Origin of the sequence: Bacillus sp. NMTD17 (genome assembly GCF_002998735.1) — a bacterium.
Taxonomy (GTDB): domain Bacteria; phylum Bacillota; class Bacilli; order Bacillales; family Bacillaceae; genus Bacillus.
Window position 1 is genome coordinate 803,680 of the sequence record NZ_PVRH01000001.1, and the last position, 57,671, is coordinate 861,350.

At 42.3% G+C, this 57,671-nt stretch carries 56 protein-coding genes and 2 pseudogenes (2 of these 58 only partly in view); 45 read left to right on the plus strand and 13 right to left on the minus strand.

What is annotated here, in order from left to right; genetic code table 11:
• From sufD to C6347_RS19190, 8 genes are all read left to right on the plus strand, one after another.
• Positions 1–593: the 3' portion of a Fe-S cluster assembly protein SufD gene (gene sufD / locus C6347_RS04095; protein ID WP_066030431.1), read on the plus strand. The gene continues 721 nt to the left of window position 1, outside the view; the window shows 593 of its 1,314 coding nt (coding positions 722–1,314); the start codon falls outside the window, past its left edge; the stop codon is at positions 591–593.
• On the plus strand, positions 593–1,813 hold the full coding sequence (locus C6347_RS04100) for a cysteine desulfurase (protein WP_060597263.1): 1,221 nt from the start codon (positions 593–595) through the stop codon (positions 1,811–1,813). Before sufD ends, C6347_RS04100 begins: the two co-directional genes overlap by 1 nt.
• Positions 1,803–2,249 carry a Fe-S cluster assembly sulfur transfer protein SufU gene (sufU, locus tag C6347_RS04105; RefSeq protein ID WP_008347017.1) on the plus strand — a complete coding sequence of 149 codons (447 nt, stop codon included), beginning with the start codon at positions 1,803–1,805 and terminating at the stop codon, positions 2,247–2,249. The genes C6347_RS04100 and sufU overlap by 11 nt, the downstream gene beginning before the upstream one ends.
• A gap of 17 nt (positions 2,250–2,266) precedes the next feature.
• Entirely contained in the window at positions 2,267–3,664 is a 1,398-nt protein-coding gene (gene sufB, locus C6347_RS04110) for a Fe-S cluster assembly protein SufB (protein ID WP_034659904.1), read from the plus strand.
• A 232-nt stretch (positions 3,665–3,896) separates the two neighbouring features.
• Positions 3,897–6,644, plus strand: a complete 2,748-nt coding sequence (locus C6347_RS04120; protein ID WP_106061593.1) for a type I restriction-modification system subunit M — start codon at positions 3,897–3,899, stop codon at positions 6,642–6,644.
• Between the two features lies 1 nt (position 6,645).
• Positions 6,646–7,851: a restriction endonuclease subunit S gene (locus C6347_RS19390; protein ID WP_223251079.1), complete on the plus strand. Its 1,206-nt coding sequence runs from the start codon at positions 6,646–6,648 to the stop codon at positions 7,849–7,851.
• A gap of 14 nt (positions 7,852–7,865) precedes the next feature.
• A complete protein-coding gene (locus C6347_RS04135) occupies positions 7,866–11,009 on the plus strand; it encodes a type I restriction endonuclease subunit R (protein ID WP_106071442.1) in 3,144 nt (1,047 codons plus the stop codon).
• A gap of 659 nt (positions 11,010–11,668) precedes the next feature.
• Positions 11,669–11,827: a hypothetical protein gene (locus tag C6347_RS19190; RefSeq protein WP_164847179.1), complete on the plus strand. Its 159-nt coding sequence runs from the start codon at positions 11,669–11,671 to the stop codon at positions 11,825–11,827.
• 153 nt (positions 11,828–11,980) lie between these two features.
• Here the strand turns inward: C6347_RS19190 and C6347_RS04145 are convergent, their stop codons facing one another.
• The gene (locus C6347_RS04145; protein ID WP_106061596.1) at positions 11,981–12,625 is read right to left on the minus strand and encodes an FMN-dependent NADH-azoreductase; all 645 of its coding nucleotides are present in this window, start codon (positions 12,623–12,625) and stop codon (positions 11,981–11,983) included.
• Positions 12,626–12,709: 84 nt separating this feature from the next.
• Here C6347_RS04145 and C6347_RS04150 point away from each other — a divergent pair, with 84 nt between their 5' ends.
• Positions 12,710–13,642: a helix-turn-helix transcriptional regulator gene (locus C6347_RS04150; RefSeq protein WP_066030433.1), complete on the plus strand. Its 933-nt coding sequence runs from the start codon at positions 12,710–12,712 to the stop codon at positions 13,640–13,642.
• Positions 13,643–13,713: 71 nt separating this feature from the next.
• Here C6347_RS04150 and C6347_RS04155 read toward each other — a convergent pair whose 3' ends face one another.
• Complete coding sequence (locus C6347_RS04155; RefSeq protein ID WP_106071443.1) at positions 13,714–14,913, minus strand: DUF418 domain-containing protein; 1,200 nt, start codon at positions 14,911–14,913, stop codon at positions 13,714–13,716.
• A 252-nt stretch (positions 14,914–15,165) separates the two neighbouring features.
• Between C6347_RS04155 and C6347_RS04160 the strand changes: the two genes are divergently transcribed.
• The 7 genes from C6347_RS04160 to C6347_RS04190 all read left to right on the plus strand — a co-directional run bounded on the left by C6347_RS04160 (position 15,166) and on the right by C6347_RS04190 (position 21,752).
• Positions 15,166–15,861, plus strand: coding sequence for a response regulator transcription factor (locus C6347_RS04160; protein WP_106061598.1), 696 nt, complete (start codon positions 15,166–15,168; stop codon positions 15,859–15,861).
• On the plus strand, positions 15,848–17,155 hold the full coding sequence (locus tag C6347_RS04165) for a HAMP domain-containing sensor histidine kinase (RefSeq protein WP_106036538.1): 1,308 nt from the start codon (positions 15,848–15,850) through the stop codon (positions 17,153–17,155). Before C6347_RS04160 ends, C6347_RS04165 begins: the two co-directional genes overlap by 14 nt.
• Before the next feature lie 37 nt (positions 17,156–17,192).
• Positions 17,193–17,621 carry a phosphate-starvation-inducible protein PsiE gene (gene psiE / locus C6347_RS04170; protein WP_034659895.1) on the plus strand — a complete coding sequence of 143 codons (429 nt, stop codon included), beginning with the start codon at positions 17,193–17,195 and terminating at the stop codon, positions 17,619–17,621.
• A 295-nt stretch (positions 17,622–17,916) separates the two neighbouring features.
• Positions 17,917–18,870 carry an ABC transporter substrate-binding protein gene (locus C6347_RS04175; protein WP_106071444.1) on the plus strand — a complete coding sequence of 318 codons (954 nt, stop codon included), beginning with the start codon at positions 17,917–17,919 and terminating at the stop codon, positions 18,868–18,870.
• A gap of 70 nt (positions 18,871–18,940) precedes the next feature.
• Positions 18,941–19,957 carry a FecCD family ABC transporter permease gene (locus C6347_RS04180; RefSeq protein ID WP_106071445.1) on the plus strand — a complete coding sequence of 339 codons (1,017 nt, stop codon included), beginning with the start codon at positions 18,941–18,943 and terminating at the stop codon, positions 19,955–19,957.
• Positions 19,950–20,987: a FecCD family ABC transporter permease gene (locus C6347_RS04185; protein WP_106071446.1), complete on the plus strand. Its 1,038-nt coding sequence runs from the start codon at positions 19,950–19,952 to the stop codon at positions 20,985–20,987. Before C6347_RS04180 ends, C6347_RS04185 begins: the two co-directional genes overlap by 8 nt.
• Before the next feature lie 21 nt (positions 20,988–21,008).
• Complete coding sequence (locus tag C6347_RS04190) at positions 21,009–21,752, plus strand: IucA/IucC family C-terminal-domain containing protein (protein WP_106071447.1); 744 nt, start codon at positions 21,009–21,011, stop codon at positions 21,750–21,752.
• 15 nt (positions 21,753–21,767) lie between these two features.
• On the opposite strand, the gene C6347_RS04195 is transcribed toward C6347_RS04190, so the two are convergent.
• Positions 21,768–22,646: an endonuclease I family protein gene (locus C6347_RS04195; RefSeq protein WP_106071448.1), complete on the minus strand. Its 879-nt coding sequence runs from the start codon at positions 22,644–22,646 to the stop codon at positions 21,768–21,770.
• A 169-nt stretch (positions 22,647–22,815) separates the two neighbouring features.
• Between C6347_RS04195 and C6347_RS04200 the strand changes: the two genes are divergently transcribed.
• Both C6347_RS04200 and C6347_RS04205 read left to right on the plus strand, forming a co-directional pair.
• Positions 22,816–24,051, plus strand: a complete 1,236-nt coding sequence (locus tag C6347_RS04200) for a pyridoxal-phosphate-dependent aminotransferase family protein (RefSeq protein ID WP_066031736.1) — start codon at positions 22,816–22,818, stop codon at positions 24,049–24,051.
• 157 nt (positions 24,052–24,208) lie between these two features.
• Positions 24,209–25,399, plus strand: a complete 1,191-nt coding sequence (locus C6347_RS04205) for an MFS transporter (protein WP_060597247.1) — start codon at positions 24,209–24,211, stop codon at positions 25,397–25,399.
• Between the two features lie 67 nt (positions 25,400–25,466).
• On the opposite strand, the pseudogene C6347_RS04210 reads toward C6347_RS04205, so the two are convergent.
• A pseudogene (locus C6347_RS04210) lies at positions 25,467–25,598 on the minus strand (oxalate decarboxylase); the annotation flags it as partial.
• A gap of 60 nt (positions 25,599–25,658) precedes the next feature.
• Positions 25,659–26,819, minus strand: coding sequence for a PucR family transcriptional regulator (locus C6347_RS04215; RefSeq protein ID WP_060597245.1), 1,161 nt, complete (start codon positions 26,817–26,819; stop codon positions 25,659–25,661).
• Positions 26,820–27,140: 321 nt separating this feature from the next.
• Here C6347_RS04215 and C6347_RS04220 point away from each other — a divergent pair, with 321 nt between their 5' ends.
• From C6347_RS04220 to yunB, 4 genes are all read left to right on the plus strand, one after another.
• A complete protein-coding gene (locus C6347_RS04220) occupies positions 27,141–27,992 on the plus strand; it encodes a DUF72 domain-containing protein (protein WP_106071449.1) in 852 nt (283 codons plus the stop codon).
• Between the two features lie 61 nt (positions 27,993–28,053).
• Positions 28,054–29,427, plus strand: a complete 1,374-nt coding sequence (locus tag C6347_RS04225) for a bifunctional metallophosphatase/5'-nucleotidase (protein WP_106036540.1) — start codon at positions 28,054–28,056, stop codon at positions 29,425–29,427.
• 67 nt (positions 29,428–29,494) lie between these two features.
• Complete coding sequence (locus C6347_RS04230) at positions 29,495–29,800, plus strand: YunC family protein (RefSeq protein ID WP_034659881.1); 306 nt, start codon at positions 29,495–29,497, stop codon at positions 29,798–29,800.
• 76 nt (positions 29,801–29,876) lie between these two features.
• On the plus strand, positions 29,877–30,641 hold the full coding sequence (gene yunB / locus C6347_RS04235; RefSeq protein ID WP_034282711.1) for a sporulation protein YunB: 765 nt from the start codon (positions 29,877–29,879) through the stop codon (positions 30,639–30,641).
• 35 nt (positions 30,642–30,676) lie between these two features.
• Here the strand turns inward: yunB and C6347_RS04240 are convergent, their stop codons facing one another.
• Positions 30,677–31,621 carry a M23 family metallopeptidase gene (locus tag C6347_RS04240; RefSeq protein ID WP_223250433.1) on the minus strand — a complete coding sequence of 315 codons (945 nt, stop codon included), beginning with the start codon at positions 31,619–31,621 and terminating at the stop codon, positions 30,677–30,679.
• 327 nt (positions 31,622–31,948) lie between these two features.
• Here C6347_RS04240 and lipA point away from each other — a divergent pair, with 327 nt between their 5' ends.
• Positions 31,949–32,845, plus strand: a complete 897-nt coding sequence (gene lipA / locus C6347_RS04245; RefSeq protein ID WP_034660686.1) for a lipoyl synthase — start codon at positions 31,949–31,951, stop codon at positions 32,843–32,845.
• A gap of 39 nt (positions 32,846–32,884) precedes the next feature.
• Here the strand turns inward: lipA and C6347_RS04250 are convergent, their stop codons facing one another.
• Positions 32,885–33,520: a YhcN/YlaJ family sporulation lipoprotein gene (locus C6347_RS04250; RefSeq protein ID WP_034659879.1), complete on the minus strand. Its 636-nt coding sequence runs from the start codon at positions 33,518–33,520 to the stop codon at positions 32,885–32,887.
• Between the two features lie 120 nt (positions 33,521–33,640).
• On the opposite strand from C6347_RS04250, the gene C6347_RS04255 reads away from it, so the two are divergent.
• From C6347_RS04255 to C6347_RS04265, 3 genes are read left to right on the plus strand one after another with little or no spacing between them, the layout of a single operon-like run.
• The gene (locus tag C6347_RS04255; RefSeq protein WP_008346837.1) at positions 33,641–33,916 is read left to right on the plus strand and encodes a YutD family protein; all 276 of its coding nucleotides are present in this window, start codon (positions 33,641–33,643) and stop codon (positions 33,914–33,916) included.
• A 19-nt stretch (positions 33,917–33,935) separates the two neighbouring features.
• Entirely contained in the window at positions 33,936–34,370 is a 435-nt protein-coding gene (locus C6347_RS04260) for a DUF86 domain-containing protein (RefSeq protein WP_034659878.1), read from the plus strand.
• Between the two features lie 18 nt (positions 34,371–34,388).
• Positions 34,389–35,162 carry a TIGR01457 family HAD-type hydrolase gene (locus tag C6347_RS04265; RefSeq protein ID WP_106036583.1) on the plus strand — a complete coding sequence of 258 codons (774 nt, stop codon included), beginning with the start codon at positions 34,389–34,391 and terminating at the stop codon, positions 35,160–35,162.
• Between the two features lie 42 nt (positions 35,163–35,204).
• Here C6347_RS04265 and C6347_RS04270 read toward each other — a convergent pair whose 3' ends face one another.
• On the minus strand, positions 35,205–35,705 hold the full coding sequence (locus C6347_RS04270) for a phosphatidylglycerophosphatase A family protein (RefSeq protein WP_060597240.1): 501 nt from the start codon (positions 35,703–35,705) through the stop codon (positions 35,205–35,207).
• A 115-nt stretch (positions 35,706–35,820) separates the two neighbouring features.
• Here C6347_RS04270 and yutH point away from each other — a divergent pair, with 115 nt between their 5' ends.
• The 6 genes from yutH (at position 35,821) to C6347_RS04305 (ending at position 43,693) form a co-directional block, all read left to right on the plus strand.
• Positions 35,821–36,849 (plus strand): spore coat putative kinase YutH, encoded by a 1,029-nt coding sequence (gene yutH / locus C6347_RS04275; protein WP_106071450.1) that lies wholly within the window; start codon positions 35,821–35,823, stop codon positions 36,847–36,849.
• 85 nt (positions 36,850–36,934) lie between these two features.
• The gene (locus tag C6347_RS04280) at positions 36,935–37,918 is read left to right on the plus strand and encodes a 2-hydroxyacid dehydrogenase (protein ID WP_106071451.1); all 984 of its coding nucleotides are present in this window, start codon (positions 36,935–36,937) and stop codon (positions 37,916–37,918) included.
• A gap of 208 nt (positions 37,919–38,126) precedes the next feature.
• Positions 38,127–39,428: a homoserine dehydrogenase gene (locus C6347_RS04290; RefSeq protein WP_060597237.1), complete on the plus strand. Its 1,302-nt coding sequence runs from the start codon at positions 38,127–38,129 to the stop codon at positions 39,426–39,428.
• A complete protein-coding gene (gene thrC / locus C6347_RS04295; RefSeq protein ID WP_106071452.1) occupies positions 39,428–40,489 on the plus strand; it encodes a threonine synthase in 1,062 nt (353 codons plus the stop codon). The genes C6347_RS04290 and thrC overlap by 1 nt, the downstream gene beginning before the upstream one ends.
• A complete protein-coding gene (thrB, locus tag C6347_RS04300; protein ID WP_106071453.1) occupies positions 40,486–41,418 on the plus strand; it encodes a homoserine kinase in 933 nt (310 codons plus the stop codon). The genes thrC and thrB overlap by 4 nt, the downstream gene beginning before the upstream one ends.
• Positions 41,419–41,722: 304 nt before the next feature.
• A complete protein-coding gene (locus tag C6347_RS04305) occupies positions 41,723–43,693 on the plus strand; it encodes an alpha/beta hydrolase family protein (RefSeq protein ID WP_066030451.1) in 1,971 nt (656 codons plus the stop codon).
• A 49-nt stretch (positions 43,694–43,742) separates the two neighbouring features.
• On the opposite strand, the pseudogene C6347_RS04310 reads toward C6347_RS04305, so the two are convergent.
• Positions 43,743–44,042 (minus strand): annotated as a pseudogene (locus tag C6347_RS04310) (NifU family protein).
• 121 nt (positions 44,043–44,163) lie between these two features.
• Between C6347_RS04310 and C6347_RS04315 the strand changes: the two are divergent.
• Together C6347_RS04315 and C6347_RS04320 are read left to right on the plus strand one after the other, a co-directional pair.
• Entirely contained in the window at positions 44,164–44,493 is a 330-nt protein-coding gene (locus C6347_RS04315; protein ID WP_003212989.1) for a YuzD family protein, read from the plus strand.
• Positions 44,494–44,591: 98 nt separating this feature from the next.
• Entirely contained in the window at positions 44,592–44,822 is a 231-nt protein-coding gene (locus C6347_RS04320) for a WYL domain-containing protein (RefSeq protein ID WP_106030449.1), read from the plus strand.
• Positions 44,823–44,873: 51 nt separating this feature from the next.
• Here the strand turns inward: C6347_RS04320 and C6347_RS04325 are convergent, their stop codons facing one another.
• On the minus strand, positions 44,874–45,941 hold the full coding sequence (locus C6347_RS04325; protein WP_106038216.1) for an NAD(P)/FAD-dependent oxidoreductase: 1,068 nt from the start codon (positions 45,939–45,941) through the stop codon (positions 44,874–44,876).
• 255 nt (positions 45,942–46,196) lie between these two features.
• Between C6347_RS04325 and C6347_RS04330 the strand changes: the two genes are divergently transcribed.
• From C6347_RS04330 to erpA, 3 genes are all read left to right on the plus strand, one after another.
• Complete coding sequence (locus C6347_RS04330) at positions 46,197–46,433, plus strand: YuzB family protein (protein WP_003213414.1); 237 nt, start codon at positions 46,197–46,199, stop codon at positions 46,431–46,433.
• A gap of 270 nt (positions 46,434–46,703) precedes the next feature.
• Complete coding sequence (gene dapF / locus C6347_RS04335; RefSeq protein WP_060597233.1) at positions 46,704–47,558, plus strand: diaminopimelate epimerase; 855 nt, start codon at positions 46,704–46,706, stop codon at positions 47,556–47,558.
• A 73-nt stretch (positions 47,559–47,631) separates the two neighbouring features.
• Positions 47,632–47,994 carry an iron-sulfur cluster insertion protein ErpA gene (erpA, locus tag C6347_RS04340; RefSeq protein ID WP_012011138.1) on the plus strand — a complete coding sequence of 121 codons (363 nt, stop codon included), beginning with the start codon at positions 47,632–47,634 and terminating at the stop codon, positions 47,992–47,994.
• Positions 47,995–48,116: 122 nt separating this feature from the next.
• Here the strand turns inward: erpA and C6347_RS04345 are convergent, their stop codons facing one another.
• A complete protein-coding gene (locus C6347_RS04345; protein ID WP_106071454.1) occupies positions 48,117–48,533 on the minus strand; it encodes a hypothetical protein in 417 nt (138 codons plus the stop codon).
• Positions 48,534–48,739: 206 nt separating this feature from the next.
• Between C6347_RS04345 and C6347_RS04350 the strand changes: the two genes are divergently transcribed.
• Positions 48,740–48,946 (plus strand): hypothetical protein, encoded by a 207-nt coding sequence (locus tag C6347_RS04350; RefSeq protein WP_012011136.1) that lies wholly within the window; start codon positions 48,740–48,742, stop codon positions 48,944–48,946.
• Positions 48,947–48,992: 46 nt separating this feature from the next.
• Here the strand turns inward: C6347_RS04350 and yumC are convergent, their stop codons facing one another.
• On the minus strand, positions 48,993–49,991 hold the full coding sequence (gene yumC / locus C6347_RS04355; RefSeq protein WP_034659862.1) for a ferredoxin--NADP reductase 2: 999 nt from the start codon (positions 49,989–49,991) through the stop codon (positions 48,993–48,995).
• Between the two features lie 391 nt (positions 49,992–50,382).
• Between yumC and C6347_RS04360 the strand changes: the two genes are divergently transcribed.
• From C6347_RS04360 to C6347_RS04370, 4 genes are all read left to right on the plus strand, one after another.
• Positions 50,383–51,600: an NAD(P)/FAD-dependent oxidoreductase gene (locus tag C6347_RS04360; RefSeq protein WP_161937191.1), complete on the plus strand. Its 1,218-nt coding sequence runs from the start codon at positions 50,383–50,385 to the stop codon at positions 51,598–51,600.
• Between the two features lie 129 nt (positions 51,601–51,729).
• Entirely contained in the window at positions 51,730–51,855 is a 126-nt protein-coding gene (locus C6347_RS19195; RefSeq protein WP_181185437.1) for a YuiA family protein, read from the plus strand.
• Positions 51,856–51,936: 81 nt separating this feature from the next.
• A complete protein-coding gene (locus C6347_RS04365; RefSeq protein WP_034659859.1) occupies positions 51,937–52,257 on the plus strand; it encodes a YuiB family protein in 321 nt (106 codons plus the stop codon).
• 99 nt (positions 52,258–52,356) lie between these two features.
• Entirely contained in the window at positions 52,357–53,001 is a 645-nt protein-coding gene (locus C6347_RS04370) for a 3D domain-containing protein (RefSeq protein ID WP_106036546.1), read from the plus strand.
• Positions 53,002–53,043: 42 nt separating this feature from the next.
• Here C6347_RS04370 and C6347_RS04375 read toward each other — a convergent pair whose 3' ends face one another.
• On the minus strand, positions 53,044–53,520 hold the full coding sequence (locus C6347_RS04375) for a divergent PAP2 family protein (RefSeq protein ID WP_034659857.1): 477 nt from the start codon (positions 53,518–53,520) through the stop codon (positions 53,044–53,046).
• 327 nt (positions 53,521–53,847) lie between these two features.
• Between C6347_RS04375 and C6347_RS04380 the strand changes: the two genes are divergently transcribed.
• From C6347_RS04380 to C6347_RS04390, 3 genes are all read left to right on the plus strand, one after another.
• Positions 53,848–55,338, plus strand: coding sequence for a leucyl aminopeptidase (locus C6347_RS04380; protein ID WP_066030456.1), 1,491 nt, complete (start codon positions 53,848–53,850; stop codon positions 55,336–55,338).
• 141 nt (positions 55,339–55,479) lie between these two features.
• Positions 55,480–56,808: a Na+/H+ antiporter family protein gene (locus tag C6347_RS04385; RefSeq protein ID WP_060597228.1), complete on the plus strand. Its 1,329-nt coding sequence runs from the start codon at positions 55,480–55,482 to the stop codon at positions 56,806–56,808.
• A gap of 177 nt (positions 56,809–56,985) precedes the next feature.
• A protein-coding gene (locus C6347_RS04390) for a sporulation protein (RefSeq protein ID WP_106036547.1) crosses the window boundary here: on the plus strand, positions 56,986–57,671 show its 5' portion. The gene runs 91 nt beyond the window's last position; the window shows 686 of its 777 coding nt (coding positions 1–686); its start codon is at positions 56,986–56,988; the stop codon falls past the right edge of the window.

A 57,671-nucleotide genomic window follows, 5' to 3' on the forward strand; every position in this document is an offset into this window, starting at 1 on the left:
GTGTCACAGTCTATGTGAACAGACGCGGTATGGCAAATGGCCGTGACAGTAAAATCGAATGGGCGCTTGGCCTGATGAATGATGGAGACGTCGTGTCTGAAAACATCACAAAGCTCATGGGCGACGGTACATTCGGTGATACAAAATCAGTTGTTGTCGGCCGGGGCAATCAAACAGAAAACTTTACAACAAGCATCATCCACTTCGGTAAAAACTCTGAAGGGTATATCTTGAAGCATGGTGTGATGAAGGATCAAGCATCCTCTATCTTTAACGGAATTGGTAAAATCGAGCATGGCGCAACGAAGTCAAATGCAGAGCAGGAATCACGAGTTCTCATGCTGAGTGAGAAAGCACGCGGTGACGCAAACCCAATTCTATTAATTGATGAAGATGATGTCACAGCAGGGCATGCTGCTTCTGTTGGACGTGTCGATCCAATTCAATTGTATTACCTCATGAGCCGCGGGATATCCAAAGAAGATGCAGAAAGACTTGTGATTTATGGCTTCTTAAATCCAGTCGTCAAAGAACTGCCGATTGAAGGAGTTAAAAAGCAGCTCGTTTCTGTGATTGAAAGGAAAGTAAAATAATGAATATCAAAGACGTTCGTGAGCAGTTTCCAATCCTTCATCAGCAAGTGAACGGACATGATTTGGTGTATTTGGACAGTGCAGCGACTTCTCAAAAACCAAGAGTGGTCATTGATGCAATGAATGAGTATTACCGGTCTTACAACTCGAACGTCCACAGGGGTGTTCATACCCTTGGCACAAAAGCAACGGACGCATACGAGGGTGCGAGAGAGAAAGTTCGTGCATTCATCCGTGCTTCATCTGTCCAGGAGATTATTTTTACTAGAGGCACAACAACTGCACTAAACACAGTGGCGATCAGCTATGCAAGAGCAAACCTCAAAGAAGGCGATGAGATTGTCATTACGCACATGGAGCATCATGCGAATATCATCCCTTGGCAGCAAGCAGCAAAAGCAACTGGCGCCACATTGAAATACATTCCGTTACAGGAAGACGGCACGCTATCGCTTGAAGATGTGAAGCAAACGGTCACACATCAAACGAAAATCGTCGCTGTCACACATGTCTCAAACGTATTAGGAACCATCAACCCGATTAAAGAGATCGCTAAAATTGCCCATGATCATGGGGCAATCATTGTCGTCGATGGTGCGCAAAGCACGCCGCACATGCAAATTGATGTTCAGGATCTAGATTGTGACTTTTTCGCATTCTCTGGGCATAAAATGTGTGGACCGACTGGCATCGGTGTACTTTACGGGAAGAAGGACCTTTTGAATAATATGGAGCCTGCTGAGTTTGGCGGTGAAATGATCGACTTTGTGGATCTGTATGATTCTACTTGGAAAGAGCTGCCGTGGAAATTTGAAGCGGGAACACCGATTATTGCCGGAGCAGTTGGACTAGGAAAAGCGATTGATTTCTTAAATGACATTGGTATGGAAGAAGTCAGCCGTTACGAGCATCAGCTTGTCACTTATGCGCTTGAGCGCTTTAAGGAGCTTGATGGTGCGACTGTTTATGGACCGCAGCACCGAGCTGGACTTGTGACGTTTAACTTAGACGACGTCCATCCACATGATGCGTCTACTGTTCTGGATACGGAAGGTGTCGCCATTCGTGCTGGACACCACTGTGCACAGCCGCTCATGAAATGGCTTGGTGTATCAGCGACTGCAAGAGCAAGCTTCTATCTGTACAATACAGAAGAAGAGATTGACGAGCTCATCGCAGCGCTCCGTAAGACAAAGGAGTATTTTACGAATGTCTTTTAATGTAAACTTAGACACACTGTACAGACAAGTGATTATGGATCATTATAAAAATCCGAGAAACAAAGGTGTGTTAAACGACAGCATTGTCGTCGATATGAACAACCCAACGTGTGGTGACCGCATTCGTCTCACGATGAAAATCGAAGACGAAAAAGTCATTGATGCGAAATTTGAAGGAGAAGGATGCTCTATTTCGATGGCATCTGCCTCTATGATGACGCAGGCGATTAAAGGGAAAGATATTGAAACAGCTTTGAAAATGTCTCAGATTTTCTCCGATATGATGCTAGGAAAAGAATACGACGATTCCATTGATCTTGGTGACATTGAGGCGCTGCAGGGAGTGGCAAAATTCCCAGCCCGCATCAAATGTGCAACATTATCCTGGAAGGCGCTTGAAAAAGGCGCATCTGCCGAAGATAACGGCAAATCATAAGATTGGAGTGAAAATGGATGGCTAAAAAAATGCCAGATGTTGGTGAATATAAATACGGCTTTTCTGATAAAGACGTTTCCATTTTCCGTTCAGAGCGCGGACTGACAAAAGAGATCGTTGAAGAAATTTCTCGTATGAAAGAAGAGCCTCAGTGGATGCTCGACTTTCGTTTGAAATCTCTTGAGCACTTTTACAACATGCCGATGCCACAATGGGGCGGAGATTTAAATGCATTAAACTTTGATGAAATTACGTACTACGTAAAGCCATCTGAGCGCTCTGAGCGTTCTTGGGATGAAGTACCAGAAGAAATCAAACAAACCTTTGATAAGCTTGGTATCCCAGAAGCAGAGCAAAAGTACTTAGCAGGTGTATCTGCTCAGTATGAATCTGAGGTTGTGTATCACAACATGAAGCAAGACCTTGAAGATCTAGGCATTGTGTTTAAAGATACAGACAGCGCATTAAAAGAGAACGAAGACATCTTCCGTGAGCACTGGGCAAAAGTCATTCCTCCGACTGACAACAAATTTGCTGCGCTTAACTCGGCTGTATGGTCTGGTGGTTCATTTATCTACGTACCAAAGGGCGTAAAAGTAGATACACCACTTCAAGCATACTTCCGTATCAACTCTGAGAACATGGGTCAGTTCGAGCGTACACTGATCATTGTTGATGAAGGCGCACATGTGCATTACGTAGAAGGCTGTACAGCACCAGTTTACACAACAAACTCTCTTCACAGTGCGGTTGTTGAAATCGTCGTTAAAAAGGGCGGCTACTGCCGTTATACAACGATTCAGAACTGGGCAAACAATGTCTTCAACCTTGTGACGAAACGTACAGTATGTGAAGAGAATGCGACAATGGAATGGATTGATGGAAACATCGGTTCTAAGCTGACAATGAAATACCCAGCGGTCATCCTAAAAGGTGAAGGTGCTCGTGGTATGACATTAAGTATTGCCCTAGCAGGTAAAGGTCAGCACCAAGATGCAGGTGCGAAAATGATTCACCTTGCACCAAACACATCTTCAACGATCGTATCGAAATCGATTTCGAAACAAGGCGGTAAAGTCACATACCGCGGAATCGTTCACTTCGGACGCAAAGCAGAGGGTGCACGCTCAAACATCGAGTGTGACACACTCATCATGGATAACAAATCAACATCTGATACGATCCCTTACAATGAAATCTTAAACGACAACATTTCATTAGAGCACGAAGCGAAGGTATCAAAAGTATCAGAAGAACAGCTATTCTACTTGATGAGCCGCGGAATTTCTGAAGAAGAAGCAACAGAAATGATCGTCATGGGCTTCATCGAGCCATTCACAAAAGAACTGCCAATGGAATACGCCGTTGAAATGAACCGTTTGATTAAGTTCGAAATGGAAGGTAGTATCGGATAACCTATATATATCAAAGGTTTGAGGGGTTTCATCTCGTGCCAACTTGGTGTCGTGCCAAGTTGAAATTACCTTTTAGTGTAGAAGGCGAACTTTTTAAGTTCGTCTTCTTCTATTTTTTCGGTTACATCAAGATAGGTATCAGCTGTTGTTTAAATTACATAGTTTGAGGAATCAAAGTAAACAACAGTTTATAATTTATTGAAAAAACATGTAAAGGGGACACATAGAATTTATGAATAAGCAAAAGCTCGCCTCGAGAATATGGGAATCCGCTAATAAAATGCGTTCAAAAATCGAGGCCAACGAATATAAAGATTACATTTTAGGATTCATTTTTTACAAGTACCTCTCGGACAATGAGGTAAAGAAATTGAAAGAACAAGGTTTTACCCAGGAAGACATAGAGGCTCTTGTTGAAGAAGATGCTGAAGTCGTAAAGTATGTCCGTGAAAATGTCGGGTACTTTATTGCTTACAAAGACTTATTCTCAACCTGGCTCAAAATGGGCAAAGATTTTGATGTGTCTAATGTTACGGATGCCTTGTCAGCGTTTAACCGTCTGATTAATCCCTCTCATAAGAAGGTATATGAGGGTATATTTAATACTTTGCAAACCGGTTTAAGTAAACTTGGTGATAGTTCCGCATCTCGAACAAAAGCTATCAGCGATCTGATTCATTTGATTAAAGATATTCCTATGGATGGTAGACAGGACTACGATATTATTGGATTTATATATGAATATCTGATTAGCATGTTTGCTGCTAATGCTGGAAAAAAGGCAGGGGAGTTTTACACTCCACACGAAGTATCTATTCTTATGTCCGAAATTGTCGCAGACCATTTAAAGGACAGAACGGAAATCGAAATTTATGACCCGACGAGTGGTTCAGGCTCCCTTTTGATAAACATTGGTCGATCAGTTGCAAAGCACATTGATGATGAAAGAAACATCAAATACTACGCGCAGGAACTGAAGCAGAATACATACAATCTCACTCGTATGAATTTAGTTATGCGTGGAATCCTCCCGGCTAATATCATAACCCGCAACGGTGACACTTTGGAAGATGATTGGCCATACTTTGATGAAAGCAACCAGGCTGAAACATACAATCCACTTTATGTGGATGCAGTTGTTTCTAATCCTCCATACTCACAGCATTGGGACCCAAGTAATAAGGAAACAGACCCGCGCTATGCACGTTTCGGACTGGCTCCAAAAGCAAAAGCTGATTTTGCTTTTCTGCTTCATGACTTATTCCATATTAAGCCGGAAGGAATTATGACCATAGTTCTTCCGCACGGTGTTTTATTCCGTGGTGGAGAAGAGGGCGAGATTCGAAAAAATCTAATTGAAGAAAATCACATTGATGCTATCATCGGACTTCCTCCAAATATTTTCTTTGGCACGAACATTCCGACAATCATCATGATTTTAAAGCAAAAGCGAGAGAATACTGATGTTTTGATTATTGATGCATCAAAAGGTTTTACTAAAATTGGCAAGAACAATAAGCTCAGAGCTTCTGATATTAAAAAGATCGTTGACATAGTAGCTGTCAGAGCAGATATTGACAAATTCTCAAAGAAAATCAACCGTGAAACAATCCGCCGAAATGAATACAACTTGAATATTCCGAGGTATGTTGATTCTTCTGAAGACGTAGAAAAATGGGACCTTTATGCTTCTATGTTCGGTGGCATCCCCATGAGCGAAATTGATAAACTTATTGAGTACTGGAGTGCTTTTCCAGAATTAAAAGAAGTACTTTTTACAAAAGGTGAGGGTCCATATACTGATTTGGCGGTCAGCAATATTGAACAGACTATCGAAGAGCATCCCGCAGTAAATGCTTTTATTTCTAATTTCAAGATTTCGTTCGAAAGCTTTGGCAGTTTCCTGAAAAGCGAGCTGATAACTAATATGGCGACACTCAATATTTCCAAAGAAAAGGCTGTTTTGAGTGATGACATTTTTGAGCGCCTTGATTCAATTCCACTTATTAACAGATATGAAGCATACCAATTGCTTGATGACGAGTGGGCAAAAACATCTGTTGACTTAGAAATAATACAAACAGAAGGCTTCAACGCAGTTAAAAAAGTTAATCCCAACATGGTTATTAAGAAGAAGGACGGCAAAGAGGAAGAGGTACAGGAAGGTTGGATCGGTCATATTATTCCGTTTGAACTTGTACAGCGAACGCTCCTTTTGGATGAATATGAAGCACTTAAGCAAAAAGAGGGTCGACTTGTTGAGATCTCCTCTGAATATGATGAAATACTTGACTCGCTTTCCGAAGAAGAAAAGGATTCCAGCGTGACAAACGATTCCAGCGATGCATTTGTCGTAAAAGAAGTTGGTGCAAAACTAAAAGAAATTTATGCTGATGTGGACACCCAGGAAATAAAGGTTCTAAAGGATTATGCCACACTCTCTAAAAAAGCCGATAAACTTGCCTTTATCAGTGCACACAACGATGTAGTGTGGTCCAATATGGATGCAAACAAAGATGGTACATATAGTAAAAAAGCAGTAAATGCTTATTTAGCAGAGCTTCAATCCGCCTTTAAATTCCCAGAGGATTCTTTTGAAGCAAAGATTGTAAAAGTAAGCAAGATGATGGCCGAAGAAAAGGAAGTAAAAGCACAGGTGAAAGCTGATGCCGCAGCATTGCATTTGAAAACAAAGGAAACCATTGAGTCGCTTTCCGACGAACAGGCTCTTGAACTCCTTGAGCAAAAATGGATTTTTCCGCTTGTGGAGAGTATTAAACAGCTTCCTAATTCGGTAATTCATGTTCTTGTAGACAAGATCAAAACCCTTTCTGAAAAGTACGCTGTCACATACTCTGCGGTCGAATCGGAGATACAGGAAAGAGAGTCTACTCTCTCGGCGCTCATCGGTGAACTTAATGGCAACGAGTATGAAATGAAGGGTCTCAGCGAACTTATGGCGCTGTTAAAGGGTGAATGATATGACTGGAAAGGGCAAAAAACCAGAAATTCGCTTCACTGGATTTACTGATGATTGGGAACAGCGTAAGTTGGGGGACTATATAGTACCATTCTCCGAAGTGACGACTGAAAACAATCAGTACCCAGTTCTAACATCCTCTCGAAGAGGGATATTTTTGCAAACAGATTATTATGATGGTCACCAAATTGCTTCTGCTGATAACACAGGTTATAACATTGTGCCACGTGGTTTTTTTACTTACAGACATATGTCTGATGATGAGGTTTTCAAATTTAATATCAATAATTTAGTCGATTTCGGCATAGTAAGCACGCTTTATCCCGTATTTACAACTAATTCTGAATTGGATTCAAAATATTTACAGTATCAATTGAATGAGGGTATCGATTTTCGGAAGTTTGCAAAATTACAAAAACAGGGTGGCTCAAGAACATATATGTATTTGAGCAAACTCAAAGAACTTGAATTGACAATGCCAAAAACTGTTGGAGAGCAAAAGAGTATTTCTGGTTTTTTTACAATACTGGACAACCTTATCACTCTTCATCAACGTAAGTATGACAAGCTGGTAATCATTAAAAATTCATTGCTCGAAAAAATGCTCCCGAAGGATGGAGCAAATGTTCCGGAAATTCGCTTTGCCGGATTTACTGATGCTTGGGAACAGCGGGAAGCTGTCGATATTTTCATGTCTATCACCGACAAAAATCACCAAGAGTTGCCCGTTCTATCTGCAACACAAGAGCACGGAATGATATTAAGAGAAGATACGGGCATTAACATTTCCCATGACAAGAAAAATGAGGCGACCTACAAGAGAGTTTTACCGGGGCAGTTTGTAATACACCTGCGTTCGTTTCAAGGTGGCTTTGCCCACTCAAATGTAGAAGGGATTACCTCTCCGGCTTATACGGTGATGGATTTCATCGAAAAAGAAAGACATTATGATTTCTTTTGGAAGTATGTTTTTAGCTCTCGTAAATTTATTAAGAGCCTTGAAAAAGTCACTTATGGCATCCGAGACGGTAGAAGTATCAACTTCGACGACTTTTCTACAATGAGCTTTTTGTTTCCGAGTTGTGCAGAGCAAAAGGCGATTGGTCAATTTTTTCAGAATTTCAACCACCTTATCACACTTCATCAGCGCAAGTTAGAAAAGTTGAAAAATATAAAAAAATCAATGCTCGAAAAAATGTTTGTGTAGGAGGTGAATGTGCTATGGTCTTTGACAAAGAATCTGAATTTGAAGAATCCTTGATTGAGGTACTATCCCATAAAGGCTGGGAATCTAAGGTCCTGAAAAATCCCTCTGAAGAAGATTTGATAAAAAACTGGGCGGATATTCTCTTTGAAAACAATAGGGGTATCGACCGTTTGAATGATTACCCTCTAACTAGCGGTGAGATGCAACAGATTATGGAGCAGATCGCCACGCTGCAGACGCCTTTGAAATTAAACGGCTTTATCAACGGGAGAACAGTAGCAATTATTCGTGATAATCCCGATGACGCTCTGCACTTCGGGAAAGAGGTAAGCCTCAAGATTTATGACCGACGTGAAATTGCTGCCGGACAAAGCCGCTATCAAATTGTGCAGCAACCAAAATTTAAGAGTAAGTCCAAAATTTTAAATGACCGTCGCGGTGATTTGATGCTCCTAATCAACGGTATGCCGGTTATTCACATCGAGCTGAAGCGAAGCGGCGTTTCGGTCAGCCGGGCATATAACCAGATAGAAAAATACTCCGATGAAGGGATCTTTACTGGAATATTTTCGCTGATACAGATATTTGTTGCTATGGAACCAGCAGAAACAGTTTATTTCGCCAATCCGGGAATGGACGGAAAGTTCAATAAGGATTTCTACTTTCATTGGGCAGATTTTAATAACGAGCCTATCAATGACTGGAAAAATATTGCGTCCTCACTTCTTTCCATTCCGATGGCACACCAACTTATCGGCTTTTACACCGTAGCCGATAATTCCGATGGTGTACTAAAAGTCATGCGTAGCTATCAATACTATGCAGCAAACGCCATTTCTGACCGTGTTTCCAAAACCAATTGGGATGGTCGCAACAGGCTTGGCGGATATGTTTGGCATACCACAGGCTCCGGCAAGACCATGACAAGCTTCAAGTCGGCGCAGCTTATTGCAAACTCCAAAGATGCTGATAAGGTTATCTTCCTAATGGACAGAATTGAACTCGGAACGCAATCCCTAAAAGAGTATCGCGGTTTTGCAGATGAAAGTGAGTCCGTGCAGGCAACGGAAGATACCACTACTTTAATTTCAAAACTAAAAAGCGAAGACCCGGCAAATACGCTTATTGTCACCTCTATCCAGAAAATGAGCAATATCAAAGACGAAGAGGGCGGTATGAATGCTCATGATATTGAGATGATGAGTTCCAAGAGAATCGTCTTTATAGTCGATGAAGCTCATCGTTCAACATTCGGAGAAATGCTAACGGATATAAAGAGTACTTTTCCCTCTGCTGTTTTCTTTGGATTTACAGGAACACCGATTCAAGATGAGAACCAAAAGAAAATGAATACCACATCAACCATCTTCGGAGATGAGCTGCACAGATACAGCATTGCAGATGGTATTCGTGATAAGAATGTCCTTGGATTGGACCCTTACAAAGTGTTGACCTACAGAGATAGGGACGTTCGGCAGGCTGTAGCTTTGTTACAGTCAAAAGCTAATACCGTTGAAGAAGCCCTTGCTGATCCCATAAAGAAGGAAGTTTTTTATAAATACTTGGATTCTTCTCAAGTGAATATGGCAGGCTATATCGGTGAAGATGGAAAGTATGTCAAAGGTATTGAGGACTATTTGCCGAAATCTCAATATCAAACTGATGAACATGAGAACATGGTTGTTAAGGACATTGCTGACAATTGGGTAACATTAAGTCATAACAGCAAGTTCCATGCAATCTTTGCTACAAGCAGCATCCCGGAGGCAATTTGCTATTATCGGTTGCTAAAAATAGCAATGCCCGAATTAAAGGTTACATGCTTATTTGATCCAACCATAGACAATAACGGTGGAGTTGCCTTTAAGGTGGACGGTCTAGTTGAAATAATTGAGGACTACAATGCTAGATATGAGCAGAAATTTGGTCTGAAGAACTTCGATAAGCTGAAAAAAGACATCGCTTCACGTCTTGCTCACAAAGAGCCATATAAGTTGATAGAAAGAACTCCGGAAAAGCAGCTCGATCTTTTGATTGTAGTCGACCAAATGCTTACAGGATTCGATTCAAAGTGGATTAATACGCTTTATTTGGATAAAAGGCTTCGGTATGAAAATATAATTCAAGCATTCTCGCGGACAAACCGCCTGTTTGGCCCGGAAAAGCCTTTTGGAACCATACGATACTACAGGTATCCGCATACGATGGAGCAGAACATAGAAAAAGCTGTGAAGCTCTATTCTGGTGATAGGCCTATTGGGTTATTTGTAGAAAAGCTTGAGTGCAATCTAAACAAACTGAATGCTATATTTGATGACATCAGCGAGCTGTTCAACCGTTCCGAGATTCCTAACTTTGAAAAGCTACCGGATGACCGTTCGGAGCGTGGGAAATTTGCATCACTCTTTAAATCATTCAACAACTATCTGGAAGCTGCAAAAATTCAAGGGTTTACATGGAATCAGTCAACTTACGACTTCAGCCATGGTCGTGGCAAACCAAAGACTATAGTCGATATGAAAATTGATGAAAACACCTATTTGGTTTTGGCGATGCGTTATAAAGAGCTGTTTGGAGGCAGCGGCGGGGGTGGTGGTGACGATGTCCCATTCGAGATTGATGGTTACCTAACGGAGATTGATACCGTGAGAATTGACTCGGACTATATGAACTCGCGCTTTGAAAAGTTTCTGAAAATCCTTAGACAAGATAATGTAGATATTGCAGAAATGCGGAAGACGCTTGATGATTTGCATAAGTCATTCGCTATATTGACGCAGGAAGAACAAAAGTATGCAAACATCTTCCTTCATGACGTTGAAAGTGGAAATGCCAGGATGGAAAGCGGTAAAACTTTGAGGGATTATATCACTGAATATCAATTCAGGGCAAAGAATGACCAGATCCAAGGTATTTCACGAATCTTAGGAGTGGATGAAAAAAAACTGCGCAATCTTTTGGCGGCAAATGTAAATGAGGCAAACATCAATGAGTTTGGTCGCTTTGATGATTTGAAGGCTTCAGTAGACAAATTGAAGGCAAAGGAATACTTCGAAAAATTGGAAAACATAAAAATACCACCATTTAAGGTCAATATAAGAGTACACAATTTGCTTCAGGAGTTTATAATCAAGGGTGGATTCGATATTGAAGATTAATTAGGAAAATTACCATGGAGCAACTCTTGTGACTAAATGCAATTGCTGAAAAAGCCAAAGAACAATATAAAGACTGGCTAAGTGCAAATGGTAAAAGTTATTTAGGAGAAAAACCCACAGTGCGAACTGTGAGTTCTCAATTGTTTAACCTTTTCTGCACGGTTTTAGTTAATTTTCATGCCAACTTCATGCAACTTGATATTATAATCCATTTTAAACCATTTAAAGAAATGGCTTTATATCAAAGGACTGGGTTTATTGTTAATCAGTTCATTCCATTTCGAGCAACATTAACCAAGTTCGAGATGGAAGGTAGTATCGGTTAACCGTTGATATACCGGGGATTAAAGGTGCTTAGGCATTACATTTATATTAAGCACCCACAAAATATCCACAGCATTTAATTATGTAACATACCGCAGATACATTTCCATTGGTCCTCAATTATTGGGGGGCATGGAGATACGGTCTGCGGTTGTTTTTTATACTAGAATGTCCCTGTAGGTAGCTTGATCGCTGGGACAGCTTCAAACCTGTTAAAAAGTCATATGGCTTGCCAACAGGTATTTTAAAAGTCACAAAGCCTTCTTACAAAAGGATCAGTAGAAAAAGCCGTACATCAAACCTAGCGTTGGTTTACTACTACCTGGAGTTTGCACATGATTTGGGGGGAGTATGACAAAGGCTATTCTGCTCTATCACATCCTGGTAAGGTTGAGTTTGTACCATATGGCCACCAATTTCCTCTTAGCCATCCGAGTGAAACGGCAGCATTGGTCATAAAAAATAGTATACCAGCAGATGAGAGTGTGGGATAAATAAAGTATGTCGTAATTGAAGTGAAATCGCATTGCTTGCGATCCCGCCTATGCCCATCAACTGAAAGATTTTATAGCGCCCTAAAACGAAAAAGGTGATTTTTATTAAAAAAAGCACGATTTTTCGTTTTGGGTCTTTTGATTAAATACGGGTTAATAAGGTCCATAAAACTGATCTAAGGTTTTCGTCATATCATCAGATGCAGATTGAAAGATAGCATCTTGCTCTAAAATCGCTGTTCCTTGTGCTCGGACAATATGAAATTGTTGAAAGCCCATCAAGTTTTGGAATATTTCTTTTAGGTAGTAATGTGAAAATTCCAGAGGTGTGTATCGATCGTTATTTGTGAAAATTGAGCCGCTTGCTTGAAGCAAAAGTACACGATAATCGTCAGTCATCAGACCAACTGAACCAGCTTCTGTATATTTGAACGTTTCTCTAGCAATCAAGATATTATCTATATAATCTTTCATACGTGAAGTCACATTGAAATTATGAACAGGTGACACAATCACGATTCGATGATGTGCTTTGAATTGAGCCAATAAAGCAGAAGAAGCAGCAGCAATTTTTTCTTCCGTAGCTGTTAATGTTTGTTCAGATGCTTGCTTATCCCAAATACGTAGCAGCTGTTCTTTTTCGATACGAGGAATTTCAGTTCCATATAAATGTAAAATCGTTGGTTCCTCATGAGGAAACCTTTCTTTAAACTGTTCTAAAAATAGTGTTTGCAGTTTGTTTGAATAACTTTCTCGATGAGTGAAATCAGGGTGCGCGTTAATGATTAATGTTTGCATATACATGCTCCTTTTCTTTTGATAAACTGAGTATAAAATATAAAGGTGACAAAACATGTCACCTTTTTCAAAAGGAAAGTCAAAATGAAAAAATCAGAACGATTAAACCAAGAGCTTATTTTTTTAAGTGATAAATACTCATTTCAGCTAAAGGATTTAGAAACTGAATTTGGCATATCTAAACGCACGGCTTTGAGAGATATGGAAGAGCTAGAGTCGATGGGCTTAGCTTTTTATGTTGAAAATGGAAGACATGGGGGATATCGACTGGTGAATCAATCTCCATTGGTTCCTATTTATTTCAATATCGATGAAGTTCAAGCTATTTTTTTCGCGCTTAAAGCTTTAGACTTGGTGTCAGCAACACCATTTAAAAAATCCTACTCACAAATTCGGCAAAAGCTGTTTGCCACAATGTCTGATGAGAGAAAACAAATGATCACGGAGACTTTGGATGTGATTCATTACTATAATGTCGCACCAGTCAGTGAACAAAATCAATTGGAATTGATTTTACAGGCGATGATGGAAGATCAAATCGTGAAGATGACTTATACTCAAAATGAAAATAAAAGGATCAGGCTGCAATTTCTGGAGTTGTTTTATCGAAATGGGATTTGGTTCACCAAAGCATATGATGTTCGAAATAAAAAGTGGGGCATCTATAGATGTGACTTTATGAAGGACGTGATGATTGAAGAAGAAATCAGAGACACCTTTACGAAGGAAGAATTAAAAGAACTGCAGCTCGAGTACGAAAAAACTTATCATGATATCTCATTTAAATGTCGATTAACGGAACAAGGAAAAGAAAAGTTTTTGAAGAATCATTATCCGAATATGAGATTGGAGATCGTTGATGATACTCCTTATATTATGGGTGGGTACAACCAAGAAGAATTATCGTATATGACCCACTATTTGATCTCATTTGGGAAACATGTGAAAATTGAATACCCTGATGAATTAAAAGAAAGTTATCTGAATCAATTGCAAGAAATGGTCGACCAGTATTGAACCATAAAAGACTTCAGAAAAGGCGAACCACTACAGTTCGCCTTTTTCTTATCTGTTTTTATCACGGTGAGTTACTTCGCCGCAGTGAATGTATTGGTTTTCGGTTGATCATGTACCTTTCCATACGTCAGCTGACGCCAAATAAATTCCATCGGTCCGTACTTAAACCGTTTTAACCAAAACGTACTGAAAAGCACAAGGAAGACATACACGCCAATAGCTATGAAAAACGTACCAGCCGGCTGAAGATGATCGACAAGCCCCGCTCCATACTTTAGAAATAGCATGGTTCCAATGATCGAGTGAAGCAAATAACAGGTCAGGGACATCCGTCCGACTTTGGTAAAGACCATTAAAGCACCTCGCAGCTGAGGAACGTGTAGAAATAGCATCGCAAGTGTACTCATATAAAACATACTGCCAGTTAATCCCCCGTTTTGTTCCAGGGCAGTGGCAATGTTCACCCAGAGTGCATTTTCAAAAGGATTGACCGCCGTAATGATCGTACTGCCTTGGGTGATGAGAAAAGCGATTGTACAAATGATCCAAATGCGATTCCAAATTGCTTTTTTCGCCTCCATGTTTTTGAAAAACTCCATTTTCACAAAATACACACCAAGTAAAAACATGAAGAACATGGAATAGACGGTAGAAAAAGAACTGGAAGCCATCGTCACCATATCTGTCCACCGGTCACCAATAGATGCTAAATAAGTCAGACTGTTGTGGCTGGTCAAATCAAAATCTGCAAAGTCCGGCTTGCCCGATGAGCCTGCACTGATGGTATGAAGCAGCAACGTGAAAAAAGGCGTGAGCAATTGAATCACAAAGAGTGTGATCAGCCAGTATAGGATGGTTTTAGCTGTTCGTTTGTAAAAGAAAAGTAACAAAAAGCCAGCGGCAGCATAATAGGTCAAAATATCACCAATCCAAACAAAGGTGACATGCAGAAGGCCAATTCCTAAGAGAATGGTTAACCTGCGTGCAAACAGCTTGTTCGGACTGTCCACCTTTTGGGCAGCGCGATCCATAAAAATCATAAAACCAACCCCGAATAGGAAGGAGAACAACGTAATGAATTTCCCTGAGGCAAACCAATTCACCAAGTTGTGAAAGACATCATTTGATTCCATATCGAACCCCTTCGCCGAATCCACGATTAAAAAGTAATTGACCAGAATAATTCCCATTAAGGCGAATCCTCTTACGATGTCTAAGAAATGAACTCGATCCTTCAAATTCATCGCGTGTGCTACTTTGTTTGCATTCATATCCATGCTCCTTTTCTTGTTATGATAAATGTCATTCGGATCAACACATCGATCCTTACAATGAATCAATATACGACCCAATTCTTAACAATTTATGAAGATCCAATTTTTTGAAAATGAATGTGACAAATTGATGGCAGATGGTCATATTCATAAACTGTTAAGATTTATGCTGTATCTTTTCACATAGCTAGATGATATATAGTAAAGACATAAAAGAAAGTACATCACGTATCATGAGGTGAGAGAGACATGACGCATCGAATATTAGTCGTAGAAGATGATCAGGATATTGGAGACCTTTTGCAGGAATCCCTTACACGCGCAGGATATGAGGTGCTAAGAGCGATGAATGGCGAGCAAGCATTGAAGCTTGTGAACGATTCGCTCGATTTGGTGATTTTGGATGTGATGATGCCAGGCATTTCAGGCATCGAAACGTGCCAGCAGATGAGAGCCTCCTCTAACGTTCCGATTCTATTTCTGACAGCCAAATCAAGTACATTCGATAAAACCGAAGGCTTACTCGCCGGCGGGGATGATTATATGACAAAACCTTTTTCACAAGAGGAGCTTCATGCTAGAGTGATTGCACAATTACGCAGGTACACCGTCTATCAGGAAAAGAAGGAACAAGAAGAAACTTTTCTTGTTGGGGGCAAGCTGAGGGTGAGCGAAGAATTTAATGAAGTGTGGAAAGGAAATCAACAAATCAAGCTGTCTGATTTAGAATATCGTGTGCTCAAGCTGCTGATGAGCAGGCGAAACAAAATCTTTTCAGCCCAAAATATTTATGAGAGCGTGTGGGGACAGCCTTATTTCTATTGTTCTAACAATACGGTGATGGTGCATATTCGAAAGCTGCGTGCCAAAATTGAAGATGATCCAGCTCGCCCTGTATATATTAAAACGGAATGGGGAAGAGGATACCGATTTGGCACATCGTAAATATACGCTAGCTAAAAAGCTGGCATTGCTGATTTTGGCGGCTGCCATTGTGAGCGGTCTTGTTTTTATGACGCTGCAAAAGATCACCAATGAGCTCATTGACGGATACTTGAGTTCGGACGAGTATTACGAGGAGGAGTCAGCTAAATATATTCAAAAATTCAGTCGTTATGTTTCTGAGAATAAGCTGTCTTCAACAGATCGACAAGCGTTTGGTGAGTGGGTGAAAAAAGAGAATTACATTAATTTGACCATCTTCAAGGATGAAGTGCTACAATATGACTCCATCTATTCGGCTGCGGATGAATCGGCGTATGGAAAAGAAAAGGTGACCCAGTACGCCGAGCATCATTCGTTTCCGGTTCAGTTTAGCGACGGTGAAGGCCGCGTCATGGTGGATGGTTTCTATTCATCTCGTTACCACGATCTTGCCTTTACACTTGAGCTGCTCGGAGCGACACTTATTTTTCTCCTTATTGTTCTTCTCGGTATTCGCAAAAGTTTACGCTACCTGCAAACGATTCACCAAGACATTCATATTCTTGAAGGCGGCGAGCTGGACTATGAGATGACGGTGAAAGGTCATGACGAATTAGCGATGATTGCCAAAAGTATTGAGGATCTTCGTAAAGCTTTTCTGGACAAGCTTCAAGCCATCGACGAGCTACAAGAAGAGAGCCGCAGCTTGGTTACTGAAATGTCACACGATATGAGAACACCGCTGACGTCGCTGATGATGAATTTAGAGTTTGCGAAAAAAGAGGAGGCTGGAGCGGATACCCGTAAAGATCAATATATAGCAAGTGCTTATGAAAAAGCACTGCAATTGAAAAATCTGTCTGATAATCTGTTTGCCTATTGTCTACTTGATAAAGAACATGAACCTGAGCTTGAGACCGTTGCAGTCAAAGAGGTCATTTACGATCTCTTATCAGATCAGGTGGCGATCTTGCATCAAGAGAAATTCAAAGTACACCTGTTAGGAGAGCTGCCCGACAGCTATATCAACGTGAATGTCGAGGAGCTTGGCCGAGTGTTTGATAATTTGATGTCCAACTTACTTAAATACGCCGATCCCAAAAAAGACATCAATCTCACGTTTTTATCCGATCAAGAAATCTTTGAGATTCACGTCAGCAATGCGATAAAAGAGACAGATGACACGCAGGAAAGCACTGGACTTGGTGAACGAAGCATAAAACGAATGATGTCCCGTATGCACGGGCAGTTTGAAAGGATGGAAAAGAACGATATTTACTACATCGTGCTGCGATTCTGGCACATCAAAATATAGACCACAAATGAATAATATGGAATGGAGAGACTACCCAATGAAACGATTCAACAACTTCCAAAAGGTACCCGATCTCTTGCAAGGCCTTCTGAATATCTGTCTGTTCTTTCTAGCCATTGCTTTAAGCGTCCTCTTAATTAGTGAAACTTGGTATATTGTCCAATTCGTCTACAAGACTTTGTTTAACAAAGGAGAAAGCTATTATGGGATGCTTGGAGAACTGCTGATCTTCTTTATGTATTTTGAGTTTATAGCCTTAATTATTAAATACTTTAAATCAAACTTTCATTTTCCGCTTCGCTATTTTATTTATATTGGTATCACAGCTGTCATCCGATTGATTATCATCGATCATGAAGAGGCTGTATCGACGTTCTGGTGGGCGCTGGCCATTCTTGCGATGACTTGTGCACTCTTTATCGCCAATAAACGACATACCGCGCAGGAGCATGAAGAAGTGAAGTGAGGGAAGAAGACGAACGATGACCGTTCGTCTTTTTTAGGTTGATAGAGAAAGTCTGATTATGAACAATAAGTCGTCATTAATGGAGTAGAGTACGAAAAAGGAATTCAATGTAAATGATTATCCAGAGGAACGAAGAGAGGCCAATCATTCCAATAATGAGAACAACTAGTCAACACTCTCCCTTTTTCTTAAAAATTTACATTGACACCATCCTTTTCTATGATAAAATCATAGTGTGATAATGAGAATCGTTATCAAACGATATGACTACATATAGAATGGATAGGTGAGGTACATGTTCAAAAAATCTTTTTGGTCGCTAATAGTTGTGCTCTCCATCGTTTTACTTGCAGCTTGCGGGAACAATAACAGTGAAGGCAAGTCAGCTAATAAAGAAAAAACAAGAACCGTTGAAAGCGCTATCGGTTCAACTGAAATAAAAGGATCGCCTAAACGTGTGGTGACGCTGTACCAAGGAGCAACCGATGCAGCAGTCGCTATGGACATTAAACCAGTGGGTGTTGTTGAATCATGGCTTGAAGCACCTACGTATAAATATTTAAGAGATGACTTAAAAGATGTCAAAATTGTTGGGCAGGAAACTCAGCCAAACTTAGAGGAAATTGAAAAGCTTAACCCAGATTTGATCATTGCATCAAAAATCCGCCACGAGGAAATTTTTGATCAGCTGAAAGAAATCGCTCCAACTGTAGCAACAGAAACAGTATTCACTTTTAAAGATACAGTGAAATTAATGGGTGAAGCGTTAAATCAGCAAGACAAATCAAAAGAATTGCTAACGAAGTGGGATGATCGTGTCGCTGATTTCAAAGAAAAAGCGAAAAAAGACATCAAAAACTGGCCAATGAGTGTGTCTGTAGTGAACTTCCGGGCAGATCATGCTAGAATCTATCAAACTGGATTCGCAGGGTCCATTTTAACAGAGCTAGGCTTTGAAGGACCTAAGAATGTCAAAGATAAAAAGCAAGACATCATTACACTGACAGACAAAGAGAGCATTCCGCAAATGGATGCAGATGTGATCTATTACTTCATGGATGATCAGGATAAAGCGGTTGAAAAAGCATATAAAGAGTGGACGAGTCATCCTTTATGGAAGCAGCTTGACGCAGTGAAAGCGAAACAAGTGCATAAAGTGGATGAAATCACTTGGAACATGGGTGGCGGTATGATCGCTGCAAACATGATGCTTGATGATATTTATGATCGTCTCGGAATTGATAAATAAGGATAGCAGAGGAGAAAATGTGAAAAACCATTTTCTCCTTTTTCCATAACAGATTGAAAGCGGGAATCAGATGAGAAGTTTATTAAAAAAGGATTCGAGCAAGGCGCTGCTGTTTGCTGGATTCGTCGTATTGATGTTGGTCTTTTTTATGCTCAGCATTTCTCTTGGGCAAACCTCTATTTCCCTCAAAGCCACCATCCATGCGTTTCTTCATTTTGATGAATCGGATCCAAACAGTGTCATTGTCATGACATCCAGATTATCAAGAGCTTTAATTGCAACAGTTGTTGGATCAAGTCTAGCCATCTCAGGTGCACTGATGCAGGCATTAACGAGAAATCCGCTTGCGGCGCCAGATTTGTTAGGCATTAATGCAGGTGGACTATTTTTTATCGTCATTTCGATTGTTTTCTTTTCAACAGAGTCATTAACAGGCTATATGTGGACAGCCTTTTTAGGTGCTGCGATTGCAGGGATGCTCGTTTTTCTTTTGGGCTCTATTGGAAGAGATGGATTGACACCGGTCAAAATTGTCCTTGCAGGTGCGGCGATATCTGCACTGTTTTCGTCCTTTACACAAGGTCTTTTAATCGTGAATGAACAGTCGATTCAAAGCATCCTGTTCTGGATGGCGGGTTCAGTGTCTGGAAGAAGCATTGATATGCTGCTGCCTGTTTTGCCTTATATTTTAGGTGCAACAGTTGTGGCGCTGCTTCTTGGACGCTCCATCAATGTCCTTTTGTCAGGAGATGATATTGCGAAGGGACTTGGCCAGCGTACGCTGGTGCTGAAAATCACGATGGGAGTTCTCGTCGTCTTTTTAGCGGGTGGTTCCGTCGCTGTCGCAGGATCGATTGGGTTTGTTGGTTTTCTAGTGCCGCATATTGTGAAAAAGCTTGTTGGACCTGACCACCGCTGGGTACTGCCGTATTGTGCCGTTGTGGGGGCATCGCTTTTACTTGTCGCAGACCTTGCGGCTCGTTTTCTGATCATGCCGCAGGAAGTGCCGATTGGTGTCATGACGGCGGTAGCAGGAGCGCCTCTATTTGTTTATCTCGTGCGCAAGGGGTTGAAGACAGGTGGCTAAAACATATACAGTGCGTTCAAAGGGCGGACGCATATCATTTCAATTTTCAAAGCGGACGTTTTTGATTTTACTTTTATTGACGGCCGTTGCTTTTGGATTATTTATTCTCAGTCTCTGTATGGGCAGCCGGTTTATTCAGCCGATGGATGTGCTGCTTCATTTAATCGGTCAGGGAGAGGGAAACACCTTTGTGCTCAATACGCTGAGGATTCCAAGAACACTGCTGGCTGTCTTAGTGGGGGCCGCGCTTGCGGTATCAGGGCTTATTTTGCAAGGATTAATCCGCAATCCGCTTGCATCGCCTGACATCATTGGGATTACGAGTGGTGCTTCGTTCGGTGCGATTATGTTTATTGTTTTTTGGATGGGCACTGTGCCTATTGCGTATCAATCCTTATGGGCGATTGCAGGGGCTTTTGCTGTTTCGTGTCTGATTTATTTGCTTTCATGGAAAAAAGGGGTTAAGCCGATCACACTTGTCCTAATGGGCATCGGGATTTCTGCCATTATGAAGGCGTGTGTGACATTTACTCTTGTTCTTAGTGATACGATGACGACGACAAAGTCATATATTTGGCTGACGGGCAGTTTATATGGTTCTACGATGAAGGACGTCACGTCGATGCTTCCTTGGGTCATGATCATTTTACCGATTGTCATGGTGTTAGCAAGAACGATGAATGTGAAGGAGCTTGGAGATGATCTCGCAACAGGTCTCGGGGTAAAAGTGCAGGCAAAACGGTTATTCTTTTTGCTGATGAGTGTGATATTGGCGGGGATTGCTGTTGCCTTTGCAGGGGGCATTGAATTTGTTGGACTGATGGCGCCGCATGTCGCACGGATGATCATCGGCCGCTCCTTCATTGCGCTGGTGCCGGCATCTGCGCTTGTTGGGAGTATTCTCGTGATGCTGGCAGATTTAGTAGCTAGAACGGCTTTTCTACCGTTAGATGTACCAGCAGGTGTATTCACGGCTGCAATTGGTGCACCGTTCTTTATTTATTTGTTATACCAGCAGCGAAATCGATAAACGAAAGATGGAGGTTTTGATATGAGGCCAGAGTGGGTTGAGAGAGAATTACTTGATTTCGGGGTACACATCACAAATGGACCAATGACATCTGACCGCACACTTGCTGCGCTTTTTTCAGAAGCATCTGTCCTGCGTTTATTAGAGGCTGAAAAGGAAGCCATGCATGCACCGAATGTGGCGGTAGCAGCGTCGATGTTTTCAAAGCGTTATGTATACTTAGCCGTCAGTTCCTCTTTGTACATGATGACGCTGTATGACGGTGTCTATCAGTTTTCACCGGAGGCATGTGCCTTTAGAGAGGATCGGAAAATTGAAATTGATGAGTCTTTGTGTTCGTTTGTTCCACTAGAAGGAGATCGGCATGAATGGAGAGAGCAGGCTGTGCATGCGCTGTTTACGGAGTGTGTTACCCCTCTTTTAGACGTGCTGAAGCGCACTTCAAGACTTCCGTATACCATTTTGTGGGAGAATATAGCGGTTCGTATCAATTCTCTTTATCGCAGCATGATGCGGGAAGCCGAAGAGCCTGCGGTGAAGCAGCGCGTGCGGGAGGATTATCTGTATCTGAAGCAAGCGGCTGGTGATGTATTCGGAGCAAAACAAAATCCATTTCATCACAGCTTAAACTTAGATGACAGTTTACTAGAAACATCCGACCGAAAGACCTGCTGTATGTATTATAAGCTCGAGAAAAAATCGGAGAGTCTCGATTATTGTCTTGTCTGTCCGCTTGAAAAAAAGAAAGGCACTGCTTGCTCATAGCAGTGCCCTTCTTTTTTATTCCCAAATCGCGCCTGCCCATTCTGGGTGATCGATAAAGGGATTGCGGTTGTTCTGATACGTTTCATAAATGATCTCGTTGCGGTTCCGTTCGATTTGATCGACTGGATCTTGTTTGTGCCACTTGAGAAGTACGGACATTTTGCCATGGAGAGGGGCGCTTCCATTATTCACTTTGTCGTTTAATTCTAAATCTGGAAAGCGGTCATCGCCCTCGTACCGCACTGCCATATAAAAGAGCATTCTTGCCACATCCCCTTTCACCCGGCTATGAGGTTCGAATGAGTCGCTGTCGTAGAAATTACCCGGTGCCCCCTTGTATTCATTTCCGCCCAGATCAAAATCTAAATTTCCACGTGTGCTATTCGTTTGCACGTCTGTTGCCCGCAGATGATGGAGATCTGTACCGGGGCCCTGGCTTGTCCCAAAGTTGCCGTGTGACTTAGCCCAGACATGCTCCCGGTTCCACTGGCCAACATTTCCGCCATTCGCTTGCTTTGAGCGAGAGACACCGCTATAGAGCAAGAGCACATTGCTTGGATTCTTTGGATCTTCATCTGTTTTCTTTAAGGCATCCCAAACTTGGCTGTAGGATAGCTGCTTATGATCATCAATAATATCGTGTAAAGCTTTCTTTAGAGCGGGTCCTGATTTGCCATTAGCAGATTGATAATAGGAATCGATTTGACTTGTAGCGGCTGTTTTCGCTTGTTGTGCAGATGTTTCGTTTTGAAGCTGTAACGGGGAAAATGTGATGGTTTGGCTCGGTTTATTCAGAGTAAAGCTTTGAGCTTTCGCAGCTGGAGGCAGCGGGGCGGCTAACGTGCCGAATATCATGATTCCGGCAGCCACAGTTCCAAATAAGGTTCTCTTCATTCGATTTCCTCCTTAATAGGGAATGTATTCTCTTTATTTCTATCATATTGTCAGAAAGAAATAAATGGATTTATCGTAAATGTTATGTAATGAATTCGTAGGAAATGAGATTGCTATTTTAACAGCATTGCTGTATAAGTGGGCATATAGGACGACAGCGAGGGAGAGGATGGATAACGTGAAAGAACTGCAAATACCTTCAAGAACGATTATGACACCAGGACCTGTTGAAGTAGACCCGAGAGTGCTCCGTGTGATGAGTACCCCAATTCTCGGTCAATTTGATCCAGCATTTACACATATCATGAATGAAACGATGACCTTATTGCGGTCGCTTTTCCAAACAGAAAATGAATGGGCTTTTCCGATTGACGGCACGTCTCGTTCAGGGCTTGAAGCTGTGCTTGCCAGTGTCATTGAGCCGGGTGATTCAATGCTTGTGCCTGTCTTTGGCCGCTTCGGTCATCTGCTCATTGAAATAGGACAGCGCTATGGTGCTGAGGTACATACAATGGAATGTGGATGGGGAACGGTTTTTGATCCTAGCGATATCATTCAGGAAATGAAGCAGGTCAAGCCTAGAATCGTTGCGATGGTCCATGGTGAAACATCCACGGGGCGGTTGCAGCCGCTTGAGCAAATTGGTGAAGCGTGCCGAGAACTCGATGCACTGTTCATTGTAGACGCTGTAGCAACCATTGGCGGGGCCCAGGTGAAAGTGGACGAATGGAAGATTGATGCGGCGATTGGCGGTACGCAGAAGTGCTTGTCTGTTCCATCAGGCATGTCACCTATCACGTATAATGACCGGGTGGCAGCTGTCGTTGAATCGAGAAAGAAAGTGGAAAAGGGAATTGCGACACAGGATGAATTGCAGGAGCAAATGGATATTTCTCCAATTAAAAGCAATTACTTTGATCTCAGCCAGCTCCAGGATTATTGGAGCCCTAGACGATTAAATCATCATACAGAAGCGACAACGATGCTCTATGCACTTCGTGAAGGGGTTCGTGTTGTGCTGGAAGAAGGACTGTCTGAGCGTTTTCAAAGGCACGCATATCACGAGAAAGCCTTGATGAAAGGTCTTGAAGCGATGGGACTTGAATTGTTCGGTGATCCACATTGTAAAATGCCAGTTGTGACATGTATTGAGATTCCAAGTGGTATTGATGGAGAAGCGGTACGTGCCGATCTGCTTAAGCATTTTGGCATTGAAATCGCAAGCTCCTTTGGACCGCTAGCCGGACGTATATGGAGAATTGGCACAATGGGCTATAGCTGCAGAAAAGAAAACGTGCTGTTTGTGTTAGCAGGGCTGGAAGCGATTCTAATCAAACACGGTGCATCCATCCATTGCGGAGCAGGGCTTCAGGCGGCTCTTTCTATCTATGAACAAGGTGAATAAAGTCATACGGATACTCGCTATTTGCGGGTATTTTTTAATTGGAAAAGAAAACTAATTTTTGAAAAACTAGACTTATAGACAGTGATATCGCTATACTGAAGAAGTTCTGAGTTTTTGACATCATTTTCATTTATTTTGCAGAAAGAGGTTTTTTGATATGAAGAAAATGGGCAGATTATACATTTTGATGCTCAATATTTTTATTGCCATGCTTGGCTTTGGCCTCATTGTCCCTGTCATGCCAAGTTATATTGAAGCCTTTGGCGCAACAGGAAAAACACTCGGTTTTCTTGTCGCTGCAACAGGTCTTACACAATTTGCTTTATCGCCGGTTGCAGGCGCACTGACCGATCGATTTGGACGTAGAAAATTGATCATTGCCGGGATTGCCGGCTTTACCATTGCCCAGTTTATTTTTGCATTTGCTGATCAGCTGTGGATGCTGTTTGTATCACGTTTTTTAGGCGGTGCGGCCGGAGCTTTACTCATGCCAGCCATGTTTGCATACATTGCTGATATCACAAGTGAGAAGGACCGAGGGAAAGGAATGGGGCTATTTAGTGCAGCAATGACGTTAGGCTTTGTTATTGGACCAGGCGTAGGCGGCTATTTGGTCGAGTATGGGATCGCTTTTCCTTTTCTCATCGCAGGTTCCTTTGCAGCTCTTTCTACCCTGTTATCCATCCTGTTTTTACCTGAAACTTTAACAAAGGAAAAGCAGGAAGAAGCGCGGTTAAACAAAGACATTCATTTCAACCCTTTTGTGCAAATGATGCAAGCTTTAAAGACATCCTACGGTTTTTTGTTTATATTGGCGTTTGTCCTCAATTTTGGCATTATTCACTTTGAATCGATTTTCGGCTTATATGTAGACCAAAAACATGGATTTACACCGAAGGATATTGCGTTTGTGATTACGGTTGCGGGTCTTGCTGGCGTGCTTGTCCAAGGTGCGTTGGTGAATGCCTGTGTGAAACGATTTGGTGAAATGCGCGTCGTGCGTTATGCACTGCTAGGAGCGGCTTTGATGCTCATCGTCTGCCGTTTTGCGCCGTCCTTTTGGCTGATCTTTACAGGCTCTATTTTATTTTTGTCGGCTACTTCATTTGTTCGTCCAGCTCTCAATACATTGCTGTCCAAAATGGCAGGTAATCAGCAAGGAGTAGCGGGCGGTCTCAATACATCCTTTATGAGCCTTGCCAATATCGTCGGGCCGAGCCTTGCGGGCATACTATTTGATGTGAATATTGAGTTTCCTTTTATGCTCGGAACACTAGTGCTTTGCATAAGCTTCATTGCATCCATCGTGTGGGGGAAAAAAGTGCAGCATACTTCTGCAATTTCTTAAAATTTGTTTATAAAAAAACCGATCAGCACAGATTGATCGGTTTTATTATAATGGTCATCACCTTTTACTATGTAACGACAGGTGATTTTTCTTTATGAAGCGCACGAATCATGGCATCATCTACATGTAAATGCTCTTTCACTAATTGAGGAGGGGTTAAGGCCATCCACTGATTCAACGAAATATCTGCAAAGCGATTTTTGCCTCCTCGTGTATCACTTTTCTCCTCCAAACTATATGAAGCTTCGGCAGAAAACATTCAATCAGGATGGTGTGAGAGAAGCATCTGAATACGTAATGCTAAGCGCAGCCTTAATGTAGCTTCAGGGTCTTTTAAGCTGATCCGAAGCAGCTCCTCACACTTCTCCAATCGATAAATGACCGTGTTGCGATGAATAGACAAACGTTTCGCTGTTTCTGAGATGTGGCAATGCGTTTCTAAATAGACAGATAAGGTGTGGAGGAGGTTTTGACCAGCTTCATATAACGGGTGAAGGTGCATCTGGTGAAACGTGACTAAATCCTTTCTTGGAATAAGCTTCAATAAATCTGGCACATCCTTTGCCTGATAGAACTGAATATATTCCGCCTGCGACGAGAGATGTCCGGCTTGAAGAGCCTCTAATGCTTCACTGTAGCCCTCAGACAGATGGGTGATGCGACAACTAGTCAAGCTCACGCCAAAGGAAATGGTGTGATTCGCTTGTATGCTAACGAGCATCTGCAACTGTTTCAAAAAAGAGAGGAGTCTGCCACTCATCTCTGACCAACTTCCTGTCTCTTCCATTAATACAATGCCCATATCACCTTTGACAAACAGAAAGGAAGGAAAAGGAGAGCTTGGAAGTGCGCTGTCAAGTAGATCAACGACTTGATCTAACATCAGTTGCTGGTTCAAAAAATGAGTGGTTTCATGACAATGATCAAGCTGACAGATCATACATAGATAGCTGTTTTCTACGTTTAATCCAAACGTCTTCGCAATGTATGCAGCGTCTTGCTGAGAATACGATGCACCCTCTATCCATCTGCGAAACCCTTCATTTCTGGCACGCTTGGCCGTTTGCTGGGCAGTATATTGTCTCATTCGCGCAATTGAGATTTCGTTTACTGCTTGTGCAATGAAGACTTGCAGTGTTTCATCCAGCGGAGGAATGAAGGAAGGGATGACCACATACTCACATGTTTGTTCGGTTAGATCAATCGGAAAGACGGAAAAGGTTTGCTTCGCATATATCATCGAAAAATAATGGGGTGTCCTTCTTTGGAAAAAGGGGAGAATGCGAATCCAATCTGGGCTCGTGATCATGGTGTGCGAGTTGCAGAGAATACGTCCATGCTGGTTACACAAATAGACAGGCTTGAGAATCCTTTCGGCGATTTTTTGCAATGCTTCAAACTGGTTATCGTCTATGTTCATATCCACTAAGTCTCCTTTATTGAGAACTAAAGCTCTTGGTGAAGATGAATAAATAAATGGACAATCACTGGTAACTTCTCTGATATGCAATTTATGTTATCAGCTCAAATCATTTTAGATAGAAAGTTGTCAACTAATATCACAAACAAACAGAGCGTCAGGACAAAATCACGTACCGTCAGTCATCTTCATTCAGAATTACGGGCAAATATGATATGTTGTAGACAGAAGAATTTCTTTCAGAAATATGGGTATCACAAGAGAAAAAGGCTTTCATGTGAGGAAGCCGTCTATACATGAGAGTGGCAAGAGGTGAGAAACATGATTTATATCGGATTAACTGGCTGGGGAGACCATGACAGTCTTTATCCGCCGAAAATCGGCAGCGCTCAAAAGCTGTTTCACTATTCATCAACGTTTCCCATTGTGGAGCTGGATGCCAGCTTTTATGCGGTTCAGCCTGAGCGTAATCATGAAAAGTGGATCAAGGATACGCCAGATACCTTTCAATTTGTCGTGAAAGCATATCAAGGAATGACCGGGCATCAGAGGGGCGAAATTCCGTTTGCTTCGAAGGAAGAGATGTTTGACGCATTTATTCTTTCATTGACTCCGCTCATTCGTGAAGGGAAACTAGCCATGGTTCTGTTTCAATTTCCACCATGGTTTGATTGCAAAAAAGAGCACGTCCACTATTTAAGATGGTGTAAAGAGAAGATGGGTGACATTCCATGTGCCCTCGAATTCCGTAACCGCACATGGTTCTCAGATGAATTTTATGAGCAGACCTTGTCCTTTATGGAAAAAGAAGGATGGATTCATTCTGTTTGTGATGAGCCGCAAGTTGGAGAAGGTTCCATTCCGTCAGTCATACAAGCTACGCACCGTGATAAAACATTGGTCCGTTTTCACGGAAGAAATAAACAGGGCTGGCTTCACCCAGCAGACCATGAGAATTGGCGTGAAGTGCGATACTTATATTTATATAATGAAGCTGAATTAAAAGAGTGGAAAAAGAATCTCGACATTCTGCATCAGCAATCAAAAGATGTCTATGTCGTGTTTAATAATAACTCCGGCGGAGATGCAGCGGCGAATGGCCAGCAGATGATTGATTTGCTGGATATTACGTATTCAAGCCTTTCTCCGAAGCAGTTAGATTTATTTAGTTAATTGAGAGCTGCGGCTTTCAACCTGAATGACGGTTCAGTGACAACTTGAGGGAGAGATCAACATGCTGCAGAAGCTATGGTTATATCATACAAACGACTTGCACAGCCACTTTGAGAACTGGCCAAAAATCGCAGCTTATATTGAAGAAAAGCGTCAAGTTCACGATCAGATGCTCTTGTTTGATATTGGCGACCATATGGACCGAGTGAACCTTGTGTCAGAAGCTGATTATGGAAAGGTAAACGTCAAGCTCCTCAATCAGCTTGGCTATAACGGGGTCACGATTGGGAATAATGAAGGCATTACGCTGCCTCATGATCAGCTGGATCAATTGTACGAGCATGCACAATTTCCAGTGGTCCTGTCTAATTTATTTGAGAAAGGCAAAAGGCCATCGTGGGCAAAGCCCTATCATATGATCCAAATGGAAAACGGACTGAAAATATGTCTCTTAGGCGTGACCATTGCGTATACACCCGTCTATGAAAAGCTGGGCTGGGACATTACAGATCCGTTTGACAGCATACGGGTCATGCTGCAGGAAGTGAAGGGACAGGCGGATGTCATTGTGCTCTTATCCCATCTTGGTATCATCCATGATCGGGAGGTCGCCCGTGATTTCCCTGACATCGACATCATCCTAGGCTCGCACACGCATCATTTGTTAGAACAGGGTGAAATGAACAATGGGGTGCTGCTTGCATGCGCTGAAAAGTATGGGCATTATATTGGCTGTGTCGAGCTGACAATTGACATAGCGCGCAAAGAGCTGATCGAGAAAAAAGCAACGGTGCAGTCAGTGGATCAGCTGATCAGTGAATCAGATGAAGCCATCACTACCTTACAGCAAGCAGAAAGAAGAGCCAAAGCCCTCATGCAGGAAAAAGTAACAGCGATTGAGTCAAGGTTAGAAACGAAGTGGTTTGATGAATCCCCGCTTCCGCAGCTCTTAACAGATGCCATTAAAGATTGGTGCGGGGCAGATATCGGCATGATGAATGCAGGTATGGTGCTTGATTCATTAGAGGCAGGAATCGTGACAAGAGAAGAAGTCCACCGAATCTGCCCGCATCCCATTAATCCCATTCGGGTGACGCTTACCGGTCAACAGCTCATCGAAACCGTTCGGCGTGCCTGTGAAGAAAAAATGGAACAGCTGCGCATCAAGGGCTTCGGCTTTAGAGGTGAGCTGATGGGGAAAATGCTGTATAGCGGCCTCACCTTTACAGTAGAAGAAGGCGAAACCAAACGGGTAAAGGATGTCTTTGTACATGATCAATTGATCAAAAAGGACGCTTCCTATACGGTTGGCACAGTCGATATGTATACATTAGGCTCTCTATTTCCTCATATCCGTGACCATGAACACATTGAATATTTCATGCCGGAATTTTTACGTGATGTGCTTACTTGGCGCCTGAAGGAAACCACATGAAATCCGCTTTAGCCTAACAACACTCGCCCTCTTGTCACATAGATTGTGATGAGAGGAGTGAAGGGATTTGGTGAATTTAACACCTATTAAAATTGATGGACATTCCTTTACAGCCGTCACCGTCAAACTGCCGAAGACGAATTTTATGGCGGTGACAAATGAACATGGGTATATTATGTGCGGTGCACTGGATGTCGGGCTCTTAAATGAAAAGCTTGCAGATAGAGGAATTATCGCAGGGAGAGCAGTTGGTGTGAGGACCATTGAGCAATTGCTTGATGCCCCTTTAGAATCTGTGACATACGCCGCAGAAGCGCTAGGCATTACAGCTGGAACCAATGGAAGAGACGCATTATTAAAAATGGTGAAATAAAAATGGATAGATGATTCCTATCCCCCCGCCTGTCTGCATACACTTGTAGTGGAGAAGGGGGGATTTTTTATTGAGAATGAACCGCCGTTATCGCCCCTATAAAAAGGGCCCTTTGCCATTTCGATACGTCATGCTGCTTGCAATCTTATTCTTTGTACTCTCAACCGTCATTAGTCTATTTTTTATTAACCGTTCAATTAAACCAACCCTTATTCACATTGCTGAACTAGAAACAGAGCGTATCGCCAATCATCTGATTCAATATTCTGTTCAAGACTTTGCAGACGATCAGGAGAATATGAAGGATATGGTGGTCATGAATACAAGTGAGAACGGAAAAGTAACGACCATCGATTTTAATGCGCAGGCAACATCGAAAGCAATGGCTGATCTGTCACGTCATCTTCAAAAAAATTTAGAGGACATTGAAAAGGGGAACTTTCAAAAAGAGGCAAAAGAAGCGTTAAAGGATCAAACAGATGGACATGACGGCATTATATATAACATTCCGCTTGGGCAAGCGTCTGGAAATGCACTCATCGCCAATCTAGGGCCAAAAGTGCCTGTACGCTTTAGTGTCATTGGTGACCCGCATACGGACGTTGAAAAAAATATTAAGCCCTATGGCATCAACAATGCCTTGATTGATATTAGTGTTCTGATCGAGGTCAAGGTGAGAGTCATCATCCCGTTTGCATCTGAAACAATCGTGGTCAAGAACTCAGTTCCCGTCTCCATACAAGCCGTTCAAGGGGACGTACCAGATTATTATAACGGCAGTGGAACAAACTCAGGCGCTCCATCGATTGTTCTCCCAGAGAAAAAGGAGAAGAAAGAATAATGAAAAACAGCCCAAGGAATGATTGGGCTGTTTTTTTATTTGCGTTTCCGCTCAGCTCTTTCCCACGCCCTTAAATGAGGGTATGGATCAAATGACCATTCAGTTCTGCCGTTGTCTTTATACATGCCATAGTGAAGATGCGGCGGAAATTTTCCTGCTGTGCCTGGGGGGCCATAACCGGAGCTTCCGACAGATCCAATGACCTGTCCGGGTTCAACAATTTGACCTGTTTTGAGTCCTTTTGCAAAGCCATTTAAATGAGCGAAGTAATGATAATGATTATGAATATCTCGAATACCAATCCGCCAGCCGCCAAAGCGGTTCCAGCCTTTCATTTCAATCACGCCATACGATGTCGCACGAACGGGAAGTCCATAATGGGCAAATAAATCCGTGCCCTCGTGAATTCTTCTGCCTCCAAATCCTCTTGCATCTCCCCATGTGCTCCGGTAGCTGTAGTCAGCTCCAACCGGAAGAGGGAAAGCATGCTTTCCGAGGTCAAGATGGCCATAGTGCTGATATAGCTTCATAAAAGATGAAATGATTCCAACGGTTTGATCTCGGCCATAATAGTCCCATAAAGCAATTTTTAATTGATCAATGCTGCTGCCGTAATGAAGCAAGTATTGAGCAAACGTGAATAATACATCCTCATCGTCATCGCTGTTCGCTTTTCCATCCCCGTTTCCATCAAGTCCAATTCCATCAAACACTTTAATGCTTAAAGGAGAGGTATCCTGCTTATTCGGGTTTTCAGGGCCGATCCACATTTCCCGGGGAATGTAGATACCAATGATGCCTTTTTGTTTCGGTAAATCTCTTCTGCTTTTTCGAATATTGTGCTCATACTGATCAACCGCAGCAAGTACATACCATGGAACTTGTGTCGTGATGGCGACTTTTTCGTATAGTGCCATTCGCTGCTTCAGTACATCTGGCTGCTTGCCTTCCCCTTGTGCATGAACAGGTAAAGGAAGCATTGAAAGAGCGATCATGATGGCTAAAACCACTTTCACAAACGTCCATCTCCTTTCATCAAGCATCGTCTTCTACCGTTTAGTGTGGTTAGATCATCCTATTTCATAAGAAGAAAATGTTAGTAATTTTCTTCTGGTTTTTTTAGGAGGCTTTTGGGTATTTTTGCAGCTCATTCCCTTGTTGTTCAATCTGTACTATGTTAAAGTGTCTAAAGAAAAGGCTTTAGGCCGAAGATTCAATTTTTTGCAGCTTCTTAGCTGCATCCATCGTATATAGCAGGAAGATTTTTGTAGATGCACCTTTAACGAATTCATATGGAGATGATGGAATTGGCAAAGAAGGAAGAGCACGTAAGAAAACCGGACTGGCTTAAAATTAAGCTGAATACGAATGAAAACTATACCGGTTTGAAAAAAATGATGCGGGAAAACAACCTGAATACCGTTTGTGAGGAAGCAAAATGTCCGAATATCCATGAATGCTGGGCGGTGAGAAGAACCGCTACATTTATGATCCTTGGATCTGTTTGTACGCGCGCATGCCGTTTCTGTGCGGTGAAAACAGGACTTCCAACTGAGCTTGACCTGCAAGAGCCAGAACGCGTGGCAGATTCAGTAGCCTTAATGAACTTAAAGCACGCTGTCATAACAGCGGTTGCAAGGGATGATCAAAAGGATGGCGGAGCAGGTGTGTTTGCTGAAACCGTTCGTGCCATTAGAAGAAAAAGCCCATTCACGACAATTGAAGTTCTCCCTTCAGACATGGGCGGCAATTACGATAATTTGAAGACGTTAATGGACACACGTCCTGATATTTTAAATCACAATATTGAAACAGTTCGCAGATTAACGCCAAGGGTTCGTGCACGTGCTACATATGATCGTTCATTAGAATTCTTGCGCCGCGCAAAAGAAATGCAGCCCGACATTCCAACGAAATCAAGCATTATGATTGGACTAGGTGAAACGAAGGAAGAAATCATTGAAGTCATGGATGATCTTCTTGCGAGCAACGTGGATATTATGGCGATTGGTCAGTATTTACAACCTTCGAAAAAGCATTTGAAAGTTCAAAAATACTACCATCCGGATGAGTTTGCAGAGCTGAAAGAAATTGCGATGTCAAAAGGCTTTAGCCATTGTGAAGCTGGACCGCTTGTGCGCTCTTCCTACCATGCAGATGAACAAGTAAACGAAGCGTCTAAAAAGCGTCAGGCGCAAGCATAACAAAGAAAACGCCAGAGATCTCTGGCGTTTTTTCTCATATTAATTTTGGCCGTAAGGGGCGTTTCTTCTCATGGTACGGTCAGAATTCGTCATACCATTTGCATCTTCTTTCGTAGAAATATCTCCACCTTGAGGGGAATATTTCATTTGTTGAATCGTTTTGGTTAAAATTTGATCAAAATCACGTGAATTGGTTTGAAGACGTGAAAAATTGGCAATGGATTGAAAGTGCTCTGGATTATCAGAGACGTATACATGATAATAACGAGGGAGAACAGAAACCGCCGTTTTCTTTACTTGATCGGCAGATTCATCCCGGTTTTTGTTTCCTGTTCGATATACAATCAGTGCATCCTCATCTGTCACAAGTGTGGCTGCATCTTTGATGTTTGGGAGCTGCACAGTTAAACTTGTAATGACGTGGGCAAGATGCTCGCGATTTAAAGCAGGTGTTCTTTCTTTCTGATCCGTTACTTGCTGGCGCTGATAACGAACATATCCTGCTCTGTTTGTGTCTGCTTCTGGCATGTTGGAATTATTTCCTTCATGACGATCCGATAGACGGATGGTTTTACTTGAAGAATCTTCATCCACTTGCCGGTTCATACCTGATTGAAAGCCGCACCCGCCTAAAAGCATGCTGAGGAGAATCGCGGCTGTCAGTTGTTTCTTCATAAATGTGACCTCCTTTTTTCTTTAGCTTCGGCTAAATCGGAAAAAACATGCTTTAGCAATTGATGGAGTTCTTCCAATGAATTATCATTAAAGATGGATCGTTTAAAAAGAGGTGAGAAGATGATCGTCATTCAGAATGCTACTTTTGATCTTGTAAGAGAGATTAAAGACGGTTTTGATGAAGAAGCGTTTAAAGCAAGGTACTCAGATATTTTAAATAAGTACGATTATATTGTGGGGGACTGGGGCTACAATCAGCTGAGACTGAAGGGGTTCTTTGATGACCAAAACCAAAAGGCCACATTTGATACAAAAATCAGCACACTCGATGAATACATTTATGAATACTGTAATTTTGGCTGTGCCTATTTTGTCTTAAAACGAATCAGAAAATAACGCAAAGGGGAGCGTCATGATGTATTTCGTAGACAGAAAAAAAATTGAAGAGACATTACGTTTTTTCGAGGAGCAATATGAGTTGATGCGCAGTCATCAAACATGGACAAGTCCACTAGAGAAAAAAGCGCTGGAACGAATTGTTCATTTGCTCGTCGAATGTATTCTTGATACGGGAAATGATATGATTGATGGCTTTATTATGCGTGATCCAGGAAGCTATGATGACATCATGGATATTCTTGTTGATGAAAAGGTTGTACCCGAAGAGGAAGGCAGTCAGCTGAAAAAGCTTGTCTCGTGTCGTAAAACACTTGTGCAGCAATACCAGGAAGTGGTTCATCACGACTTGCTGCAGGTGATCAGCGAGGTTGAGCATGCGCTAGAGGTTTTCCCAAGCCGCATCCGTACCTACTTGGAGCAGGAGCTTGGCCCAGTATCAGCGTTTAAATAATCCATTGGAGTTGTGAGCATCATGAAATACAAAGGCTACTTAATTGATTTAGACGGAACAATGTATAAAGGAACAGAAAAGATCGAAGAAGCAGGTCAATTTGTTCAAAAGTTAAATGAGCTAAACATTCCTTACTTGTTTGTCACGAATAACTCGTCACGCACGCCGAAGCAGGTAGCAGACAAGCTTGTTTCATTCGATATTCCAGCAACTGAAGAACAAGTCTTTACAACAAGTATGGCGACAGCCAATTATATTGCCGAGCAAAAGAAAGACGCGTCTGTTTACGTTATCGGTGAAGAAGGAATCAAGCAGGCCATTGAAGAAAAAGGGCTAATGTTCGGTCAGGAAGACGCTGATTTCGTTGTTGTTGGAATTGACCGAGACATTACATATGAAAAATTCGCAGTAGGTGCGATTGCCATTCGTCAAGGCGCACAATTTGTCTCAACAAATGGTGATATTGCCATTCCAACAGAAAGAGGACTTCTGCCAGGCAACGGCTCTTTAACATCTGTATTGACTGTCACTACTACGGTCAAGCCAACATTTATCGGGAAGCCAGAATCCATCATCATGGAACAAGCGATGAGGGTGCTCGGGACCGATCTGTCTGAGACGCTTATGGTGGGTGATAACTATGATACGGATATTATGGCAGGGATGAATGCAGGAATGGACACATTACTCGTTCATACAGGCGTGACAACAAAAGAGCTGCTTCAGAAGTATGACAAACAGCCAACCTATGTCATTGATTCATTATCCGAGTGGATTGAGCGATTATCATAAAAAAAAGAGGACAAGCGTTACGCGCGCGTCCTCTTTTTTGCTTTATTCCGCATTTCTCGTACTATGTGCAAGCCTGCTTGATGCTGCAGCAGCAATGGCGCCGACAATGTCATCTAAAAAGGTGTGGCACTCGCCTGTGGATTTATCATTGAGTTTCCCGAGAATCCCTGGTTTTTCTTTATCGATATATCCGTAATTCGTAAAGCCGATCGAACCATAAATATTGACGATAGCAAAGGATAGAATTTCATCAACACCATACAGGCTTTCGTCTGTTTCTAAAATGGACTGAAGCGGCTCGGTTAGCTTTTTTTGCTCGGCTAGTACGTCTAGTTCGACGCCTGTTAATATCGCATTTTGGACTTCTCGTTTTGCGATGACACGCTCCACATTGTGGATGCATTCTGTCATGTCTAAGCCAGGATGATATTTTTCCTGTAAAAAGTAGACAAGGTCTGCTATATCTTGAATGGATACGCCTCGTTCTTGTAAACGGCGTCTTGCTGTTTTTTCTACTTCGTTCATCTCATGATGATGCGGCATATATTCCTCACCCAATCCTCGTAATTTGGTCCACAACGTGTAAAAAGCTTCGGATAGTAAATAGTATTCATAAATCCCTCAACCTGCGACTACGATATGATAAGAGATCGATCATATGAACGCAGGTGAAAACATGAAAGAAACCATTTATCACACATTTGGTATTGATGTGCGTCAATTTATGCCATATGGCAGTTATCAGAGCTTTCAAACGTCGGAGACTCTCTTCATCATTGTTCCTGTGTCTCATTTGCGAGAAGAAGAACTCACAGAGCTGTATCATATCAGTCAGTATTTACTGAATGCCGGAGACCCATACGTCGCTGTATTTGAATTAACAAATGAAGAGAAGCCCACCTTTACTCATGGAAAGGAGCTGTATGCTTTATTAAAGGCAGCACCGCCGATCTCAAGCAGATCGTTTCAGCAGGCATCAGAGCTGGCGGCCTTTCATGTCAGGGGAAGAGGATTTCCATATGAGGTATCTGAAACAAAACGTGTGGGAGCCTGGAAGGAATTGTGGGCAAAACGGTTAGATCAGCTTGAAGGCTTTTGGATGCAGCAAATGCACCAAAAACCACTGGAACAGTTTGAAAAAAAATTCATCGAATCCTTTCCGTATTATCTTGGATTAACGGAAAATGCCATTCAATATTTAGTGGATACTGAGCTTGATGATGAACCGAGGGAATGTGACTCAGGCACTGTCTGCCACCAGCGTTTTTCGCGGAGGACTTGGCCGCATGAGCAGCCGCTTCGTTTACCTGTAGATTGGGTCTTTGATCATCCAACCCGGGATATTGCCGAATACTTAAGAGAAACCTTTGTCCAGCATAAGGAAGATTTAATTGAAGAAGGCTTCTCCTTTCTTCAGCAATATGAGCAGGTGACACCTCTTTCTTCCTTTTCTAAGCGTTTGTTATACAGCCGCTTGTTGTTCCCGCTTCATTATTTTGAAATTGTGGAAGGCTACTACATGTCAGGAGAAAATGAAAAATCATATTATGAAGAGCGGTTAGATTACGTCCTAAATGATGCCAATCGCTATGAATACTTTCTGAAGGTCTTTCAAGAAATGAGTGCCATGCGAAGCGGCGAGAGCCCGATACCGTCAGTTGGCTGGATCACAGGTCCAGGGAATTGAAGTTTCAGTGAACAGATGAAACGTCTCTTTTCTCTTGAGGCGTTTTTCGTTATGCTTAAAGAAATCAATCAAAGGAGTGTTCTTCTTGACGAAACCATATGTCTATATCACAAGAAAGCTGGATGAAGCATCACTTACACCATTAAAAGAAGTCGCTCATATTGAGATGTGGCCGAGCGAGGATGAGCCATGTCCAAGAGAAGAATTAGAAAAACAAGCAGCTAAAGCGGATGCGCTTCTCACCATGCTGTCAGATCAAGTAGATGAAGCCCTTTTATCAAAAACTCCAAATGTTAAGGTGATCGCAAACCTTGCTGTTGGCTATGACAATATTGATCTTGAGGCCGCTGAAAAGCGCAATATCACTATTTGTCATACACCGGATGTATTAACAGAATCCACGGCTGATTTAGCCTTTGCCCTTCTGATGGCGTCAGCTAGACGGATTGTCGAGGCGAGTGATTGGATTAAGGAAGGAAATTGGACAGGCTGGGGGCCTCTTCTTCTTGCCGGCGCTGATATTCATCACAAAACCCTTGGAATTGTTGGCATGGGAAGTATCGGAACAGCGCTTGCCAAGCGGGCAGCAGGCTTTGACATGAAGGTGCTGTACCATAACCGGTCAAGAAAGCCAGAGGCAGAAGCGCAGCTCGGCGTGACTTATGCGCCATTTGAGGAACTGCTCACGCAGTCTGATTTCATCGTCTGCCTGACGCCGTTAACCCCGGAGACGAAAGACATGTTTAATGAAAAGGCATTTGATCAGATGAAAAACTCTGCTTATTTTATTAACGTATCAAGAGGACAGACTGTAGATGAGGATGCTTTATATGAGGCGGTCACGACAGGAAAAATTGCCGGAGCCGGTCTGGATGTATTTAGACAGGAGCCTGTCAGCCCGTCTCATCCGTTAACAACATTACCTAACGTCACGGTTCTCCCTCATATTGGAAGTGCAAGTGTCGAAACGAGAAAAACGATGATGCGTTTGTGTGCTGAAAATATTGCGCTTGTCTTACAAGGTCAGCAAGCCAAAACGCCGGTTCGTTCATCATATAAGGCTCCCTGAGTTTCGGGAGCTTTTCTGACAAAAATATTTTGAAAATATAGAATCTTGATATAAATAGCTGTTAAGCGGTTTCATTCTGACAATCTCTTATTTTATTACCTTGTCAAAATGAGGATACCCCTTTATAATGTGTGTACATTGAATGTCTGTGTTAGGTTAACAAATGTCTTTTTAGAGAGGACATTGACGGAGAAAGGTGGAATTTCAGGTGAAGGCAATTCGAGTTGGACTATTAGGATTAGGAACAGTGGGGAGCGGTGTCGTCAAGATTATCCAAGATCACCAGGATAAATTAATGCACCAGATCGGCTGTCCGGTATTAATACAAAAAGTGCTTGTGAGCAATCCCGATAAAAAGAGAGATGTGGATGTGGCAAGAGAGGTCTTCACAACTGAAGTATACGATGTGATTAGAGATCCAGAGGTCGACGTCATTATTGAAGTGATGGGCGGCATTGAAGAGACAAAACAATATTTAATAGATGCGTTAAATGAGAAGAAGCATGTCATTACAGCCAATAAAGATTTAATGGCGCTTTACGGAACAGAGCTTTTACATGTTGCGAAAGAAAATGGCTGTGATCTTTATTATGAAGCAAGTGTCGCCGGAGGAATTCCGATTCTGCGTACGCTGGAGGAAGGATTGGCCTCTGACCGAATTACGAAGATGATGGGGATTGTGAACGGTACAACGAATTTTATTTTAACGAAAATGAACGTCGATAAAAGCGCATATGAAGATGTCTTAAAAGAAGCGCAGGATCTTGGCTTTGCAGAAGCAGACCCGACAGCTGATGTAGAAGGACTTGATGCAGCAAGGAAAATGGCGATTCTTGCAAGACTCGGCTTTTCCATGAATGTGGAATTAGAGGATGTGAAGGTCAGAGGCATCTCTGACGTTTCTGATGAAGACATTAATTTCAGTAAACGATTTGGCTACACAATGAAGCTGATCGGAATTGCCCAGCGGGACGGAGAGAAAGTAGAAGTCAGTGTCCAGCCAACTTTACTCCCTGATCATCATCCGCTATCATCGGTCAACAATGAATTCAATGCGGTGTATGTCTATGGAAGTGCTGTAGGAGAAACGATGTTTTACGGCCCTGGAGCAGGAAGTCTCCCAACGGCAACAGCTGTTGTATCAGACTTAGTCGCAGTGATGAAAAACATGCGCCTTGGCGTGAACGGAAGCGGATTTATCGCACCGCAGTTTGAGAAAAAGATCAAATCTCCATCGGAAGTATTTGCTCAGCAATTCTTAAGAATTCATGTTAGAGATCAAGTCGGGGCATTTTCCCGCATTACATCTATTTTTTCTGAAAGAGGCATCAGCTTTGAAAAGATCCTTCAGCTTCCTGTGAAAGGGCATGATGAGCTGGCTGAAATTGTGATTATTACACACCGGACCTCAGAAGAAGATTTCTCAAATATTCTGCAAAAATTAAACGATCTCGACGTGGTGCTTCAAGTGAAGAGCACGTACCGAGTAGAAGGGAACGGTTTAAGCTGATGAAGTGGAATGGACTTATTGAGGAATTCCAAGAATTCTTACCAGTAAACGAATCAACACCAAAACTAACATTAAATGAAGGGAATACACCGCTGATCCACCTTGCCAAACTTTCGGAAAAGCTGGGGATTGAGCTTCATGTGAAAACAGAAGGCGTCAATCCAACTGGCTCTTTCAAGGATCGTGGAATGGTCATGGCTGTTGCAAAGGCAAAAGAAGAAGGCAATGATACGATCATGTGTGCTTCGACAGGGAATACCTCTGCAGCGGCAGCGGCTTATGCAGCCCGTGCTGATATGAAATGTATCGTCATCATTCCAGACGGGAAAATTGCCTTCGGGAAGCTTGCACAGGCTGTGATGTACGGAGCAGAGATCATTGCGATTGACGGCAACTTTGATGATGCGCTGAAAATCGTCCGCAGCATCTGTGAAAAAGCGCCGATTGCTCTTGTTAACTCTGTCAATCCGTACCGAATTGAAGGACAAAAAACTGCGGCATTTGAAATCTGTGAGCAGCTAGGCTCGGCCCCGGACGTACTGGCGATTCCTGTTGGAAATGCAGGGAACATCACCGCCTACTGGAAAGGCTTCAAGGAATACCATGAGAAAAAAGGAACTGGACTGCCAGTCATGCGCGGCTTTGAAGCAGAAGGTGCAGCAGCAATCGTACGAAATGAAGTGATTGAACAGCCAGAAACAGTGGCAACAGCCATCCGTATCGGAAATCCAGCGAGCTGGAAGCAAGCTGTGGCGGCGGCAGATGAATCAAACGGAAAGATTGATGAAGTGACAGACGCGGAAATCCTTCATGCGTATCAATTGATTGCACGTGAAGAAGGCGTGTTTGCAGAGCCGGGCTCTTGTGCGTCTATCGCAGGTGTGCTAAAGCAGGTGAAATCCGGAGAAATCAAGCCAGGCAGTAAAGTAGTTGCGGTATTAACAGGCAACGGATTGAAAGATCCGAATACGGCCATTGATATTTCACAAATCAAGCCGGTCACACTCGATGCAGATGAAGATCAAATTCTTGAACACTTAGAAAAGGCCGCGCGCGTATGAGTGAAGCCTCCATGCTTTTTTCAATCACAGTACCGGGAAGCACTGCCAATTTAGGACCAGGCTTTGATTCAGTTGGAATGGCGCTCAGCCGCTATTTAAAGCTATCGGTCTATGACCATGATAGCTGGCTGTTTGAAGCAGAAACAGATGTCGTGTCCGGGATTCCACCAGGCACCGACAACCTAATTTATCAAACAGCCAAAAAGGTCGCAGATCACTTTGGAAAAACACTCCCGCCTGTTTATGTCAAAGTGTGGAGTGATATTCCATTGGCACGGGGGCTGGGCAGCAGTGCTGCTGCAATTGTGGCAGCCATTGAGCTGGCCAATCAGCTTCTCGAATTAAATATGACGGATGATCAAAAGCTCTTTTTTGCAAGTGAGGTAGAAGGTCATCCAGATAATGCGGGTGCCTCATTATTCGGTGGTTTACTGATTGGTCTTCATGAAGAAGACAAGACACATGCCGTCAAAGTGCAGCGTGTGGATATAGATGTTGTCGTCGTGATTCCTTTTTATGAAGTGCTGACAAAGGATGCCCGTGATGTCCTGCCAGAGGATCTTTCCTATAAACATGCCGTCAGTGCGAGTGCTGTGAGCAACGTCCTTGTTGCTGCATTAATGACGCAAAACTGGCCGCTTGTTGGAGAAATGATGAATAAGGATTTATTTCATCAGCCTTACCGCACAATGCTCGTCCCAGAGCTGTCGAAGGTAGAGCATGTCGCTTCGCTAAAAGGAGCGTATGGAACGGCATTAAGTGGTGCTGGTCCGACAATCTTAACCTTAGTTGAAAAAGGGAAGGGAGAAGCGCTGTTAGAACAGCTTGCCCAAAACTTCCCGCATTGCGAAGTAGATTTGCTGACGGTACCGGTAGAAGGTGTTGTCGTGGAGCATGATCCTGTCAATCAAGTAAAGAACGTGCTGTAAAAATGCACGTTACCAGCGTGTAGACAAACCCTCGCATTCGGTGTCAGTCCTGCGTGCTGGTGCTCACGAATGTCAAATTCGCTCCGTGCCAGTACTCGTCCTTCCTAGACTGCAAAGGTTTTCTATCACGCTGAAAAGAAGAAAAAGAGCTAAAATAAAGATCATTTTAGCCCTTTTTCAATAATCTGAGAACGTGCTGTAAATCTGCACGTTCTTTTTTTATCCTTGTTTTTATAGGAAGAAGCAGGGATTATTATTTAGAGGATCGAACTATTTTTTATGCGTAAAAGGGGGAGATACATTCATGAAGAAATTGATGACGGCAGAAGATTTAACGAAGATTGTTTCTGTTTCTCATCCGGTTTATTCACCAGATGGAAAAAAGGCGGTTTTTACAAAAGTCACGGTGAATGAGAAAAAAGATGATTACAACATCCATTTATGGGTTCGAGATGAAGAGACAGAGGAGCTGTCACAATGGACATTTGAGGATGGAAAGCATCATCAGCCAGTGTGGTCAAAAGACAGCAGGCAGCTTGCTTTTATTTTGCAAAAGCCAAAGGAAGTTCCTCAGCTGGCACTGATTCAGAGTCAGGGAGGCGGTGTGCGCACCTTAACGGCGATTCCATACGGGGTATCTCATCCTGTCTTTTCACCAGATGGAGCTTTCATTTATGCGGCTGTGTCACTGAAACAATCAGAATCTGTTCATGATGAAAAAAAGGAAGAGCGAGATGATTTCGCTCCTGCGGTATATGATGATTTGACCTATAAAGCAGATGGCAGAGGTTATTTAGATGGGCGTTTCACGCAGATCATTCAAGTGGATACCCACTCAGGAGAGGTAGAGGCTGTCACGAGCGGGCAGCATCATCATGTGAGTCACACGGTCTCTCCGTGCGGGAAATGGCTTGCCTATATTCAATCAAATCCTCAGATACCTTACATAAGTGACGTGTGCCTCCTGTCATTAGAGGACAGTACGACAAAGAAAATCACACAATCAGCTGGCGCTTATTCCACCGTGTCTTTTTCTCCAAATGGAGAGAGCCTCGTGTATATCGGACATGAGCGCGAATTTCAAAATGCTACCTTCCCAGCATTATGGCTGTATGATCTGAAGGAAGAAAAAGTAGTTCAGCTGTCAGAAATGCTCGATATGTATGTGGGCAACTGTATGGCAGGAGATAGCGTCATGGGCGAAGCCAATCAGCTTCCGCAGTGGACAAAGGATAGCCAGGGGTTTTATGCGCTTGTTTCTGATCAAGGCAGTACAGGGATTTATTATTTCTCCGTTGAAGGCTTAGCCTATCCAGTTCGATTAGAGGCAGAACATATTACAAACTTCAGCCTTCATCCAGATGAATCCAAATTGCTGCTCAGCCGGCTTACGCACGTTTCACCAAGTGAGCTGTATGAGCTGACATTAGGGGAGGCGGATCTAAAGCAAATCACGTTCGAGCATGACACCTTTCTTAAGGAGCATGTCCTATCGGTACCAGAGCCATTTTCGTTTCAGTCAAAAGAAGGTGATGAGGTGCATGGCTGGTTTATGAAGCCTTCCCAAATGGAAGACGGGAAGAAATATCCTCTCATTTTAGAGATTCATGGTGGACCGCATGCGATGTATGGTTATACGTATTTTCATGAATTTCAAATGCTCGCTGCTGAAGGCTATGCCATCGTATATATCAATCCTCATGGCAGTCATGGATACGGACAGATGTTTAGCGACCGTGTGAGAGGAAGCTATGGTGGCGTTGATTATAAGGATGTCATGCAGGCTGTTGATCATGTGCTCAAAGCCTATGATTTACTTGATGAAACGAGGCTCGGAGTAACAGGCGGTAGCTATGGAGGTTTTATGACAAACTGGATTGTCGGGCAAACCGACCGCTTTCGCGCAGCCGTCACACAGCGGTCCATTTCAAACTGGATTAGCTTTTATGGCATTAGTGACATCGGTTATTACTTCACAAGATGGCAGATTGATGGGGATATTTATGATTCGGCCGATAAGCTATGGGATCGTTCGCCGCTAAAGTATGTGAAGCAGGTGAAGACGCCGCTTCTCATCTTGCACAGCGATGAAGACTATCGCTGCCCAGTTGATCAAGCAGAACAACTTTTTGTAGCACTGAAGGAGCTTGGGAAAGACACAAGGCTCGTCAAATTCCCGAAGGCATCTCATGATTTATCCAGAAGTGGCCATCCGGGGCAGCGTATTCAAAGACTGACCTTTATGAAGGACTGGTTTAGAGAGAAGTTAAGTTAATAATGAAAAAAACGACCCGAATTCGGGTCGTTTTCATGTCATATATGAATTAGAAAACCTGTTCAACTTCTACAACGCCAGGCACTTCTTCTAATAATGCGCGCTCAATACCGGCTTTCAATGTAATGGTTGAACTTGGGCAGCTGCCGCATGCACCAAGAAGACGTAATTTCACAATGCCATCTTCAATGTCTACAAGCTCACAGTCTCCACCATCACGTAATAGAAATGGACGAAGTTTGTCCAGTACTTCCTGTACTTGGTCTTTCATTTCGACTTCAGTCATTAGATATAATCGCTCCTTTCACAACATATCACCATTATATTCATCTGGACGATAAAAATCTATTGATTGGTTTCAAAGTTTCCTTCTCATTATAGCACAATCTCATCTTGAAACAAAAAGTGATTTTGACTTTTTTCATACAGAAAATTCAGCTAAAATAAAGAAAGAATAGGGGGCTTGCCAAATGAATCAAACCGTTGATCTTTATGTATATGGAAGAGATGTACTGTGTGCTAGCTGCGTGAATCTGCCTTCTTCAAAAGACACATTTGAGTGGTTAGATGCAGCGTTAAAACGAAAATATCCGAATCAGCCGTTTCGCATCACATATATTGATATTGAGCACCCGCCAGAAAACGAACACCAAAAAGAATTGTCTGAACGAATTCTTGATGATGAATTCTTTTATCCGCTTGTCTTAGTGGAGGATCAAATTGTTGGAGAGGGCAATCCAAAATTAAAAGACATTTATCAAGAAATGGAGAAATACGGTTACACGGAGAGCAGTGAATAAACTGTTCTTTTTTTGAGAAAAAAACAGAACAAACGTTCCTTTTGGGTTGAAAAAGAACGTTTGTTCGATTATAATCAAATGAAAGGAGCGTGAGCATCATGAATTATTTACTGAAACAATCTCTTCATCAGCAAATACCAATTGAGATGATTTATATGAAGAAAAACGGAGAGTGCACGAAGCGTAAAATCATTGTCCACCGTCAAACAGACCAGCTCATCCAAGCGTATTGTTTATCGAAGAAAACGATGAGAACTTTTCGTAAAGACAGCATCCTTGCCCTTGCTCCGATCAAATTGACCCGTTCATCGGCACATGCCGTTTCATAGAAAAAAAGCTCCCTCGTCATGAAGGAGCTTTGAGAAAAAATTCACATGATGTTAGCCATTGTGATGCTTGTACATCCAAAGGAGTCCGGATTTTAGAAGTCTTGGTACACGCCCAATAAGTGGACGATCTGCTACTAAGCCAAAGCCGGCTTTTTTCCCTAAAGATCCTAAGACACCTTTTAGCTTAAACTGAGGATAAGCCTCAGGAAGCGGCTCGTTTTTCCAACGTTTTTGCAGAGATTGGACAATTTGTTCTGCCTGCGCCTCGGCAAGCTGTGCACTTGGGGCATGCGGCAAGCTTGCGCAATCACCCACGACATAGACATGCTCATTTTCAGGGAGATTGTGATGAGGTGTTAATACGACGCGGCCTTGTGCGTCTTTTTCAACATCCATCTCCCGTACCACTTTGCTTGGCTGAATGCCTGCTGTCCATACGATGACCTCTGCTTCAATGGCGTCATCATGGTTGTAAACAACACCTTCTTCAACCTTCGTAATATTGGCACAGTTAATGATCTTTACGTCATTTTCTTCAAACCACTTTTGCACATATAAACTTAATCTTTTTGGGAAGCTTGATAGAATCAGCTCTCCGCGGTCAAAAAGAATAATGTTTAAATCAGCACGGCTTTCTCTTAATTCACTGGCTAGCTCTACCCCGCTAAGTCCAGCACCGACGATACCAACCGTTGCACCTGCACCCAAATTGTTTAATTTGTTATACGTATGTCTTGACTGATCAATGGTTTGAATACTGTATGTATGTTCTTTCGCACCAGGGACATTATGATACTTGTCCTCACAGCCGAGTCCAATCACCGTGTCGTCATAAGGAATGGGTTCACGGTCGCTGAATAAGATCTGTTTGTTTTCAATATCAATTTTTTCTACTTCCCCATATTGAATATCCAGCTTCGGATGCTCTGGAAAAGATACTCGGATGTGATGATCAGAGATTGTTCCAGCAGCGAGTGCATAATATTCTGTTTTTAAACAGTGGTAAGGATTTCGATCAACTAATGTGATAGTAACATCATCAGGTAATTGATTTGGCAATAAGCGGTGGAGAACCCGCATATTCCCGTAACCTCCGCCGATCAAGACTAAATTTTTCATGACGATTCTCCTTTTCCCCGTAGACATTGAAAAACACTTATACTAAAAAACTTTAAGTTAAAATACCAAATAAAATTATATCGAATTTACTGTGAAACCACAATAATTGTTTCAAAATAACCTACATATTCATTAGTTAGTCCTAAATAGTAAAACATTTTACGAGGAATAGGCGTAACGATACAGATGAAGCTCATGTTTTGACTAATAGAAGGAATTTCGGTAGGATGGTAAAGCAATGTGAGGTGAAGCAAAGTGTTCCCACTGATCGAATTTTGTGTAAGTAATCTTGCACAAGGGTCTCAAGAAGCAAAAGAGAAGCTTGATAAAGACCCAAACCTAGACGTTATGGAATACGGCTGTTTAAGCTATTGCGGCAAATGTATGGACTCCCCATTTGCACTTGTGAATGGAGAATTTGTTTCAGGAGAAAATGCAGAGCAGCTAGTCGAGCGTATTTATGCTTTTATAGAGGAAAATGAGATGTTTTAAATGCACCACATGGGTCATGAGGTGCATTTTTTTCTTACTTCAATCTTCCATTTTTAAGGAGAATGCATAGAAAGCGCATCCAATATGTTATGCTAATAAAATATCATCAAAATGAAGCATCACACGAGAAAAAAAGAGGCATATGCATAATAAAAGCCCTTTGCCATGGCAGCAAAGAGCTTCTATGTATGAAAAACGGGGGATGATAAAATTGTCTCCTGAATCGACTCCTTTTATACTATAAAGAAACAACATTTTTGGAGGAAGCTCATGACATCATTTCAATTCACGAAAATGCACGGATTAGGAAATAATTATATATACGTCAATCAGATGAAGGAACAGCTTCCAGAAGAGCAGCTATCAGAGATAGCGATCCGCGTTTCTTCTGTTTATACAGGAATCGGTTCAGACGGAATGATCCTTATTTGCCCATCAGATGTTGCACCTGTGAAAATGCGCATTTTCAACAATGATGGATCAGAGGGTAAAAACTGCGGCAACGGTCTGCGCTGCGTCGCAAAATATGTGTATGAGCATCAAATCGTAACAGACACAACGTTCCAGATTGAGACATTGTCAGGACTCGTTGAAGCTACCGTTCACGTGCAGGATGGTCACGTTCATTTAGTGACAGTAGATATGGGGAAACCTCGTTTTGAAAAAAAAGCGATGCCGATGCTTGGTGAACCGGCCAGCACAACGATTCATGAAGCACTTGATTTTGGCACTGTGACTTTAAATGGAACGGCTGTTTCAATGGGAAATCCGCACATCGTTTTTTATTTAGAGGACATTGAAAAGGCACCGCTTGATACAATTGGGCCAATCATCGAAAAACACGACATGTTCCCAGAAGGCGTCAATGTAGAATTTGTAGAAGTGGTCAGTGAAACAGAACTGCATTTTCGTGTGTGGGAAAGAGGGTCTGGCATTACTCAAGCCTGCGGAACGGGAGCTTGCGCTGCGGCTGTATCCACGATTGTGAATGGACAGGCGAAAAAAGAAACGGACATGACGGTTCACTTAGCAGGCGGAGATCTCATCATTCGCTGGAAAGACAACGACCATGTGCTCATGACAGGGCCTGCTGAAACGATTTGTGACGGCACATTTTATCTGTAAACCATTTATTTGAGAAAAGGCACCATCACGTTTATAATTGAAAAGAAACATCCAGTCAAAAGGAGGGATGATCATGAGTACACCAGTAACCATTACAGAAGCTGCTGCACTGCAGATTAAAGATATGATGAAAGAACATGAAGAAGAAAATGCGTTCCTGCGAGTGGGCGTAAAAGGCGGCGGATGCAGTGGTCTTTCATACGGCATGGGCTTTGACCATGAAGTTTCAGAGAAAGACACGCAGTTCGAACAGCAAGGCATCCAGGTCCTTGTCGACTCCGAAAGCCTTGATATCATGAACGGCACCATCATTGATTTCAAACAATCACTAATGGGCGGCGGTTTCACCATCGACAATCCGAATGCGATTGCTTCATGCGGATGCGGTTCTTCTTTCCGAACAGCGACGAATACCGGTACGCCGGAAGAGTGTTAACAACTGATCATGGATTAAGATAAGCCTTCTTGTTCGTTTGTTTTTGTAAACAACACGATCGAGGAGGCTTCTTTGATGAGGAAAATGAACCATAAAAAAGACACTCATTCAGTGTCTCTTTCTCATATTGCTTCTTCTATTTTCAACAGTTCTTTATCCAGGACATCCACCAACTCTTGGGTGCTAAACATATAGATCACCACTTCTTTATTGCCATCTTCCACATGGACTTCAATCACAATTTTAATATTTGCGAGTTTTTCATGGTACACCACTTCATAAGTGCCCATTTTTTTCGTTTCATTGTTTTTATTCATTTTTTGAACTTTGGAGAGTATCTGTTTGATTTCTTGATCACTCAAACCAGAATCTAAAATTGAAGTGGACACACGCTTTAAAAAAGGTCCTAGTTGATCAACATTAATATTCAATCCTGCTGCGAACTGAGCATAATGTTTGTTATAGTCTTTTGCAAACAGTTCTACTGAGCCACCAATCATCAGTAATAAGCACAAACTGATCATTAAACGCTTTAACATCTTTCCACCTATCCTTCATTATGAACTTCTTCATTTCCTATATCGGTTGATCAGATGAAACCTTCATTGATTCCATTATCTCTTCAACAATTTATAAATCGCTCAATTTTGTTACAGCTTGCCCTCACAACTGGCTATTTCCACCCAAAAAGAGTATCATGATAACCAAACATAAACTGTAGGTAGAGAAAAGAGGTTGCTGAGGTTTGAGTGAACAAATCAATTGCAGGAACTGTCATGAACTGATTCCGTATCGTTCCAAAACGTGTCCAGCTTGCGGGATTGAGAAGCCGCTTCCGAAAAAGGAACGTGTGAAGGATCGGGTGATTTTGGTTGTGGCAGGGATTGTTGTGGTGCTGCTTGCTGCAATGGTACTTGGAATGGCGAATGCCTATATTGGGGTTTTTAAATAAACGAAAAAGGAGTTCCGCTAGTGGGAACTCCTTTTTTGATCCGCTTTTATTTGTTTTCAAATAAGCTTGTGGAATGAAGAGGCTGTACACGGGCTTTCGGGTCCATGTAGGCTTTCGCATTGTTGACAGCCGTTGGTGCTTCACCAAATCCGCTGGCAATCAATTTGACCTTTCCTTCATACGTGCAGATGTCTCCTGCCGCATAGAAGCCTTCAATGTTTGTTTCCATTGTGGATTTCACGACGATCGAGTTCTTTTCGATTTCAAGACCCCATTGCTTAATTGGACCAAGGGAGGAAACAAAACCAAAGTTGACGATCACGTCGTCCACATCAAGCACTTGTTTTTTGTCGCCTTTGACTTCTTCGAGCACAATCTGTTCAATGCGGTCTTCACCAATGAGCTCAGTTGGGACAAATGGCGTCACTACATTGACTTTCGAATTGTGCAGGTTTTCTACACTGTGCTCATGGGCGCGGAATTTATCACGGCGGTGAATAATGGATACTTCTTTTGCGATAGGTTCAAGCATCAGAGCCCAGTCCACTGCAGAGTCTCCGCCGCCAAGAACGGCCACACGTCTGCCGGCAAATTGGTTCAAATCATTAATGAAGTAATGCAGGTTGCTTCCTTCAAATGATTCTGCTGCACCTAGCTCAAGCTTTCTCGGTTGGAATGCACCGTTACCAGCTGTGATGATGATCGTTTTAGAATAATGAATCTCTTGATTTGTCACAAGTTTAAAAATGCCATCTGCCTGCTTTTCAACCGTTTCAACTGCTTGCTCTAAGCAAATGGTTTGATCAAATTTATCCATTTGTTCCTTTAAGTTATCAACTAATTCTTGTGCGCGGATTTTTGGAAAACCAGCCACATCATAAATGTATTTTTCAGGGTAAAGAGCGGATAATTGACCGCCGAGCTGAGGAAGGCTTTCAATGATTTTCACACTTGCCTGTCTCATGCCACCGTAAAACGCAGTAAACAATCCTACTGGGCCGCCCCCGATAACGGTAATGTCATATACCTTAGAATCTTCTTGCATTCCTTTAATCCTCCCAAATGAAAATTGTTATCACTATATCATATCATACCACATATCGTCGTTTGACTTGTTTTGAAAAACTTGTCGTTTTTTGATGCCGAAGCTTTGAAAAAGAGGAAAAAGCGAGAAAGACCGTTTATCATAAGGATTTTCAGTTTAAAGCCTTGAAAAAAGGAGCAGAACTCGCTATTATTGTTAAGGGAACTAAATATTAATTTTTTATGAATTTTTGTCGGATACGGTCAAATGCTTTCGTTTTATGTAGGTGAAAGTTCAGATTTTCACATACTTATTTTTTTGTTTAAATTTCATAAAATGCCGGAAAGCGGTTGAGAATAGCAATATGTAATTCTTTATCCGTTTTACAGCAAATTTAAAAAAGGTGGATGTGATTCCAGTGAATAAACCGAAAATCGTTGTATTAGGTGCAGGTTATGGCGGATTAATGACTGTAACAAGATTAACAAAACAGCTTGGCACAAATGATGCGGACATTACTCTTGTGAACAAGCATAATTATCATTACGAAACAACATGGTTACATGAAGCAAGTGCAGGTACACTTCATCATGACCGCTGTCGTTATCAAATCAAAGATGTGATTAACAGTTCCCGTGTCAACTTTGTACAAGCAACAGTTGAAAGCATTAATAAGGAAGCAAAGAAAGTTGTGACATCAGATGGCGAACTTTCTTACGACTACCTTGTTGTTGCACTTGGTGCTGTTCCTGAAACATTTGGTATTGCAGGACTGAAAGAATATGCATTCTCAATCTCTAATATCAACTCTGCTCGTCAGCTTCGTGAGCACATTGAGCTTCAATTTGCGACGTATAATACGGAAGCTGAAAAACGTCCAGAGCGCTTGACAATCGTTGTCGGCGGTGCAGGCTTCACAGGTATTGAGTTCCTTGGTGAGCTTGGAAACCGTGTGCCTGAGCTTTGCAAAGAGTATGATATTGATCAAAAAGACGTACGTATCATCTGTGTAGAAGCTGCACCAACAGCTCTTCCAGGATTCGATCCTGAATTGATCGACTATGCAATGAACTACCTTCAAGGTAAAGGTGTTGAGTTCAAAATTGGTACAGCGATCAAAGAATGTACGCCTGAAGGCATCATTGTTGGAAAAGACGATGATACAGAAGAAATCAAAGCTGAAACTGTTGTTTGGGCTGCTGGTGTACGCGGTAACCCAATCGTTGAAGAAGCTGGATTTGAAAACATGCGCGGCCGCGTAAAAGTGTCTCCAGATCTTCGTGTACCAGAAAATGATGATGTATTCATCATCGGTGACTGTTCATTGATCATCAATGAAGAAATCAACCGTCCATACCCACCAACTGCACAAATCGCGATGCAGCAAGGTGAAACAGTAGCGAAAAACCTTGCAGCACTAGTTAAAGGTGGTTCTCTTGAAAGCTTTAAGCCAGACATCAAAGGAACAGTTGCTTCTCTTGGTGAACACGACGCTGTAGGTGTTGCGTTTGGTAAAAAACTTCAAGGAACAAAAGCTTCTGCAATGAAGAAAATCATCGACAACCGTTCTTTATTCATGGTTGGCGGCCCAGGACTTGTTCTGAAAAAAGGAAAATTCAAGTTCTTCTAAACCGATATAGACAAAAACGTGTATCCTCGTGATACACGTTTTTTTATGGCATATTTTCTTACTTGGTCATCGGAAGCAAAGTATGGTATGATAAATTATCAGAAAATTTAGATTAAGGGAGTGAGCAATATGAATGCACATACAAAAGAGAAGAAGACCACCTGTCTATATTGTTCGGGGAAAGGATATTTTCAGCTATTGCTCGGCGGATCTGAAACATGTGAGGAATGTAAAGGGACAGGAAAGAAGCTTTAATCCAACTGCTTTTTCCATTGATTGACTTCATCTCTATTTCCAAGTTAAACTAATGATGGGATATTTGGGGGTGGAGATGAAGTGATCAGTTTACCAGTCGTTATCATTTCAGTTATTTTATTTTTCGTGTTATTCTTCGGTATTGGCTTTTTGCTCAATATGCTGCTGAGAATGTCATGGATTATGGCTATTTTATATCCAATTGTATGCCTTTTCATTATCAATAATCAAAAGATGATCGCTTATGTCAGAGAACCGGGCATTGCTTTTTCAGGGATAGGAGAACGCATTGTCTCTCTCGCTGCGGCAGATATCATTATCTTGTTAAGCGGTCTGATTGGTGCAATTGCATCAGGTTTTGTCATCAATGCACTTCGAAAAAGAGGGTATCAAATGTTTTAACTCACTTGTAGACATGCAAGTGGGTTTTTTTGTTTCTCCTTTGCATAGTTTCCATTTTGTTTGGAAACAAATAGATGGGTAGAGGAGTGACAAATAAAGATGAAAACATGGATGAAACGATTGTTCATGACAGCCCTTTTCATGCTTGCTCTCTTGACAAGCTTTACGGGCATATCTGGAGTTGAACCAAGTGATTTAGCTGTCTGGGTGAAAGAGACTGACCCTGGCAAGCAAGTATCTTCTTTTTTCCAACAGCAAAAAAGGGAAACGATGGCACTCAAAAGTGATGACTTGCGGGCTGTTTCTCTCGAAGAAGCGTTTAATTGGAACGATTACCCGAAGCAAAAGGTTGTCGCCACAGGTTATACAGCAGGTGTGGAATCAACAGGTAAAACGAAGGAACACCATGCATATGGCATTACATATTCAGGCGTCAAAGTGAAACGTGACTTATATTCAACTGTGGCAGCAGACCCATCAGTCTTTCCGATTGGAACCGTGCTGTTTATCCCAAACTATGGCTACGGAGTGGTCGCAGATACGGGAAAAGCCATTAAAGGTCATAAGCTTGATTTATACTATGAAACCGTAGATGATGTGTATAGAGAATGGGGTAAAAAAGTGCTTGATGTGTATATCATCAAAAAGGGCGAAGGGACGTTAACGGAAAAAGACTTAAACCAGCTCAATGAAGCAGAATCAATGCAAGTGTTCCGTCAGCAGTTTCAAGCCAATAAAGAATAAAAAAGCTTTGGACAAGTTTTAGGTCCAAAGCTTTTTTCGCTTCTACATGAAGTAATAATCTAAGATGAGTGTCAGTAAGATCCCTGTTAAGCCGCCAAAGAAGACTTCAATCGGCTTATGACCAAGAAGCTCTTTTAATTTCTTTTGCTTTTCTTTTTCTTCTGCACTCGGGAAATTCTTTGCTTCAGAAACAAATCGGTTAAAATCTGTTACCAGCTTGTTAAGTACAGTCGCCTGTTCTCCTGCCTGTCTGCGCACACCTGTCGCATCGAACATGGTAATAATGGCAAAGATGGCGGAAATGGCAAAGATAGATGTATCTAGCCCGTGCTCTAAAGCCACTGCTGTTGAGAGTGCTGTTACGGCTGCGGAGTGTGAACTTGGCATTCCGCCTGTGCTTGTAATGAGCGACCAATCTAGTCGTCTAGAAATGATAAATTGAATCGGTACTTTTACAAATTGAGCAAAAAAGATGGCTGCAAGGCTGGCAAGCAGCGGAAAATTCATCAGTACGCTCATGAACAAGAAACATCCTCTCTGTAAGAAAAAATATGGTGCGAAATGATGGACTGTATACCCTAGTAAGATGAAAAAATGATAGCAGTATCAAATGCTGCCAAGTCCATGTTCAATTATAACATTAAAGAAAGTAGATGTGGAACGAGGAGAATGCAGGCGGGCTGCTCAAGTTTTCATCGCTTTTTTCATGATGCCCTTCCGCGTGTGAAAATATAAATGTTCATCAAGTAAAGACAGACTGGCAATGATCGTATAGGCACGTAAATTTTGATATAATAGAAGTTCCAATGTGAAAAATGGAGTTCATTGAAGGAGCGTGTGATAAATATGTTTTTCTCGACAAATGAATTGCAACATAAAGATACACTGGTGATCGGACTTTTTCAAAAGAGCCAATTATCAGGAAAAGCAAAAGAAATGGATGAATTACTTGAAGGAAGAATCACTGAATTATTAAAAGAAGGCGATATTTCATCTAAACGAAATCAGCTTTCGAAGTTTTTCCCATCCCCTGAGACAGGCATCAAACGCATTTATTTTGTCGGACTTGGGAAGGAATCAGATTACACGTTTGAAGAGGCAAAAGAAGGGTTTGCCCATTTATTTAAAAAGCTCCATCAAGATAAAAAGCAAGCGGTTTCGGTCTTGCTGGATACGTTTATTGGAAAGGATCTGCCTGCCCAAGATGCAGCCCATGCCCTTTCTGAAAGCTGCCTTTTAGCTACATATGAATTACAAGATTTTAAACATAAAACAAATGAACCGGATCGCTTCATCGAGTTTGTTTATGCAACGACGGATCATGATACAGCTGAAATTCAGGCAAGTCTGAAAGTGGGCGAGGTCTACGGACAGTCCGTCAATTCGGCCCGTACCCTTGTGAATATGCCGCCGAACATGCTCACATCCTCTGATCTGGCTTCGTACGCGGCAGAGCTTGCGTATAAATACGAATTTGAGATTGAAATTTTAGATAAAGAACAGATGGAAGAGCTCGGGATGGGCGGAATTCTAGCTGTCAATAGAGGCTCAACAGAACCACCAAAGCTGATCGTTCTGAAATATCAAGGCAAGGAAGAATGGACAGACGTCATCGGGCTTGTCGGTAAAGGTATCACGTATGATACTGGTGGCTATTCTTTAAAGCCAAGAGCCAGTATGGTTGGAATGAAAACGGATATGGGCGGCTCAGCCTCTGTTTTAGGTGCCATGGAAATCATCGGTGAACTGCGCCCAGAGCAAAATGTCATTGCTGTCATTGCCTCAACCGATAATATGATCTCGGCTGATGCCATGAAACCAGATGACGTCATTGTGTCGCTTAGCGGTAAAACAATCGAAGTACTGAATACGGATGCAGAGGGTCGTCTTGTTTTAGCAGATGGGGTGACATATGCGAAGCAGCACGGTGCCTCGGTTCTTATAGACGTGGCGACATTAACAGGCGGAGTCATTGTGGCACTTGGAAATGAGACAACAGGCGTCATGACGAATAACGATGAACTATATGCTCAGTTTAAAGAGGCATCAGAAGAATGCGGTGAAATGATTTGGCAGCTGCCAATCACTGAAAAAGATAAAAAGCGCGTACGAAACAGCAAAATGGCGGATCTCAATAACTCACCAGGCCGCGATGGTCATGCGATCATGGCAGGAGCATTCATTGGTGAATTCGCTGAGGATACGCCTTGGGTTCACTTAGATATTGCAGGAACAGCAACAACAGAAAAGCCTTCATGCTTTGGGCCAACAGGGGCGACAGGTGTGATGGTACGGTCATTGGCCACATTTGTGGAACGATTTGAAGGAAAGAAATAAAGGATCAGGCTCTGCCAAATGGCGGAGCTTTTTTTATGTAGGACATACGCCATTTGACGAAGAAAATTTTCTATGGTAACATACGTTGGTACTTTAATTATCTACTACATTAGTAAACTAAAGGATTTCGGGGGTTTCACCATGAATGCAGTTGTTTTAGCGGTTGTTTTAATGTTGATATTAAGCTTGCTGCGGGTCAATGTCGTGATTGCGCTGGCACTCGGTGCTTTAGCTGGCGGACTTGTAGGTGGATTAGGCCTGGGAGGAACAGTGGAAGCCTTTACTGACGGGCTCGGAGGAAATGCGACAGTTGCCATTAGCTATGCACTTTTAGGGGCATTTGCTGCGGCGCTGACAAAAACGGGTCTTCCAGATGCCATGGTTGAAGGAGCAGTGAAGCTTCTAGGAAAAGAAGGCGACTCAAGAAGAAAAACATTATCAAAAGTACTGATCATTCTTGTGATTTTGATCGTATCTTGTTTTTCACAAAACGTCGTTCCTGTTCACATTGCCTTTATTCCGGTCTTAATTCCGCCATTATTAAAAGTGTTTAACGAGCTTCAAATTGACCGCAGACTGCTAGCGTGTGTCATGACCTTCGGACTCACTGCACCATATATTTTACTTCCAGTCGGTTTTGGACAGATTTTCCACGGAATGCTCCGTGATAACATGAAAGAAGCAGGATTGACTGTTCAATTAACAGATGTTCCATTGGCCATGCTTATCCCTGTAGGGGGCATGATGCTCGGGTTGCTTGTTTCCCTTTTTGTGTATCGGAAGCCAAGAGTATATGAGGATCGAGATATCACGGACGTAGAAAAATCAGCTTATACAAAAAAGAGCTTATTGTTCGCAGTGCTGGCTATCTTAGTATCACTCATTGTCCAGCTTTATTTATCTCAAAGCCTTGGCGTGGAAGGAATGATCTTCGGTGCACTGGCAGGCCTTCTTGTTCTGTTTGCCACAGGCATGATGAAACGAGATGAAGCGGATGCGCTGATTACTTCCGGTATGAATATGATGGCATTTATCGGCTTTGTCATGCTTGTAGCGGCTGGATTTGCCAACGTATTAACGAAAACAGGAGATATTGAACAACTAGTGAAAGCATCTTCTCAGTTCATTGGAAACAATCAAAGCGTAGCGGCCATTTTAATGCTATTAGTTGGTTTACTTGTGACAATGGGGATCGGTTCATCCTTTGCGACGATTCCAATCATTACAACCATTTTTGTTCCGTTATGTATGCACTTAGGATTTAGCCCACTAGCCACCATTGCCATTATTGGTTCAGCTGCGGCTGTTGGGGATGCAGGTTCACCTGCAAGTGACAGTACGCTTGGACCGACATCTGGGTTGAATATGGATGGACAGCATCACCACATTTGGGGTACTTGTGTTCCAACCTTCGTATTTTATAATGTTCCGCTTGTCCTGTTCGGCTGGCTTGCGGCAATTATTCTTTAACATGAAAGCTTGTAGAGAAAACGTTGTTTTTTCTATAAGCTTTTTTTGTGATGTTTTATCCATTTGTTCACTTTCTGAAGGTGAAAAATAATTAGGTCTAAAGTATGAATTAAATGAATCTTTCTTTCTCTTTCTTACGTATATATGCTGATAAAAATGAAAAGGGGAAGATGAGAGATGTCTTTTTTTAAAAAGCTAGCGGCAAGTGCTGGGATTGGTGCAGCGAAAGTAGATACTATTTTGGAGAAAAACGCCTATTATCCAGGACAAGAGGTAAGGGGAACCGTCCATGTAAAGGGAGGGAAAATCTCTCAGGACATCCGCTATATCAATGTCAAGATTCAAACACAGTATGTGATTGTGAAAGATGATGAAGAGCATAGAAAATATGTGAATATCTTTACTTTACGGGTGACGGATTCTTTTACCATCCAGCCTGGAGAAAAGCATGAATTTCCGTTTTCATTTATTCTTCCTATCGATACCCCGATGACGATCGGAAAAGTAGAAATTGCAGTAATGACAGACCTTGATATCCAAGGAGGAATCGATAAATCTGACTATGACCGCATTTTCGTTGAAGCACATCCTTGGGTGAGAAATGTACTGGAGGCCACTAGAAATCTTGGCTTCCACCTGAACGAAGCAGACTGTGAACAAGCGCCTTACTTCCAGCGCCGACTGCCATTTGTTCAAGAATTTGAGTTTATTCCGACATCAGACTACTATCGCTATATGCTTGATGAGCTAGAGCTGATTTTTCTGATAGATGAAGGCGGCTTAGACATTGTGTTTGAAGTCGACCGCAGAGCAAGAGGCCTCAGAGGGTGGCTTGAGGAGATGTATAACGATGGAGAACAGCT

Bases quoted from the DNA above. Each gene is read 5' to 3' on its own strand.
- C6347_RS04100 (WP_060597263.1), top strand. From the start codon at position 593: ATGAATATCAAAGACGTTCGTGAGCAGTTTCCAATCCTTCATCAGCAA.
- sufU (WP_008347017.1), top strand. From the start codon at position 1,803: ATGTCTTTTAATGTAAACTTAGACACACTGTACAGACAAGTGATTATG.
- sufB (WP_034659904.1), top strand. From the start codon at position 2,267: ATGGCTAAAAAAATGCCAGATGTTGGTGAATATAAATACGGCTTTTCT.
- C6347_RS04120 (WP_106061593.1), top strand. From the start codon at position 3,897: ATGAATAAGCAAAAGCTCGCCTCGAGAATATGGGAATCCGCTAATAAA.
- C6347_RS19390 (WP_223251079.1), top strand. From the start codon at position 6,646: ATGACTGGAAAGGGCAAAAAACCAGAAATTCGCTTCACTGGATTTACT.
- C6347_RS04135 (WP_106071442.1), top strand. From the start codon at position 7,866: ATGGTCTTTGACAAAGAATCTGAATTTGAAGAATCCTTGATTGAGGTA.
- C6347_RS19190 (WP_164847179.1), top strand. From the start codon at position 11,669: ATGATTTGGGGGGAGTATGACAAAGGCTATTCTGCTCTATCACATCCT.
- C6347_RS04145 (WP_106061596.1), bottom strand. From the start codon at position 12,625: ATGCAAACATTAATCATTAACGCGCACCCTGATTTCACTCATCGAGAA.
- C6347_RS04150 (WP_066030433.1), top strand. From the start codon at position 12,710: ATGAAAAAATCAGAACGATTAAACCAAGAGCTTATTTTTTTAAGTGAT.
- C6347_RS04155 (WP_106071443.1), bottom strand. From the start codon at position 14,913: ATGAATGCAAACAAAGTAGCACACGCGATGAATTTGAAGGATCGAGTT.
- C6347_RS04160 (WP_106061598.1), top strand. From the start codon at position 15,166: ATGACGCATCGAATATTAGTCGTAGAAGATGATCAGGATATTGGAGAC.
- psiE (WP_034659895.1), top strand. From the start codon at position 17,193: ATGAAACGATTCAACAACTTCCAAAAGGTACCCGATCTCTTGCAAGGC.
- C6347_RS04175 (WP_106071444.1), top strand. From the start codon at position 17,917: ATGTTCAAAAAATCTTTTTGGTCGCTAATAGTTGTGCTCTCCATCGTT.
- C6347_RS04180 (WP_106071445.1), top strand. From the start codon at position 18,941: ATGAGAAGTTTATTAAAAAAGGATTCGAGCAAGGCGCTGCTGTTTGCT.
- C6347_RS04190 (WP_106071447.1), top strand. From the start codon at position 21,009: ATGAGGCCAGAGTGGGTTGAGAGAGAATTACTTGATTTCGGGGTACAC.
- C6347_RS04195 (WP_106071448.1), bottom strand. From the start codon at position 22,646: ATGAAGAGAACCTTATTTGGAACTGTGGCTGCCGGAATCATGATATTC.
- C6347_RS04200 (WP_066031736.1), top strand. From the start codon at position 22,816: ATGGATAACGTGAAAGAACTGCAAATACCTTCAAGAACGATTATGACA.
- C6347_RS04205 (WP_060597247.1), top strand. From the start codon at position 24,209: ATGAAGAAAATGGGCAGATTATACATTTTGATGCTCAATATTTTTATT.
- C6347_RS04215 (WP_060597245.1), bottom strand. From the start codon at position 26,819: ATGAACATAGACGATAACCAGTTTGAAGCATTGCAAAAAATCGCCGAA.
- C6347_RS04220 (WP_106071449.1), top strand. From the start codon at position 27,141: ATGATTTATATCGGATTAACTGGCTGGGGAGACCATGACAGTCTTTAT.
- C6347_RS04225 (WP_106036540.1), top strand. From the start codon at position 28,054: ATGCTGCAGAAGCTATGGTTATATCATACAAACGACTTGCACAGCCAC.
- yunB (WP_034282711.1), top strand. From the start codon at position 29,877: ATGAACCGCCGTTATCGCCCCTATAAAAAGGGCCCTTTGCCATTTCGA.
- C6347_RS04240 (WP_223250433.1), bottom strand. From the start codon at position 31,621: ATGCTTCCTTTACCTGTTCATGCACAAGGGGAAGGCAAGCAGCCAGAT.
- C6347_RS04250 (WP_034659879.1), bottom strand. From the start codon at position 33,520: ATGAAGAAACAACTGACAGCCGCGATTCTCCTCAGCATGCTTTTAGGC.
- C6347_RS04255 (WP_008346837.1), top strand. From the start codon at position 33,641: ATGATCGTCATTCAGAATGCTACTTTTGATCTTGTAAGAGAGATTAAA.
- C6347_RS04260 (WP_034659878.1), top strand. From the start codon at position 33,936: ATGTATTTCGTAGACAGAAAAAAAATTGAAGAGACATTACGTTTTTTC.
- C6347_RS04270 (WP_060597240.1), bottom strand. From the start codon at position 35,705: ATGCCGCATCATCATGAGATGAACGAAGTAGAAAAAACAGCAAGACGC.
- yutH (WP_106071450.1), top strand. From the start codon at position 35,821: ATGAACGCAGGTGAAAACATGAAAGAAACCATTTATCACACATTTGGT.
- thrC (WP_106071452.1), top strand. From the start codon at position 39,428: ATGAAGTGGAATGGACTTATTGAGGAATTCCAAGAATTCTTACCAGTA.
- thrB (WP_106071453.1), top strand. From the start codon at position 40,486: ATGAGTGAAGCCTCCATGCTTTTTTCAATCACAGTACCGGGAAGCACT.
- C6347_RS04305 (WP_066030451.1), top strand. From the start codon at position 41,723: ATGAAGAAATTGATGACGGCAGAAGATTTAACGAAGATTGTTTCTGTT.
- C6347_RS04315 (WP_003212989.1), top strand. From the start codon at position 44,164: ATGAATCAAACCGTTGATCTTTATGTATATGGAAGAGATGTACTGTGT.
- C6347_RS04320 (WP_106030449.1), top strand. From the start codon at position 44,592: ATGAATTATTTACTGAAACAATCTCTTCATCAGCAAATACCAATTGAG.
- C6347_RS04325 (WP_106038216.1), bottom strand. From the start codon at position 45,941: ATGAAAAATTTAGTCTTGATCGGCGGAGGTTACGGGAATATGCGGGTT.
- dapF (WP_060597233.1), top strand. From the start codon at position 46,704: ATGACATCATTTCAATTCACGAAAATGCACGGATTAGGAAATAATTAT.
- erpA (WP_012011138.1), top strand. From the start codon at position 47,632: ATGAGTACACCAGTAACCATTACAGAAGCTGCTGCACTGCAGATTAAA.
- C6347_RS04345 (WP_106071454.1), bottom strand. From the start codon at position 48,533: ATGTTAAAGCGTTTAATGATCAGTTTGTGCTTATTACTGATGATTGGT.
- yumC (WP_034659862.1), bottom strand. From the start codon at position 49,991: ATGCAAGAAGATTCTAAGGTATATGACATTACCGTTATCGGGGGCGGC.
- C6347_RS19195 (WP_181185437.1), top strand. From the start codon at position 51,730: ATGAATGCACATACAAAAGAGAAGAAGACCACCTGTCTATATTGTTCG.
- C6347_RS04370 (WP_106036546.1), top strand. From the start codon at position 52,357: ATGAAAACATGGATGAAACGATTGTTCATGACAGCCCTTTTCATGCTT.
- C6347_RS04375 (WP_034659857.1), bottom strand. From the start codon at position 53,520: ATGAGCGTACTGATGAATTTTCCGCTGCTTGCCAGCCTTGCAGCCATC.
- C6347_RS04380 (WP_066030456.1), top strand. From the start codon at position 53,848: ATGTTTTTCTCGACAAATGAATTGCAACATAAAGATACACTGGTGATC.
- C6347_RS04385 (WP_060597228.1), top strand. From the start codon at position 55,480: ATGAATGCAGTTGTTTTAGCGGTTGTTTTAATGTTGATATTAAGCTTG.